Raw genomic sequence first — 51548 nt, 5'->3', positions numbered from 1 at the left:
ATAGACCGACTGCACGTACACCGTATCGCTGCCTTCGTCGGCAGCCTCGACGACCGTATCCCCGCCATTGTCAACCCAATAGGTGTCATTGCCGATACCGCCGGAAAGCGTGTCGGCACCCATGCCACCATCCAGCCAATCGTCGCCAGCCTCACCCGATAGCACGTCATTGCCGGCGCCGCCGATCAGCCTGTCGTTACCCGCACCGCCGACCAGTATATCGTTGCCGGCACCACCGGTAATGGTGTTGGCAAGGGCATCGCCCGTCCCGGCAAAATCGCCGGTGCCGATGTAGGTCAGGTCCTCGACATTGGCAATATTGGTCAGCGTGTAGGCAGAAAGCGTCGTCTTGATCAGATCCGTGCCTTCATTGGCAGCCTCGGTCACAACGTCGGCCAGATTATCGACAAAATAAGTGTCGTTGCCCGCCCCACCAATCAGGATGTCGGCTCCCGCCTTGCCATCCAGCCAATCGGACCAAGTTCCGCCAGTAATGATATTGACCGCAGCGTTGCCCGTACCCGTGAACGACGTCGTGCCCGTGTAAGTCAGGTTCTCGACGTTGACGCTGAGCGTGTAACTCGAAAGCGTCGTCCTGACCGTGTCCGTTCCCTCGCCTGCGTTCTCGGTCACGACATCGTTCGCAACATCGACAATATAGGTGTCGTCACCCACCCCACCCGACATCCGGTCCGATCCGGTACCGCCGTTTAACGTATCGTCGCCGGCATCGCCAGTCAGCGTATCATTTCCGGCATTGCCCCATAGGGCGTTGTCGACCTCGTTGCCAACAATCGTATCGCTACCGGAGCCTGCCTGAACATTCTCGATCAGCGATGCCAGGTTGTCGTGATAGAGAAGCGCATTGAAGATGTTGCCGCGAGCATCGCCACCATTCGAGCCACCGCCCAAGTAAGCCAACTGGACTTGAGAAAAGACCGAGTACCCCCCTGGTCGCAGGTCGATTTGAAGGCTGGTCGTGTAGGCGCTGAGATCATAGGTGTCGATACCGCCGCCATCCCAGATTGTCGCGAAGATCCTGTTCGCGTCCGGCGTGATGGCCGCGACCCCGTCCACATAGGTGACGCCTTCGTTCGGCTTCCACTTGTAAACCGTATTGCCACTGTTGGTCGTGTAATCCGCACCGTACATTTCCTGTAGAGCGGCGATATCGAGCATCATGAAGGTCTGAGGCGCACCGTTCTGCTCGTATTTGTAACCGGTCGGACTGTCTCCGACATATGTACGGTAGGTCATAATCGTATATTCGAGGGAATCGTAGGCACCGGGCACGACCAGCGGATTGTCTATGTCCGGCTCATGACCGTGTTTCAGACCGAGAGCGTGACCCAGTTCATGTGCCAGCGTATGGCCGGCATAGTTGCCGAACTCCGGGTAGCGATAATCAACCACCGTGCCGGCATATGCCGTCCCGAACCAGACATCGCCGGCCGCACTGTCCGCACTTGGAGTATACGCCCACGCAGTCGGGGGATACCAGGATTGTGCAAAGCGCACCGACGCAGTGTCCGCGTTCCCGGCGACGAAATCGGCATTGGTAAACCCCTCAACGGAGAAGCCGTCATTTGCCGTGTTTCCGTAGGATTGCTCCATAAAGAACAGGGCAAAAGAGCGCTGTTGCGAAGAGATCGCGGAGAAGCCGTAGTCCTTCTCGCCGTCATAGGAATACGAAATCGAGCTGGTGGGAAACGCGTAGGTTATCGTGCTGTCCCAGGCGTAGCCGCTGAGAAGCCCGTCGATTTTCTGATCTCCCGTCAAGCTGACGTTCTTCGTGGGAGTAACAATGCCCGTCATGAAATCACCGCTTGTTTATACCACCCTGCCATGCCCCGGATCGGTTCACCTCCCCGCAGGCACGACGCTCGGCTGAAAATTGAAGTTAAGCCCGTCGGCACAGCGATGCCGACAACCCTGACAATTGGCTCTTTGAGTTGTGCTGATGGGTAAAGCACTTCAGAACATAGTTTACAGTAAACACGCCTTTCATCCCTAAAACCCAAGATAAGCCTTGTTATTTACTTACAAAACGGGCGAACGTACCGCAGTCGCAAGACGTACGCAGCCCATAAATCGTGCCGGTCCTCATCGCTCATGAAGCGCCTCGTCAGCCACCTCAACCAACGGAGAAAACACATACTCTAATATTCTGCGCTGGCCGGTGCGCACCTCCGCGACAGCCGCCATGCCCGGCGACAATTTGACATCCGCGCCGTCAGCTTGAATGTGATCGCTCGCAAGGCGCAGCGTAACGGGAAAGACCAAATTCTGCATTCGCTCGGCACCGCCAAAGGTTGCGCCTGACTGCCTCGCGATAGGGTCTCCTTCACGACGGGTCGCGTCTGGCTCGGGAATGGCATCCGCGGCGACCTTCACGACGACGGCTGAAACCGTCCCGTAGCGGGTGAAGGGAAAGGCCTCAAGCTTTACGACGGCTTCCTGGCCCACTCTGATGAAGCCAATGTCCTTGTTCGGCATATAGACTTCAAGCTCAAGCGAACTGTCTTCCGGTACGATCCGCATCAGGTCCTGGCCAACGGTGACCACCTGCCCGATACCGGTGACAGATGAGGATTGCACCGTTCCGTCAATCGGACTGCGCAACGTCATCTGCTCGAGAGAATTCTTTGCTTTCGCCAGACGCTGCTCCAATTCGTCCGCGCGCCGCTCGGCATCGCCAAGCCGGTCAAGCTGATCGCTCAGAAAGGCGCCTTCTGCTTTCCGTTTCTCCTTGGCGAAGACATCGATTGCAGCCTCGGCGTCAGCAAGTTGCGCCTGCTGTATCGCCAGCTGCGTCACCTGTTCCTTCATTGTCTCTGTTGCATCGATGACGCTTGCCATGGTGCCGGCATCTTTCAAGGCAAGCATGCTGCGCATCGCCACACGCTCCTTGAGCGTTTCAACGAGGGATTCCTGCGCGGCCACTGTTGCCTTGAGCCGTTCGCTTTCCACTTCCTTCTGATGCTGCTGCGCGTCGAGCGAGGCGATGATTGCGTGATATTTCTCGATATCGCCGCGAAGAATGCCGTTCTCACGCTGCTGCAGCTCGAGGCCGGTATCGTGGTCCCAGCTGACTTCCGGAACGGATCCCGCCGCCGGTTGCGAACGCACGAACTGGATGGCGGCCCTGCGGCGCTCAACCTCCGCCTTGACTGAGGCAAGGCTCTTTGCGGCGTCCCTTTCGTCTGCGAGAGCATCCGCCGGATCAAGTTCGAGCAGAATGTCGGCCCGGCGCACATGGTCGCCGTTTTGTGGCGGCAGCGTCTTCACCTTGCCTGTCAGCAACGGCTGGACGACCTTGACGCGGCCGGTCGGCTGGATCTTGCCTTGCGCCGCAGCGATAATGTCGATGCGGCCGAAATAGGACCAGACCAGCGCAACCGTGGTGAACAGACAGATGATCAGGATCAGCGCCATGCGTATGGGCGATGGCGGCGTCTCCAGAACCTCCAGGGCCGGCGCCAGAAATTCGTGATCGGCACGCTTTGCCGGCCGCCGCGGAAGACCCAAATAGCGAGAGGCGTTCGCGGTTGCGCTCATGCCGCTCCCCTGTCGTTCTGCAAGGCCCAAAGACGCGAATAGAGGCCATCTGGCCGCCCCAGCAATTCGTCATGGCTGCCGACCTCGACGATCCGGCCGTCTTTCATACCGACGATCCTGTTGCATGGCCGGATCGCGGCAAGCCGGTGGGCGATGATGATCACCGTTCGGCCGCTGGCAATCTGCCCCATGTTCGCCTGAATGACCCTCTCGCTTTCGTAGTCGAGCGCACTGGTTGCCTCATCAAAAATCAAGATCCGCGGATTGGTCGCAAGAGCCCGGGCGATAGCGATCCTCTGGCGCTGGCCGCCGGAGAGGTTTGCCCCGCGCTCTTCAATCATCGTGTCATAGCCCTGCGGCAGCCTTGTGATGAAATCATCGGCGCCGGCGAGCCTGGCAACAGCAATGACTTGAGCCCGTTGCATCGCCGGGTTTGAAAAAGCGATGTTGTCATGAATCGTGCGGTTGAACAGAAGGTTCTCCTGGAGAACCACGCCTATATGGCTTCGAAGCCAGGCCGGATCGAGTTGCGAAAGATCCGCCCCGTCGAGAAGAACCTGCCCCTCTTCGGGGAGATACAGGCGTTGCACGAGCTTGGTCAGCGTCGATTTTCCAGAACCGGAAGCACCGACGATGCCGATCACCTCTCCGGGCCGAACCTCGAGCGATACGTTCTTCAGAACGTCCGGGGAGCCGGGCCGATAGCGGAAGGTGACATTTCGAAATTCGATATGCCCCCTCGGAGCCGGCAGCGACAAACGAACGGCGGGCTGACGCTCCGTCGGCGTGTTGAGAATGTCGCCAAGCCGATCAACGGAGATTTGCACCTGCTGGAAATCCTGCCAGAGCTGGGAAAGCCTCAAGACCGGCTGGGTGACCTGGCCGGCAATCATGTTGAAAGCGACGAGCGAGCCAACCGACAGCTCGCCATCGATAACGGCCTTGGCGCCGAAGAGAAGAAGAGCTGCCGTCGAAAGCTTGCTGACATATTGGATGGCGTTTTGTCCGCCAGCGCCAAGCAGCGTCGTGTCGAAAGCTGTCCGCACATAGGCTGCAAGCTTCTCCTCCCATTGTGCCTGCATCACCGGTTCCACCGCAGCGGATTTGACCGTGTGGATACCGACGATCGCTTCGACGAGGAACTGCTGGCTCGCAGCACCACGGTTGAATTTCTCCTTGACGAATTCGCGAAGCGGCGGCCTGACGATCATACCGATCAGGATGTAGATCGGGATCGCGGCAATGACGATCAGCGTCAGGCTCCACGAATAAGCAAAGAGAACCGCGATGAAGACAAAAGTAAAAATGACATCAAGCGCAGAGAAAAGCCCCTGGCCGGTCAGAAATGCACGGATCGTTTCGAGCTCGCGTACCCTTGCAACGGTCTGGCCTGCCGAGCGGGTTTCGAAATAGCCGAGTGGAAGCCGCAAGAGGTGATGAAACAACCGTTGCCCAAGTTCGACATCGATCCGGTTCGTCGTGTGCGCCAGCGCGTAGGTTCTCAGATATTGAAGTACGACATCGAAGAGACCGATGATCGCAATGCCTGCGACCAGCACAAAAAGCGTCGAATAGCCTTTGTGTGTCAGAACCTTGTCGACCACGACCTGAAAGAACAGGGGTGTCACGAGCGCAAATATCTGCACAAACAGCGAGGCAAGCAGAACATGGGCGAGTGGCTTGCGATACCGCCAGATGGACGGCAGGAACCACTTGAAGCCGAACTCCCTGGGATCGGATCCGTCTCCGCCGATCCGCCGGCCGACAAGGATCACGCGCGAACCGATTTCCGCCAATATGTCCGAGGGGGCAATTTCGCGATCAACACGCGTTATCGGATCGACGAGCCTGTACTTTCCGGACGGATTCAAGCCGCCGAGCACTTGAAAGGAGCCACCGCGCACTTTCACGATTGCCGGTACCGGCATTGATCGAAGGCGGTGCTCCGTGACCTTCTCTACCACACGCGCCTTGAGGCCGATGATCCCGGCTGCTCGCTGGATGTCGATGGCTTCGGATGCACGCCCCTTCAGCGCCAGATCGTGCTGAAGCCGGATCGGGTCAGCAGCGATCCGATAGAATGCAGCGATACCGCAAAGCGCACGAAGACCGGAGTCGTGATGCTGCGGACCGATGCCATCCATAAGCGAAGTCATTTTCCCTTAAGTTGCGGACAGGCGCAGCTGTGGCGGCGAACCGTTCACCTTGAGCCTTTACACAGGATGTAGCTTAGTCGGAGCTACAACGCTATGGGGATATTGGGGCGCACAAGTTTTCGGGATGGTTGTGGCTGAGAAATCACGAAAGACGACTAACAGAAGCTTGACTTGCTTCCGTCTTGTGCATCCGGACTTACTCAAATCCTTGCCCAGGACTTTGTAAAATCCGCACACACGCCGTCGGCGTCGGCGTCAGACCCGAAGTTCCATAAACTGTTCTTTCTCGCAATCGTCGGGGCTTGATCGCGGCTCGACGATATCGGAGCCGGACCGACCCCAATCCCCGGCGCGCCTCAAGGAGCCCATTTCGGGGCAGGTGCGGGGCCGTGGCTCCCTGACGAGGGCCGCTCTGCCGCGGCCCCTTTCGTGACGCTGGATGCCAGTGCGATCCGGTTGGCACGATACGCGGATCAGTGCGCGACAAGCACCATCTTCTGGTTCACCAGTTCCTTGATACCCGCACCTGCGAGCTCGCGACCGTAGCCGGATCTCTTCACCCCGCCGAACGGAAGTTCCGGCCCGGTGAAAGAGGATGTGTTGATCCACACCGACCCGGTCTCGACCTGCGATGCCAGCGACTTCGCGCGCTCGACGTCCGCGGTGAAGATCGCGCCGGAGAGCCCGAAGTTCGAATCGTTCGCAATCCTGATGACGTCGTCATCGTTCGTGATGACATGCACCTGCGCCACGGGACCGAAGAACTCCTCGAAATAGGCGGGGTTGTCTCGCATTACATTCGTGAGAATGGTCGGCTTGTAGTAGGCGCCAGGTCCCTCGATCACCTCTCCGCCGACCAGGACCTTGGCCCCGGCCTTGACGGCGCGCTCGACTTGCCCCGCAATATCGTCACGTGCTCCTACCGAAGACATCGGTCCCAGCCCGATGGTTTCATCCATGGGATCGCCAATCTTGGTGCTCGTGAATTTTTCGGCGAGCTTCTTGACGAACTCGTCGGCAACCTTCTCGTGGATGAGGAAGCGTTTCGCGCCGTTACAGACCTGCCCGCACCCGCGAAGCCGTGCCTCAAACCCGGCGGCGACGGCCTTGTCGACATCCGCATCGTCGAGGACGACGAAAACGTCGCTTCCTCCGAGTTCCATCACGGACTTCTTGAGATTCCTGCCCGCGTTGGCCGCCACGACGCTCCCCGCGCCCTCCGAACCGGTAAGGGCCACGCCTTGAACCCGATCGTCGCCGATAAGCTTTGAGATTTGCTCACCCGTCGCAAAGATATTCGTCCAGGCGCCCTCCCGCGCACCTGCTTCGATCAGCAGCTCTTCGAAGGCAACTGCGGCCTGCGGGACCATGCTGGCATGTTTTGCGAGCACGGGATTGCCGATTGCGAGGTTCGGTCCGGCCACGCGAACCAGCTGATAGAAGGGGAAGTTCCAGGGCTCGACGGCGACGACGACGCCGATCGGGTGATATTCCAACCATGCATCGCCCTTCGATGTCACGACCTTCTCGCGGGCGAGAAAGGCTTCGGCGTTGTCGGCATAATACCGGGCGATTTCGGCGGTGATCCGCACCTCGGTGCGCGCCTCGTTGATGCGCTTGCCCATTTCCAGCGTAAGGATGCGTGCCAGGTCGTCCACGCGCTCGCTTGCCAATTCCGCAAACCGGCGCAAGACCTTGAGCCGGGGCGTCCTGTCGCCTTTGCACCAAGGCGATTTATAGAGGGAGTGCGCCCGGGTGAGCGCCCTTTCAATTTCCTCGTCGCTGTGATTGTTGAATGTCTTGAGGACCTTACCGGTCGCCGGATTTACGCTCTGATAAGCCATGTCATATTCTCCTCTTAATGTGGGATCGGAAACGGCCGATCTTGAGAACATTGGACGCGCCTTCGCGCAGCGCCGCGACCCGGGTCGCGATCGATGAGAGTCGTGGCGGTAACGGATTCGAGCCGCCGATCAGAATTCCTGCGCCGTCGGACGCAGCACGATCTCGTTGATGTCCACGTCAGCAGGTTGCTCGATGGCAAACGTGATCGCCCTTGCAACGGAACTGGCGGGGATCGCCGATTTGTAAAATTCCATCACCGCATCCTGCGACGTGCCGCTCGTCGTATGCTTGAGGTCGCTCTCGACGGCGCCGGGCTCGATCGAGGTCACCCTGATCTTGCTTCCGACTTCCTGGCGCAGCCCCTCGGAGATGGCGCGGACAGCGAACTTGGTGCCGGAATAGACCGTGCCCCCCGGCGCGAAGACCTTGACGCCAGCGACGGAACTGACGTTGATGATATGGCCCATTTCCTGTTTGATGAACATCGGCAGGACCGCAGCAATGCCGTAAAGGGTGCCCCTGAGGTTGACGTCGATCATCGCGTCCCATTCTTCGGTATTCGCCTCCGCCATCGGGCGGATCGGCATCAACCCGGCATTGTTGATCAGGACATCAAGCTTTCCGAAATCGGAAACGACCGCGTCCACGACCGACTTGAACTGGTTCTTGTTTGCCACGTCCAACTCGTAGGCTTGGGCCTTGCCGCCGGAGGCGGAAATCCTGAAGGCAACCTCGTCAAGTTTGCCCCGCCTGCGCGCGGCTATCGCGACCTTCGCGCCCTTTGAAGCCAGCATCTGGGCGGTCTCGGCGCCCAGGCCGGTTCCGCCACCGGTGATCAGTACGACTTTTCCTTCGATATTGGTCGTCATCTTCTCTGCTCCTTTCCTGAATTGACCGATCGCGTGCCCGCCAACCCAAGATCAATGGCGGATACGGCGGCTTGGGCAACAGCGATGTCCTGCTCCACCGAGCCGGCACTTGCTCCTACCGCTCCGATCAGCCGCCCTTCTCGGACGACGGGGAGCCCGCCACCAAAGATGACGACGTTGCCGTCATTACTCTGATGGATGCCGAAAAGCGGCCTGCCGGGTTGGGCCAGGCTTGCCAGGTAATCCGTTTTCTTGTCGAAGAGCCGTGCCGTAACGGCCTTCTTGATGGCCAGATCGATGCTGCCGATCAGCGCGTCGTCCTGCCGGACGAAGGCGATAAGATGTCCTCCGGCATCGACCACAGCGACATTGTAGGCGATGGCAAACTCCACCGCCTTTGCTTCCGCCGCCGACAGCATCAGTTTAGCGTCATCGAGGGTAAGGGTAGCGATAAGCCTGGTCATCTCGCATCCTCGGAAGATCCGATCGGCGCACATCATTCGAGCGAACAGTTCACACCCGCGGCGACATGCCGGAGCGTCCGCACGATGCGTCTCGGTCATCTGAATGGGATACAGACTAACATCCGGTCTTGGCGATGCACGCTAAACGCCGTCAATGCGTGCGAAATCTGCCATGTCATCGCTCTTGCTCGAATTAACAAAGCCAAGCACAGGCAATCGAAGGTCTTGCAGTTCTTCGCAATTGACCGCGTGCACTCGATCCGCGACGAACCGGCGTATAGCTCGCTATGAGCGCGGAACACGCCCGAAATTCCGCAGTTCCGTCAGCAGGTTTCCGGCTCTTTGCAAGTCAGGAGTATCGAAGCCGTCCACGAATTGGCGATAGATGGGCTCGAGAACACTTTTAGCGTCATCAAACCGCAAACGATCTTTCAAAACAGCGGCAAGATCCGTTGCGGAGCGAATCCTCCAGCCCCACGCACCGTTGTCTTCGGCCGCTTGCAGCGACTGACGCAAGGTGGCGATCGCATCGTCATCGCGCCCAGCCGACCGTTCTTTGACGGCTCGCAAGCGCAGCAATTCGGGCACCATCGAGCGTTGCGGTCCTACCTCGAACAAATAGTCGAGAATCCGCATGCCTTCATCCGTATGCCCGTTCGCGTAGAGCGCCCTTATCAAAAGCGCGTAGTATACATGACGTCCGATCTGCCTAAGACCGGTGCGGAGCTCATCAAACGCCGACATTACTCCGTCTGGGTCCTTTCGAACGCCGGAGAGTGCATCAAGCGCTTCGATATGGCAGTTTGCGACCGGAATCCATGCCGGCATGCCGTGACGATAGATCGTGTCCTTCAGTAGCACGGAGTAGTATTTGGCTTGCGCCCATTCCTGACATTCGCTCAGAACAAAAAGTATTCCGTGTGCATAAGAATAGATGAGCGTCCATCCATGATGAGCTTCCAATGCCTCACGCGCGATAATTCGGGCGCCGCTGAGGCCCGTTCCGGGCCTGCGGGAGCCAAGCCACATAAGCGCACTTATTGCCGTTTCTGATCTGATCCTGGGATCGAGATCAAAGCGCGAAACGGATCCCTCCGAGGCGTTCCGCAGTTGCTGACGCAACTTTTCCATCCTGGCTATCGCGGGTGGATATTGGCAGTGGATGATGTCCAGTTCCGTGCGAAGAAATTCATGTTCCCATTGCGCCAGGCGATTGTGCGAGCGCGCTGCGACGCGTTTCAACTCTTTGAGAATCTTTTGGACTTCGGTCTGGTTGCCGGGCAGGAGCCGATATCTCGCCAGAGCGCCCAAGGCCTGGCACTCAGCATTGGTATCCCCGATTTCACGTGATAGCTGAATTGCGGTCTCAAAGGTCCTGATGGCCTTCTCCGCATCGGCTGATATGTAGCTGCTTACGGCCGCCAGCCCCACAATCAGCTTAAGCTTCAGGCTTCTATCATCGCAGCCGATACGGTCGAACTCGGCAAGCGCGTGCTCGCAGTTGCTGCGGGCCTCTTCGCTTGACGACAACTCATGCCATAGAGGTATGCCGGATGCGACCAGTTGCATGCCAAGCAGCGGATCGCCGCGAAGAAAGAGCGCCCACCCGATAGCCCTGCGCAAATCGTCCGCGTGGCTGGCATAGGCAGCGTGCCACTGCCGCGCCGGAAGCCGTGTCCGATCGACACTCGCACGAGTGAAGATGCCCAGCACAAGGCGAGCATGAGCCTCCGACACGACTGGCAGCTCCCCCGAGGCTTCCAGCAGATTGCCTGCGAATGCTCGAGTGCTGTCAAGAAGGCGGTATCGCATCCCGCCCGACATCTGTTCGACGCTCAGCATCGACTTGGCGCGCAGCCCGGCGACAGCATCAAAAACGGTCGTTGGATCCAGGCCGTAGTGGATTGCGACGCTGACAACCGCATCCATATCGAACGTACCCATGAAGATCGACACGGCACGCAACACGGCTGCCTCGCTCTTCGTCAGGAGTGCATAGCTCCACTCCAATGTCGCAAGCAGGGTCTGTTGGCGAAGTGGTCCATCCTCACCACGTCCGATCAGTGTCGTGAAACGATCGTCAAGCTCCCCCAGTACATCGGGAGCACTTCGGCCCGTCAGCCAGGACGAAACAAGTTCGATGGCAAGAGGCGATCCGTCGAGCCGTCTGCATATCTCGGCGACCGCAGAGGCATCTCTATCCTCAATCGTGTATTTCCCCTTCTCGGACGCTCGTTCGACAAGTAGCTGGGGCGCGGAGTAAAGAAGGACTTGTTCGGAGGTGTAGCTGCGGCCAGGCGGAGGTACTTCCAAAGGAGAAAGCCAGAGAACCTCTTCTCGTTTCGCGCGGAGAGCCTGGCGGCTCGTCGCGAGAATCCTGACGTCCCTGGTATTTGCAAGGACGACATCGCAAAGATGCGCAACGGCATTGAGTACGTGCTCGCACGTGTCGAGCAAAAGCAGTGTCTTCCTTCGAGCGAGGATCGATGAGATCGCCTCAAGGCGATCCTGACTGCTTGAACTGATACCGAACGCCGCGGCAACTGAAGGGATGACGAATTCCTCACCGGCCACCCGGGCGAGATCGATGAAGGTGACAAAACCGCCCTCTTCGTCTTCGAACAGCTGAGCGGTGGCGACCGCAACCGTTGTCTTTCCAATGCCGCCGGGGCCAACGATCGTGGTCAGTCGGTTGGTGGCAATACTGTCTCGCAATTCGGCGATTTCGACATCCCGCCCGATAACCGTGCCCAGTTCGGGAAACCGGGTATTTGCCACAACAGGCAGATCCGCAATGCTCGGGATGTTTTCGGCAACAATCTGATCGCTCAGCCAATAGCCACGGCCTACAAACGTCCTGATATAGTCCTCCGCGGGGGAATATTCCCTCAGTGCCCGCCTGAGCGAGGCGATTGTCACTTTCAGATTGGCCTCATGGACAAAGATGCCTGGCCACGCAGCGTTATATAGTTCCTCCTTCTGGACTATTTCGCCCTTTTTTCGGGCCAGGGTCACCAGCATCTCCATTGCCCGACCGCCGAGCTGCACCTCTTCGGCACCGCAAAACAAGCGGCGGTGCTCCCTGTGAAGGCGAAAGGGACCAAATGCGACCACATCATCCGGTTCCGTCGATACCATGCGCTCCTCTTTGCGGGCTGAATGATCGGGTCCGCGCAAGAATGGTATCGAGGCCATTATCGCGCGCGGGCGGACGCGACAATTTCCGGATCTCGGCCAACCAGCCCTGGAGCACGGCAGAGCCTGTCTGCCATCGGCGGCATTATCGGACCAAATTACCTCACTTGGCTTGCTTTGATATACCACGCCCATAGCCGGCCGATAAATTTTTGGCCGATTGTCGGCGTCAGTTTCATGCCGCGCGGCGCCCGATAATTTACCGCACTTTACCCCCTTGGTGGCGAACTCCTGTAACATCAGAACTGGATACATACGGATTGCGTTGCCCTAACGAGGACAAAACCATCGAGGGAAACCGAAATGGGATATCACGGCAGCAGCGGCTATTTTAGCTTTGGACCATTTCGCTTGAACCCGACTGCAAGGGTTCTCCTGCGAGGCAACGATCTGCTGGCAATAGGCAGCCGCGCCTTCGACATCCTTGTCGCCCTCGTCCGACACCGGGGACAGGTTCTCTCACACGGGGAGCTCATGGCATTTGCATGGCCTGGCCTCAACGTCGAAGCTTCCAACATACGCGTGCAAATGACACATCTGCGGCGCGAAATCGGCTGTGGCGAAAATGGCAATCGCTACATCGTCAGCGTTGCGGGCCGCGGCTACAGCTTCGTCGCTCCGGTCACGTGGGAAGGGGCGTCCGAACCGGATCCGCCCTGCCATGCCGCCCTGAGCGACGATCGGACTTGTTTCGATGGATCCTATGCCGCAACGATGGTTTCGTTTCCGCCTCGATTGGGCCGCCCTATCGGCCGCGACGAGAATATTTCCAAGCTTTCACAGATGGTGGCGGAGCGCCGCTTCATGACCATTGTGGGCGCGGGAGGAATCGGCAAGACGACTCTAGCTGTCCTGGTGGCACGTGCGCTCCCCATGTTCGAACTGGCGTATTTCGTCGATCTCGGCTCAGTCGAAGATGAGACAGCGGTGCTGGGAGCGGTGGCCTCAGCTCTGAAGATCCCCGTTTCAGCAAGTGATGCCATTGGGGCCATTGTCGGTCAGCTGTCACCAAGACGCATCCTCTTAGTCCTCGACAACTGTGAACATGTTATTGACGCAGTGGCCGATATCGTGAGTTCGCTGCTTCGACGGACCTCCAATACGCATGTTCTCGCCACGAGCCGGGAAGCGCTCCGTATGCCCGGCGAGTCGGTATTCCTTCTGCGACCGCTTGCTGTTCCTCCAAACACAGGGCGTTTGACCGCCGCCCAGGCGTTACATTGGCCCGCGATCCAGCTATTCGTGGAACGCGCGGTCGATAGCGGTTACCTGGAGCCGCTGGGCGACGAGGAAGCAGCTAGGATAGCGGCCATTTGCAGGAGATTGGACGGCAACCCGCTGGCGATCGAGCTTGTTGCAAGCCGCATGGGACCCTATGGCCTCGATCGGGTCGCGCAACTGTTGGACAACCAACTTGCTTTACGATGGCGGGGCAGTCGATACGCCAACCCTCGACATCAAAATGCGGAAGCAATGATGGATTGGAGCTATGCCCTTCTGTCCGCGATGGATCAACGAGTCTTCAGGCAACTATCGGCCTTCTCGGGCGAGTTCTCCCTCGATGCCGCCCTCACGATGATGGAAGACGATGGCCTCGGGCAAGCAGATACCGTCAAATCCATCGGTAATCTTATCGACAAGTCCCTCCTTTCAGTTCACCCGGGCACGGGACCTGCGCACCTCAAGCTATCAGGCATCGCTAAAACCTATGCAGCGTTCAAGCTGCGCGCATCTGGGGAGCGCATGCTCACAGAACATCCCCAGTCTTTGCGCCATGTTCAAACATCTCAACAACACGATGCGAGCATGATTGTCTCGTCGAATGGCGGACAGGCGATGCAACTCCAGGCATCTTGAGCTTCCAGGGTTTCCTGCCGGGAGCCGCAGACCATGCAGTTTCTCGATGCAAATGGATTGGCGCGCGCTACCGACACGGCAGCCGGCAGGCGGTCATGATGCCTCGTCGGCCAACGCAGCAAAACGGGAGGAGGCGAAGGGTCTGAAGAACCACGGGAGGATGCGGTTGCCTGGCGCACATCTGAACACGCCATAATCGCAGGATTTAACCACAATTAATATGCCTCCGAGGCTCGGTTGGTTGATTATTCCCAATATCGCCATCGGATCACTGACCGGAGAACGTCGCATGTCCCGAAACCTTGGACTTGTCGCCAGCGCCCTAATGGCCTTCGCAAGCATATCTCCTGCCGCGCTCGCAGCGGATCTCAAAGCCAAGACCGTCGTCCTCGTGCACGGCGCTTTTGCCGACGGATCGTCCTGGCAGAAGGTGATCCCGCTTCTGGAAAAGGTCGGATTGAAAGTTATCGCCGTCCAGAATCCTTTGGAATCCCTCGAGAGCGATGTGGCCTTCACCCGGCGCGCAATCCGCGATGCCGAAGGACCTGTCGTGCTCGTGGGTCATTCGTGGGGTGGCGTGGTCATCACCGAGGCGGGCAACGGCCAGAAGGTCCAATCCCTGGTCTATGTAGCTGCCTACGCACCTGATGCCGGCCAATCGCTGGTCGATATCGCCTCCCGATACCCCGCTCAGGAAAGCCGAAAGACCTATGTCAAGGATGAGGACGGGTATCTCAAGATAAGCGATGAAGGAATCTCCAGGTACTTCGCGGCAGGCCTGTCGCCAGACGAGCAGAGGCTCGTAGCGGTCGTGCAGGGACGTTTCCATGTGCGCGCCACCACCACGCCCGTCAGCCATGCCGCCTGGCGTGACAAACCCTCGTTCATGGTTGTAGCGACGAAGGATCAGATCATCGCGCCCGATATGCAAAGAGACCAGGTGAAGTCCGCAAAAGCCGAGATGGTTGAAGTGCCGTCGGGCCACGTTGCCATGCTCTCCCATCCCGAAGAGGTCGCAGATCTCATCGTGGAGGCGGCCCGGTAGGCCGGCAAAGGCAAGGCAGGACCATGCGATGCCCACAATTGCAACCTTCACTTTCCGAGACCAGGCGGATGCTGAGGGAACGTGAGCCAGAGGCCGCCGGCATGGGCATTGGAATGAGTTTCACCATCGTAACCGCTCGCTCGCACCGTTTTTAACCGCATCAAGTCAGGAGGTTCCCATGAACAAGGGTAAAGTGCTTGTCATTGGTTCGAATGCTACCCGGATCGAAATTCAAGGCGGTGGAACTGGTCCCACCGGTCAATACCTCAACGAAACCGTCGTACCTGCCATGGCGCTTTTCGAAGCCGGTTACGACGTTGTGCTGGCGACGCCCGACGGCACCAGGCCGCATATCGATCCCGTATCGGATGTTGCCCAGCATTTTGATGGTGATGAGGCCGCCCTGCAGCGCGGGCGCGCCTTTTTCAGCGACAATCCGGGAATGAAGCACGTCCGGACCTTGAGATCGGTGATCGACGAGGGGCTCGAGGGCTATGCGGGTGTCTTCGTGCCTGGGGGACAGGCGCCGGTCGTCGATCTCATGCAGAACGCCGACCTCGGCGAAATCCTGCGCCATTTCCACAAGAGCGGGAAGCCCACTGCCTTCCTGTGTCACGGGCCGATTGCCGCGCTTGCCGCGCTGCCGCAGGCAAAAGAATACCGGGCGGCCTTGATTTCCGGCGACTTGGGCAAGGCGTCCGAACTGGCGAAAGCCTGGCAATATACCGGCTACAAGATGACGGTATTTTCCGCCAGCGAGGAGAAACCGATCGAAGAACAGATCCTTCACGGCAAACTCTATTTCAACATGCCCGACGCTTTGCGCATCGCTGGCGGCGACGTCACCACAACCCCGGTCGACTTCTCCCCGCATGTCGTGGAGGACCGCGAACTGATTACAGGCCAAAACCCGCGATCGGATCATCCCCTCGCGGAGAAACTCATCGAGGCGCTCGACCGGGCAACCGTTTCGGCATGAGTTGACGCGATGGCGGCATGGAAGGTGCCAGTGTGCCCTTTCATGCCGTTGTCCCCTGCCCGCAATGTCTTGTGCGTCCAGGCGGACCGGCCTGGCGCATCCCATCGGGGAGCCTTTGGTATGATGCAATCGCCGACCAAGATCACAGCCATCCTGACTGCCCACCTCGGCAAAGCCGCCGAGCTGCGAACATTGCTTGTTGGCATGGCACCGCTTTGCAGGGCCGAACCCGGCAATCTGCGCTGGGATGTCTGGCGCGACCGGGCACATGGCGATCGCTATGTTCTCGATGAACTCTACCTGGACGCCGCCGCCGTCGAGGCGCATCGCATGACGTCCCATTATCAGGCCTATCTGAGCAAGATTCCCGAACTGGCCGAGCGAACGGCGTGGGAGCTCGAGCCTGTGGAAGTTAGGTGACGGCCAGCCACCTCACCCTATTTCCCCATCGATACCGCCCGCTTTTCCATCTGCATGGCGTGTCGCCAGTCCGGCGGCCGCCCAGGAGGCAGGCAGGTCATCGGTATCGTGAGGGGGCTACTTCAGATTCCGGGATAGGAACAGGGGATGATGACATCAAGCAGCCGGTTGCGGGGGCCTGATTGCACGGACAACCTGTAAAGTCACAAGCCGCAACTGCTATACAGTCGCTATTACTTACTTGCATCACGAGCGGTCATGCTGCAAACGCGGCGATGCCACGCCAGCCAGGTTGCCAGTTCATCGGAGGCGACACGACCAGATCGTCGCCACGGTCGGCCTCCATCCAGCAAATTCAGAACCGCCAGATCAACGGCACGATGAACACCGACACGACGAAGAACCAGAGCAACAACGGCAATCCGAGCTTCCAGTAGTCGTTGAAGGCATAGCCGCCGGGACCCATGACCATCAGGTTCGTCGGTGTCGCTATCGGGGTCAGGAAGGCGGCTGCCGCGGCAACCGCAGTGCTCATCAGGACCGGGCGTGGCGAAATCCCCATGGCGGTCGCCGCCGCCACCCCGATCGGGATGACGATCAAGGCCGTCGCCGTATTGCTGATCAACTGCCCCATGATCGATGTGAGCACGAAAAGCCCGGCAAGCAGCGCGACGGGACCCGCCTCTCCGACGGCGGCGACGAGATGATCTGCCATCAGCTTGGCCGCGCCTGTTTCCACCATTGCCGTCGAGAGCGGCATCATCGCGCCGACGAGGATAACGGTCGTCCAGCCGACGGCGCGGTAGGCTTGCTCGACGGTCATGATCCCCGAGAGAATGATGGCGCCGGCGGCAAGCAGACCCGCCACCGCCGGCGGCACGAGGCCGGTGGCGAGCAGAAGGACCATCACGACCAGGATGACAACCGCCTGACGGGCGCCGGGACCCATGGGAACCGCTTGGCGGCGGACCAGTTCGGGCGAGTTCACCACCAGCACATCAGGGTCGTTCAGATGGACGTCGAGCGCTCTCCAGGTTCCCTGCAGCAGCATCGTGTCGCCAGCCTGCAGGACGACGCCACCGGCATCCTTGGCAACGCTGCCCGGCGGAATGCCGGCGCCCCCGCGCTGCGCCGCAAGAATGATCAGATCGCCGCTTTCGTGGAGCGGCGAGGAATTTAATGCAGCGCTCGAAAAGCTCGCGGCCAGCGGCAAGTTCGAATATGCGATCGACCTCGGCATGGCCGATAAAACCGAATGGTACAGCTACGCCTTCAGCCCGTTTCTGGAAAGCTTCGGCGGCAGCTTGATCGACAAGGAAAATTATCAAACCGCCGAGAACGCCCTTAACGGAGACAATGCCATCAAGTTCGGGGAATGGTGGCAGTCCCTGTTCCAGAAAAAACTGGCACCCGGAACATCGCAATCGCCTGCCGACCATGAAACCGGCTTTCTAGAAGGCCGCCACGCGCTGCAATGGATGGGCAACTGGGTTGCGGTGAAGGCTCTGGAGAAATATGGAGACGACCTGCTGTTCCTGCCTGCCCCTGATTTCGGGAACGGTCCAAAGATCGGCGCAGGATCCTGGCAATTTGGCGTATCAGCGACCAGCAAGCATCCCGAAGGCGCATCCGCCTTCATTAAATTCGCCATACAGGACAAATATCTCGCGCAGTTCTCCGATGCGATCGGCCTGATCCCGGCCACGTCTTCGGCAGAGGCTGTTCATCTCCAGTATCGCGGCGAGCGGGATAAAGGGATAGCAACTGCATGAAGGGCAGGTCGCGCGACGTGATATGCGAGCGGATAAATCGCCTGAAACAAAGCGACAAAATGCTTAAACGCTTTACTCATACTCGCGGACGGGGCCGAAATACGCGCGACGGCCGGGCCTTTATGGGAGCGAAGGAAGATTTCGGAAAATCATCCGCGCCTGAATCATTACGGGTTCGACCTGCCTGTTGACTCAGTTTGATGCCCTTCTCACACTAACGGGTTGTGCCGTTCTGGAGGATAAGGCTAATGAAAATGAGATTTCTCAGCGGGGCTGTTCTCGCCTTGATGTTTTCCGTCGCAATCGCCTCCGCCCAGCAGGCGTCCGACACGGTGGCTCCCGAGAAAGCGACGGGGCTTGCCACCGCCAAACGCGTCCAGTCAAAGAACTTCATGGTCGCCGCAGCCAATCCGCTCGCGACCAAAGCGGGGCGCGACGTGATCGCCGCGGGCGGCAACGCCATAGATGCGATGGTGGCGGTGCAGACTGTGCTGGGCCTCGTTGAACCGCAGAGTTCCGGTCTCGGCGGCGGCGCCTTCCTCGTCTATTACCACGCAAAAAGCGACAAGCTGACGACGTTGGACGGCCGGGAGACGGCACCGATGGAAGCCACACCAAAGCTCTTCCTGGATGACAAAGGTCAGCCGCTTAAATTCATGAACGCAGTGATCGGCGGTCGTTCCGTTGGCACGCCGGGAACGGTGCGACTTCTGGAGGAAGCTCACAAACGCTATGGAAAGGCGGAATGGGCAAGCCTGCTGAAGCCGGCGGAAACGCTGGCGACCGATGGCTTTCAGGTGTCGCCGCGCCTTGCCTCTCTGATCGCCTCCGAGGGCGACTGGCTGAAGAAATTTTCAGAGGCGCGGTCCTATTTCTTTGACACCTCCGGGGCCGCGCGGCAGGCCGGTGCTCCGTTGAAGAACCCGGCCTATGCCGAGACGCTTGCAGCGATCGCCAAGGGCGGCGCCGATGCCTTTTACAAGGGGAAAATTGCCGAGGCGATCGTCAAGACAGTGCGCGAGGCAGCCGACAATCCCGGCGTGCTGTCGCTTTCCGATCTTTCCAACTATCGCGTCATCGAGCGCGAGCCAGTCTGCTTTATCTATCGTGCACTTGACGTTTGCGGCATGGGACCGCCATCGTCAGGCGGCATCGCCATCGGCCAGATGCTCGGCATGGCGGAGAATTTCGATCTCAGATCGCTGGGGCCGAAAAATGTCGAAAGCTGGCGCATTATCGGCGACGCGCAGCGTCTCGCCTTCGCCGACCGCGAGCGTTACGTCGCTGACACCGATTTCGTGCCGCTACCGGTCAAGGGCATGCTGGACAAGACCTATCTAGGCGAAAGGGCAAAGCTGCTCGACGGCGACAAGGCGCTGGCCAACGACGCCGTCAAGGCCGGTGAGCCGGAATGGGACCACGCGCTGCTTTTCGGCCGGGATTCCGCGCTTGAGTTGCCGTCGACGAGCCATTTCGTCATCGTCGACAAGGAAGGCAACGTGGTCTCGATGACGACGACGATCGAAAGCGGCTTCGGCTCGCGTCTGATGACGAATGGCTTCCTGCTCAATAACGAATTGACGGACTTTTCCTTCAAGACACATGACGGCGGTCTGCCAATCGCCAACCGCGTCGAGCCCGGTAAACGACCGCGCTCCTCCATGGCCCCGACTATCGTGATGAAGGATGGAAAACCGCTGCTCGCCATTGGTTCGCCCGGCGGAAGCCAGATCATCGGTTATGTGGCGCAGGCGCTGATCGCCTATATCGACTGGGGCATGCCGGTGGAAGTGATCGTCGCCCAGCCGCATCTCATCAACCGGTTCGGCACCTACGACATCGAAGCCGGCACCAGTGCGGAAGATCTGGTCGCGCCGCTGAAGGCGCTGGGTTACGAGGTGAAACCGAGTGAGATGAATTCCGGCCTGCATGCTATCAAGATGACCGCCCAAGGCTTGGCCGGCAGCGCCGATCCACGACGCGAGGGAGTGGTGGTGGGGGAGTGAACGCTCAGCCTGCGGAAAGGGCATGAGCGCAGGCGACACCCATGCTGATGCAGCACAGGCTCTGGTCGTCGAACGGAAACTGTCGTCTCCGAAGGTCACGATCATTGTGCGGTTGGCGCCATAATCCTGCAAAGAGGATTTCTTCCGGTATACGGCCACACCCTTTTGTTCTCGCCGGTGCTTAGGCTTTCAGAGGGTCTCGTGTGAGCTCATCAGCTCTGAGCGTGGAGGGCATAACATGTGTGCCGCCGCTTCCCGATGCGTGTTGGGGCACCGATCTTGACGAGTTGCTGAAAGTCGCGTGCCGCTGCGCCCGCGATGTGGCGGTGATCGAAATGTAGTTTTTCGCGCTGAGCCCACCAGGACCCGGGCACGCGGAAAACCGATCTCACATCTTCGGGAACATCGTTTGACCACTGGAGTTAGGGGCGCTTCAACCAAAAGGAGAAGCATGATGCCCCGTGGCGACAAGTCTTCCTATACGGACAAACAGAAGCGCAAGGCCGAGCATATCGAAGAAGGATATGAGGATCGCGGCGTCGGCAAGAAGGAGGCCGAGCGGCGTGCTTGGGCCACCGTGAACAAGGAAAGCGGCGGCGGCAAGAAATCCGGCTCCGGTCGTGGCCATGCCGAGAACCACGCCTCTTCCGAAAAGGGTGGCCGCAAAGGTGGTGAGGTCGCTGCTGCAAGACCGAAGGCAGAGCGATCCGCTTCCGCCAAAAAGGCCGCTGCCACCCGCAAACGCAATGAGCAGCACGCCCAGCACTAAGCGGGTCTGCAGTAAGGATCTACCGTCAGAAGGAGTTACCGCGATGAAAGTCCAGGAAGTCATGACGCATGATGTGCGCGTCGTGAATGCGGAAGAAACCATTCAGGAAGCAGCCCGCATCATGGCGGAAATCGATGCCGGTATCCTGCCGGTCGGCAAGGAAGGAAAGTTGTTGGGAATGCTCACCGACCGCGATATCGCAATTCGCGCAGTTGCCGAAGGCAAAGGTCCGGACACCAAAGCGAGCGACATCATGTCCAGGGAAGTGAAATACTGCTTCGATGACGAGGATGTGGAAGATGTCTGCGGCAATCTCGGCGACCAGCAGATCCGCCGTATTCCCGTCCTCGACCGCAACAAGCAGTTGGTGGGAATCCTGTCCCTCGGCGATGTCGCCGTGGAAACCGACGGCACCGGCGTGGGGCGAGGCATTGGCAGCGATCTCCCGTCCCGGCGGGACCCATAGCCAGTCGGGCGTGCAGCCGCATTAAACCTATGGCCCGGAGCCTGTTTTGATGGCTCCACCGACTAGATCATCACCGGGGAGGGCTGCACTCCTCCCCTGGGCAAGCCGCTGTGCGGCAACGGGAGGACCAGATGTACGACAATCACGGCGCCAATCATGAAGGGAAAACCCACGCCGCCGGCCATCCCTATGCGGCTTTCGCCCTTAACATGGTCCTCAGCCTGGTGGTTATGTACCTCGTGATGTTCTCCATGATCGACGGCTGGGGCGACTTCCGGAACAATTTCAACATGGTCTACATGGCTCTAACCATGGTTGCGCCGATGGGCGTCCTTATGCTCGCGACGATGGGTGGGATGTATCCGAACAAGCGGCTGAACCTTTTTCTCCATGCCGGTCTCGCCCTCCTCTTCGTGGCGGCTTTCACCGGTACGCGTAACCAGACCCTGATCGGCGACCGACAATTCATTGCTTCGATGGTCCCCCATCATTCCGGCGCCATTCTCATGTGCAGAAATGCGAAGATCACCGATCCGGAACTTATGGCACTCTGTGCGGAGATTTCCCGCGGCCAGCGCGCAGAAATCGAGCAAATGAACGCAATCGACGAGCGCCTCCACGGAGAGATCGGCGGGCCTTCGAGATGATTGCCGGCGTCTCTGGCCGCGCCTCTTGACGCGCCGCGTCGTCATCCGGCATTTTCCGGGGCATGGCGCGTCACAGGAGTTCCGGCATTTAATATTGCGTGAGGAGCCGATATTCACTGCAAGGCCCCGAGCCCTGCTTCGGGGCTTCGCGCGACAGGGGCCAATGGTAAGCTCACTTGCGTCTATCGCGATTTCCCGAATTCCTTGCGAAGCTCATCCTTCGCATCTTCCAGCACTTCCTTGCGTTTTCCGGGCAACGTCCCGCCTGCACGGTTGACGTAAAACACCAGCATCGACATTGCAGACCGGAAAGGGCTGGTCTTGCGCCTGGAGGATTGTTCCGCCGAGGCTTTCAGCGAACGTGCGATCTGTGAGGGATCGTCTTTGGTGAACACCTCCTTCTCAAGATCGAGCGCATCGCTTTCCCTGGTCACCTTCTGTGACCACTTCTTTTTCTTTTTTGCCTTTTTCATCGTTCTCTCCCAGGGGATCATTATTTTCGTTCGGGGTCATGGGTGTGGTGACTGTCACGCTCACCCCCTCCCCCGGAAACCCTGCTCTTTGAACGTTTGTCATTGTCTGCCGCAGGTTTCTTGATCTCCAGGGGGGCCTTTGCGTTTTCATGGGAAGAGCCCGGCCCGCCCTGCCGGATACTTGCCGGTGTTTTCGTCGAGGTCGACATTTATTCCTCCTGTCGTCGTCGGGTGGCAGCGGACAAGCCGCTGGCCTATTGGTCGTCGCGGGTTTTCATTGCATCGGAAACACGCTTCTTCCGTGGGTCCTTGAGATTTTCACCGACAGCATCCCGATCGTGCTCGGGGTCGTCCGTGGGTTTCATGTAGCCTCTGGGTCGGCTTTCCTTCGGCCCTTCCCATCGCGGCGATTGTTCGGTGGTGCCGGGAGCACCGTCTCGTGGAGAATTATTGGTCATCATTGCCTCCGGTTGGGTTTCAACGCTCCCCAACCACTTTGCTGCGGCAATGTTCCGCGAAGACCGGGAGGCAACAGGAGGATTTTTTTCGAAACAATTGCACGCTCCACTGGTTAGGCGATCAAGAATTCAAACCGAGGGAACAGACGATGACGGATAAATCCGGAAAAACCGATCGCATCTCCAGAATGGCGCATGAGCAGCAGCAGGACTTTCTCCGACGCTCGTCCCTGCAATTCCTGGAATGCGCCATTCATCTTTGCGCGACGAATATGAGCATTTCCGAACTTGCCGCACGGCTTGAGAAACAGGCGCAATATTTGCGGCAGTTTGGCTAGGGACAGCCACTCCATGCGTCAGCGGCGACCATCGTTTCTTGGGAAGACCCGCCATGCCAAGATTTTTCTTCAATGTAATCAGCGGTAAAAACGTCCTTGATGACCCGGAGGGAAGCGAGCTTCCTTCCCTCGACCAAGCGATCGAAGAGGCGCGCAAGGACGCCCGCGCCTTGATGAGCGAGGCGATCCTGCAAGGGCGTGACATCTCCGAAGGATGCATCATTATCCGTAACAAGCAGCATGACTTACTGAAAGTCGTCCGTTTCACCGATGCGCTGGACCGAAAGGACTGAAAGGGTATCTATAGCGCGACGATCAGGATGAGACGGCGGCGACAATCTGGATAAGACTCTTATGTCGCGGTCGGCACGAAGGTATCATGCTGATTGTCGCTGGCAAGAGTCTCATCGTGTTGTGATTGCCGCTCCGCGACAAACTGGGAAGAGCTTTTGATTGTCGCGAAGGCGGCAGGTCTGCCGCGTTGGCGTTTGGCTTCCATGGCGGAACGTCGCCGATAGCTTTCGACGTTCATTTCAAAGATGGTTGCGTGATGAACAAGTCGGTCCACCGCGGCAAGCGTCATGGCCGGGTCCGGAAAGACGCGGTTCCATTCTCCAAAGGGCTGATTGGCGGTGATCATGATGAAACGCCGCTCATATCTTGCGGAGATGAGTTCGAAGAGCACGCTGGTTTCGGCCTGGTCCTTAGTGACGTAGGCCAGATCGTCGAGGATGAGCAGATCGAACTTGTCGAGCTTTGCGATGGCGGATTCGAGCTGGAGCTCACGCCGTGCGACCTGCAGCTTCTGGACGAGGTCTGTCGTGCGCGTGAACAGCACCCGCCAACCGTTCTCGATCAGTGCGAGGCCAATGGCTGCGGCGAGATGGCTCTTTCCGCCGCCGGGCGGGCCGAACAACAGGATGTTGGCACCTTTGGCGAGCCAGCTATCGCCGGCGGCAATCGCCATGACCTGGGCTTTGGAGATCATGGGCACGGCGTCGAAGGCGAAGCTCTCGAGCGTCTTTCCGGGCGGCAGATGCGCCTCGGCGAGGTGACGTTCGATCCTGCGATGCGCCCGTTCAGCCAGCTCGTGTTCGGCGATGGCCGACAGGAAGCGAGCCGCGGGCCACCCTTCACGATCGGCCTGTTCGGCAAATTGCGGCCACAGCGTTTTGATTGTCGGCAGCCTCAGTTCATTGAGCATGATGCCGAGGCGGGCTTCGTCGATGGTGTTGTGGACGTTCTTCATGCGGCTTCTCCCGCATAGGCAGACCCCATCAGGTCTTCATAGCTATTGAGCGGTGCGAGTTGCACATGAACGGTCGGCAGCTGATCCGGGTCTGGGCCGAAGATCGCTCTCAAGGCCACCAGGTCGGGCAGTTTGCGGGCGTCGAGCGTTCTGGCAAGCTCCTCGGCCAGTTCACGCTCGCAACCGCGATCATGAGCGAGCGCCAGCAATTCGACGGTGATCTTGCAAGCCTGTCGGTCAGGCAGTTGCTCGATGAGAGCGTCGAAAGCCCTTCGATATTCCGGCCGGGGGAAGAGCTTGTCGCGATAGACCAGGTTGAGAAGCGCCATGGGCTTTTTGCGCAGAGAGTGGATGACGTGGTGATAGTTGACGACCTGGTCATGCTTGCCGCTCGCGTGGGCGCGACCTCGCGGCAACGTCAGCAGATGCGTGCCGCCGATGAAGACGTCGAGACGATCGTCAAACAAACGCACACGCAGCCGGTGGCCGATCAAACGGGAGGGGACGGTGTAGAAGACCTTGCGCAAGGCGAAGCCGCCGGTGCGCGACACGGTGACGACCACCTTTTCGAAGTCGGTGGTGCGGCGATCGGGAAGTGCCTGCAGGTGCGGGCGCTCGGCATCGATGCGCTTGCCATGTGCGGCATTGCGGCGGCTGACGATCTCGTCGATGAAGGCGCGGTAGGAGCGGAGATCGTCGAAGTCTCGGGTGCCGCGCATCAGGAGTGCATCGCGGACTGCGTTCTTGAGATGGCCGTGGGAACTTTCGATCGAGCCGTTCTCGTGGGCGATGCCCTTGTTGTTGCGGGTTGGCGTCATCCGGTAATGAGCGCACAAGTCCTCATAGCGGTTTGTCAGATCGACCTTGGCATCGGCATCGAGGTTGCGGAAGGCAGCCGACAGGCTGTCGCTGCGGTGATAGAGCGGCGAGCCGCCAATGGACCACAGGGCGTTCTGCAGTCCCTCCGCCAAAGCGACGAAGCTTTCGCCGCCAAGAATGACATGGGCGTGCTCAAAGCCCGACCAGACCAACCGGAAGTGATAAAGCAGATGGTCGAGCGGTTGACCGGCAATCGTCACGCCGAGGCTGCCCATGTCGGTAAAATCCGACAGCCCCAACCGGCCGGGCTCGTGCGTCTGGCGGAAGATCACCTCCTGTGCCTCACCGTGAATGGCCCGCCATGACCGGATGCGCCGCTCAAGTGTGCGGCGAATGCCTTCGGGCAATTCCGGATGACGCCGCAGCATCTCGTCGTAAACGGCGACCGCACGAATGCCGGGAGCAGCCTTGAGGAGCGGAACGACCTCCGCATCAAAGATATGCTCAAGCGGATCGGGGCGACGCCGACCGCGGGGCGGCTTGTTCTGCGACGGAAGGCGCTGCTCTTTCTCGATGCGGAATGCCGTCGCCCGGCTGATCGACGCCTTCGCGGCGGCGACCTCAACAGAATGCGTTTGTCGATACTTCATGAATAATCTCATCTGATGATCGGTTACATGGCGACCCGGCACAAAGGTGGTTCTCCATTCCAGAAAACCGCCACCGTAGCGGGCCGACCGCAATCATGAGACGCCTAAAAATTGCGCCGCGGCGGGGGTGTAACTCCGGTCGGGCTACGCCCTCCCTTCGTCACACCCCCGCCGCCGAGTCTCATCCTGATTGACGCTGAGTCTCACCTTGATTGTCGCCGCGCAGGTATCATCCATCCGCATACGGGCCATCAGTGTTTCATATTCTCTTTCGGGGACGCCATAGGTCATGTCGGCGACGTCTTCCAGTATGCCGCGATTGACAATGCGGACATTTCCGCGGCTGGCGCGAATGGCATGAATGCCTTCGAGAACATGCAGCTCGTTGGTAATGCCCGGCCGCCGCACGCCAAGAACGGTGGAGAGAAACTCATGGGTAATCGGCAGATCATCCGTATCGAGGCGGTCATGACACATCAGCAGCCAGCGTGCGAGCCTTTCCCGCAGACCATATTGCCCATTTGCAAGCACAAGCTGGCCGGCCTGAAGCAGGCAGATGTTGATATAGCCCAGCAAAAGCTCCCGCAGGCGCGCGTCTTCCTCCATTTCCCGCCGTATTTCAACGGCCGGAATCAGGAAGCCACGACCGCCCACGCCCATGATGGTTTCGTCCGGCGTGGTTTCCGCGCCCAGCAGAACGGGCCAGCCGGTGATGCCCTCTCGCCCAACAAGCACGGCTTCAATGCTTTTGCCGCCGTCATCATGAACAACCGTCGATGCAAGACCGGTTTCGATAAAACAGAGATGAGAAATGGGCTTGCCAGCGGCAACGAGCCGATGTCCCGCCGGCAGATCCACGGGCTCCAGCCGGGACGCAAGCTGCGACAGGCGTTCTGTGCCGAGGGTCTTCAACAATCGGTTATAAACAAGAAAATCTGATCCAAGCATAGCGGTTCGCCCGGTTCGCCCCTCTGCTCGAAAACATCAACCTGCGGCAGTCATATTAGCAGCGGAAAATCTCATGAAAACAGTGAGTACGTTTTCGTACGAATTGGTAGAACGGATCGTTCCTGCACCGCAGAATGGCCGCAAGTTCAAATTTTGACCGATTTTTCAGGCAGCATTATACATCGAAACCCGGTCATTGGGTATGTGGACCCCAACCGTCACGGAAGGGGGAGATGGCCGTATCAGCGGGGAGCCACCACCTTGGCACGAAGCACGCGCAAAAACCGTCCGCCACCCGCCTTCCAGCCCGAAAGCGCCGGTGCGCGCTCACTTAGCGCTTTGCGCAAGGAAGCGGAAAGCTGTGAAAGATGCGATCTCTACAGGAACGCTACCCAGCTTGTTTTTGGCGACGGCGACACCCGGGCGCGCGTTGTCCTCGTCGGCGAACAGCCCGGCAATGAAGAAGACCTGAAAGGACGGCCTTTCGTTGGTCCGGCCGGCCGCCTGCTCGACGAATGCCTCAAAGAAGCGGGTGTGGATCGTTCGCAATGTTATGTGACCAACGCCGTAAAACATTTCAAATTCGAGCAGCGTGGGAAACGACGTCTGCATGCCCGCCCGAACGGCGGGGAGGTGCAGCGCTGCGCCTGGTGGCTGGGTGCAGAACTGCGGCTTGTCGAGCCAGACCTTATCGTGGCGATGGGCGCCACGGCCTTTTACGCGCTGACGGGACGCGCAAGCGGCGTGACGAAGAAACGCGGGCATGTTCTTTTGACGCCGGGCGGCACACGCCTTCTCGTCACTATCCATCCGTCTTATCTGCTGCGCCTTCGCGACCGGCAGGAGGCGGATCGACAGCACCGCGCCTTCGTCTCCGACCTGCACAAAATAGGCGAAATCCTTGACGCGACGACTTAGTGAAACCGGCCTGCCGCAATCGCCCCAACGTGAGGAACAAGCTTTTCCCATCGTGGTTAGGTGCGACCGAACAGGGAGGCTTGAACACCATGGAAAAGAGCATCGAATACCAGATCATCGCGCATGAGAACGGGTGGGCCGTTGTCGTCTCTGAGGTCATGAGGGCAGTTTACCCCAGCCGCCATCTGGCTTTGGCGGCTGCGAAGCTGCTGGAGAGCAATGTGGTCCCAACGCACGAGGCGGAACGCCTTGCTGCGACCGCCCATCTGACCCTGACCGACACCACGGCACCGAACCGGTTGCGCACCTCCCTGCAACTGATGGTGGCTGTGCCCTATCAGGTGGATATTCCCTTGCGGCGAAGAAGCGAAGAAGTCTGCTTTCCATCGATCGGCAGCTTCGATCTGGTAGCTGGCAAAGTATAGACCGGAACCGGTCCCGGCCTCGCCTCACACCGCGCGGCCGGGATGTGTTCCTGTCAGAAAATAGAGTGCAATCGCAACAGCGAGGGCAAATATGACCAGCGTATAGACCATCATGGTTTTCCACGTCCGTTTGCGCCCTCGAAAATCGCCATCATCTATGCCGATGGGCGAGAATTTCGAGTCGAGCCTTTCACTTAACGGTCGGTTCATATCCTGTTCGGGCCTGATGCTTTCCCGCGGCTCATCAGCCATGTCATTATTTTTCCCCGCCATCGGATACCTCCCCTATGGATGAATACAAGTTCGCATGGACTGACCTAAAGACGGATTTGATCGGTGGAAACGGCTTTATGGCTCACGCCCGCCTCCAGGCACGCGGCAATCAGGTGTTCCCGCGCAACGGTTGAGGAGCCATTTCGCAACAGAGCGAGTCGGCAACTCCTGAGGGCAAGACGATAGTGGACACCGGTTTTTACCGGCCAGTGTTCTTCCAGCAGAGAGATTGCCTCTTTCATGTCGGCGATCAGAAACTGCCGGCTGACCAGCGAAATCTCAAGCGCACCGGCACCGATCAGCGGAATGGTGGTCATTGTCTTATCTTCCCTCGCTAACACCGGCTCGCATCTCGAAGAAGGAGATCCTTCCAATCCGGAAGACGCCCCAACCCCGCTCATGCGCAATTGTTCCGCCGCAAGACGCTAGAACATCAGATCATTACCTCTCGAATTCGAGTATTGGCCGCTGTTTTTCGGGATCAATTTCTGACATTGCAGCACTCCCCTCGCGCTTATTTGATAAATTCAGTGACCGGGCGGCTGAAATCGTCTTGCTCAGGCGTTATGGTGGGGAACAGGCACACGCATGCCGATGGGTGTGCGAGGAGTAAAGCATGCAGACCGTTAAACGCCTCACCATCGCAATCATCGGCATGACAGATACTGTTACATCGGAAATCCGAATGGCGTGGTTTCATGCCCAAATCGGCCTGGAGGGGCCCTACTCGGCCAGCTTCATTGAAAGTGAAGACGCTCTCAAATTTGCCGCGGCGATTATTGACGTTCGTTACGAGGCGGACGTCATGCTGCGTCTCACCGAACAACTGGACGAAGAGGCAATTCCTTATCTTTTTTTCGTGCCAGAGACGGTTATTGACAGCGAGCCGGGACCTTTTGTCCTCTCCGCACGTTCGGAAGACATCGAAAACATTGTTTCCGCTTTGATGGCGCAAGGAGGGGGCATCAGACATTAAAAGCGAGGCACGTGTTATGCTGAAACAAGCCGGGGGCGATGGCGAAGCGAATTTTCTGCTTTCTCTTCTGCCAGATGACATCAGGCGTGAAGTAACGGGCGTCTGCATACCCATCAAGCTCGCATTGGGCGATGTGCTGATACCCGCCGGCGCGCCCGTCGAGCGTGTTTTCTTCCTGTCATCCGGGATTGCCTCCGTCGTGGTCGTCACCAAATCGGAGCGCAAAACCGAAGCGGGGCTTGTCGGGAGAGAGGGATTTGTACCGACAGGGGCTGTCGCCGGCGCGGAAACAAACCTGACTGAAATCGTGGTACAGGCTCCCGGCGAAGCCCTTTTCATGGATATGCGGTCGTTTGAAGCGCTTCTTGAAAAATATCGGGTCTTTTTCGACATTCTTGTCTGTGCCCTGCACATCTCAAGAACGCAGGTGGAATACACGGCGTCTTCCAATGCCACCCAGTCCGTAACGGAGCGGCTCGCCCGCTGGCTGCTGATGTGCCACGACCGCGTAGAAGGCAATCAGCTGCCACTGACCCACGACTTTTTGTCCACCATGCTGGCCGTCAGGCGCGCAAGCGTAACGGACGCCCTCCACCTTCTCGAAAGCCATGGGTTCATTCGTTCCGAAAGGGGAAGAATTACGATCAGGAACCGCGAGATGCTCGAGACCTATGCGCGCGATCTCTACGGCATGCCTGAAGAGGAAAGCAATCGTATATTCGCCCGCTTTCTGCCCGAATACCAGTCTGAAATCCCGCTTGGCGACCTCGTCATTGTCGAAAGCAGCGGGGTTCGGTAGTCCGGACGGCCTTCTCAATCGTCGTTCGGTACGCTTCCGAACATTTACGTTTGGCCATTTCCCTATAGTATGGATTCATCTTCCCTCACGCTGTGAAATGCAGGACGCGTTTCAAGGAGGTGAAATGCACGCCAATCACGAGTACCAGAGTTCCGGAATTTTTCTGAACGAAGACATCAACATCGTTAAGGCAGCCTACGAGAATGTTCTGTCCGCAGAACGCGACCCGGCTTTGTGCCGGGCAGACGTCGCCCGCTATGTCCTGAAAATGTATGATCGCGGCGTTGTCGATCCCCTGAAACTTCAGCGGCTCGCAACTCTCTATTTTCGAACCAAATTGCTTGTCGGCTGATTTTCCGGCCTTACCCCGCTGTCGTTCGCCTTGGTCTCAGGTTCGGTGACGTCTGAAAGGACGTTCCTCTACGGTTTCGGATAATCGCGTACCTCGTCATGCCAAGGGACAGGGGAACAAACCTGCGCAAGCATGGTTCGGGTGGCTCCACTGAACTCATGCCGGACGAGGTATAACATGACCAGGAAAACCCTCCCCATTCCCGAAGAGAACAGAAGCCAGCAAGGGCCCGGCGACAACGACCGTCTGAACACGGAAGAAACCTCCGCCGTCAAGGAACAGAAGGTTTCAACCCAGACCGGGAGGCAGGCAAACATAAAGATAAACACGACACATCAAGGTCACCACCAAGACAGGTAGCGCCCACCAGTCTGCGGCGCCCGGCTGGCTGTCACCAGCACTCAGTCCAGATTTCGACGTAGCGACTCCCTCGCCCTGTTGACGCGGCTTTTGATGGTGCCCACACGGCAGCCGCAGATGGCGGCGGCATCGGAATAACTCGTCCCTGCCGCCACGAGCAGCAGAGCTTTTTTCTGGTCCTTGTCGAGATGGCGGATAGCCCGCATGACCTCCTGATGCTGCACACGCCATTCCTGGCTGGCAGGGGTAGACATGGATTGCTCGATACCGACCGGCAAGCCAACGCATTCACGCCTCGACACCTTGTAGCGGGTGCAGAACGTGTTGCGCAAAATGGTGAAGAGCCATGATTTCAACGCCGTGCCGGGGGTAAAACCATGCAGAGCCCGAAGCCCCCGCAACATCGTCTCCTGAACGAGATCGTCAACATCCTCCTCATTTCTGACGAAGCGGCGCGCAAAAGCCGTCAGGGCCGGCGCCAGTTCCGCAATACCGATGCGCAACACCTCCAGCTGCGCTTCACTCAATGTGTTTTCGGAAACTCCACTCACAGCGTGCTTGGCCATTTTCCCATCCTTTCACCATGGGAAATGTCTCGGCGGACGCTTAGTTGCTGTACGCCAACGTACAATGGCGAAATCAATGGAGATTTCGACGGCGTCGATTGGAAAACCGCAGGCGCGCGCGATACTTTAGATAGGACAGTTGGTTTCAGACCTCATCCGCGCGCCCGGGCGGTTGCCTCCGCCACCTCTGTTCGATCATGCGTTCCGCGTTCTTTCTCGCCTGTTCCCGGTCCCGGCGGCTTTCTTCACTATCACCGGAACGGGCATCGTCCGTACCGGGCTCCGGCTGGGTGTCCTTGTCGGGTCGGTTCATCGCTTCATCTCCGCTTATGGTTACAGGAATGACGGATCCGCTATCCGGCAGGTCTTCTAACCGCAGCGTCATGGAGAGGTTCCGATCTTGCTGAGGCATTGAGGGAACAGCGGTGCTGTAAAACTGTTAGGAAGGGATCAAGGAGGACGTCATGAACAAGAACGACAAGCTGAAGCAGATTCACAAGGACAGCGAACCGCAATTTGCGCGCGGGAAGAAAACCTCGAAAAACAACGGCGTGGCGAGCGCGAAGCCAAGGGTTATCACCGGTTCGGACGACGCAACGGTCAACAGACTGCCGCCCGGCGTCAAGAAACCCGAGAAGGACTGGGATTTGAACTACGACGAACGAGATACCAGCGAGGGCAATTTCCAGGGTTAATCCGGTCGCACACCACAATCTTCACCGAGCCAGGTCCTCGATCGCAAGTTCGATGGATTGTGGCTCGGCGCCTTCTTTTGTCTGCACTCTCAAGACGCTGCCGGTGTTCAGCACGCCCTCGAGCACCGTCCGCTCCCCCACTATGATCTTAATCACCTTGGGACTGGCCGCCTCGATATTCAGGCTGTTGCTGGTTTCGTGATCAACGGTTTGGGCCACGGTGGAGCCTCCGGTTCATGTGAAGATAGGCGGCCTAACTTCGCTCGGGCAAGCTTGTTCCTTTTCTTCGGTCAAGACGTACGGTCAGCCCATCATCAAAACGGCGGAACCTTGGCGACAGACCGCTGGCTGCTTTAGGCTCCAGACTCAATTGATCCACCATGTGACGATAGCTGCGATGTAGCAGGTTGCGGCGAAGTTGATCATGAGCTTGTCGTATCGGGTTGCGACACGCCTCCAGTCCTTGAGACGGCAGAATGTCCGCTCGATGATATTCCGTCTTCGGTAGCGACCGGGTCGAACGGTCTGATCCTCTTTCGGGTTGGATTATTGGGAATGACTGGTTCCGTGCCGCGTATTATCAGGAAGCTGCGCAAGGCGTCGCTGTCGTAAGCCGTATCTGCGGCGCAGAGCCGTGTTGGCGGCAAGGGCTCAAGGAGCGGGATGGCAACGGGTGCATCACCGCGTTGCCCAGGCGTTATTCGCAACGCAACTGGACGGCCGCAACCATCGACAACAGCATGGATTTTTGTCGATCTGCCGCCTCTCGATCGACCGATTGCTTCGCCATCCGCCCCCCTTTTCCGCCAGCGGCAGAACGGTGTGCTTTTGCGGTAGTGCTATCGATCATATGGATGTCCCGATCGCTCGTTTGCACCAGAGCTTCAAACAGTCGCCGCCATATCCCTCTAGCTGACCAGCGATGGAAGCGATTATAGACCGTTGTCGAAGGCCCGTAGCAGGATGGACAATCCTGCCACCGGCAACCGGACCGCAAGACGTGGATGATCCCGCTGATGACCCGGCGGTCGTCAGTACGATGAGCGCCGGGTTGGTTGGTCGGAAGCAGCGGCGAAATCACCGCCCACTGATCGTCATCAAGCCAGAATTCGCCTGCCATGGTCAAACACTCCTGCTTCTGCAGGCAATGAATCATGGATAGCTAATCCCATCAACAATTTGATTGGGTTTCGAGCCTAGCCGATCGCCCGAAGCAATTCTGATATTAGGGGCCCATGAACCGCGAAGCGGACTGCCTGGGAAGCGCCGCAAGGAGTGTCGCCGTATCGCACACCTGCAACTGCGTCGAAAAACGGCCGGACAGCAGTTTCAACGCCGCATCGTGCGTCGCATCCCTTCCGCTACAAAGCGCGTCTTCGACCAGAATGACGTAAAAACCCTGGTCTATCGCTCCCAGAACGGTGGCGAGAACGCAGACATCTGTTTCGCCGCCGGTAATCACCAGTGTTGAAACCCGTTCCTCCCGCAGGATGTCGCCAAGGCCTCCATGCAGCCAGGGGGAGTACACGCTTTTACGAAAGATACGGGCGGGCGGTATGTAGCGCGACAGCGCTGGTATAACACCGATCAGTTCCGGGGCCAGCGACTGCTGCGTCATCATCGGCCATTTTTCATAATAGGCCCGCCATGCACCGGGGGCCTGCTCGACAGATTTCGGCGGCACAAAACAGGTGAAGATGCATCGGGCGGGGTCGCCTTGAACCACAGCCTCCACCTCCTCGCTGATGCGGTCCATCCATTCGACATGCCATGGCGTATCCTCGGCGAAAACGCGTTGCATGTCGACGCACAGGTGCCGCCAGTCTCCCTCGGCAGAAAACTCGATCAATTCCTCCTCCCTATCCGCCGGTCTCACTGTGAGGAGCGGCAACGGGTTTCGATTCCGGCGACCCGCGGAAGCGCAGGAAGATGGAGAGAACGACGAGAACCGCGGTCGAAAGAAACTCGGATTGCCAGTTCTGAAAGGATTCAAACCAGAATTCCACACTTCCCAGATGCGCAAATAGCGTTGTCTCGGGCTCACCGTGCATGGCGGCTTCCACTGCCCCCGCGTCAGCGCTGTATTTCAGATGGAGAACAAAACTGACGATGAAAAGGAAGAACAGCGCCAATCCCAGAGAATAGGAATAGAGGGCGCGGATAAATCCCCCTGCTTTCACCGGCCAGGGCGCCTCGGGATCACCTGCTTTTTGTGCGGGATCTTCATCCTGCGATGCAGCTTTATCGGGGTCCCTGGATTCCGACGAGCCTCTCTGAAAAAGAAATGCGGTCAGCATGACATATGCCGACATCTGGAGAAATTCGCTCTCCCAGTTTTCGAACAGGGCGGAAAGAAAATGGCCGCTCTTTGCGTAGGAAAGAAGCGTCAGGGGCATCGCCTGATGCTGCGCAAGCTCCTCGTTGTAAACGACCCAGCCGGTCGCAAGCATGCCACCGATTGTCAACAGGGAAGTCAGGACAAGGACAATCGTCAATCCATTGTCGCGAAAGAGCCTCATGGTTCAGCCTCGCATGAAAGAGACAACTGTAAAATTGGAAGTGCCGCCGGTATCGGCGGCACGTCCGCGTGACGGCTCATGCCGCCTTGGATTTAGCCTTCACGTTGGCGCGTGCCTGGGCAAGCGAAGAGAGGGCCGTATCCGTTGCGCTTTCCTCGCCCAGCGTCTGTTCGAACAGTTTAGCGGCTTCCTTCATGCCGAGTTCGACCGCCCATGTCTTCAATGTGCCATAACGGGTGATCTCGTAGTGCTCCACGGCCTGCGCCGAAGAAATCAGCCCGGCATCGAGCGCGGGAGAGCCCTTGAACTCCTCCATGATTTCCTCGCCTTCCGAAATAATGCCCTGGATCGCTTCGCAGGTCTTGCCGCGTGCCGGCTTGCCGAGCAACTCGAAGACATTCTGCAATCGCTCCACATGAACCTCCGTCTCGTCCCTGTGCTTTTCGAATGCCGCCTTCAAATCCGCTGACTGCGCAGCCCGCGCCATTTTCGGGAGCGCCTTGAGAATCTGGCGTTCCGCGAAATAAATATCCTTCACCGTATCGAGGAAAAGGTCTTCCAATGTCTTCTCAGCCATTTTTAGTCTCCTGTTGCTTGGTGGTGAGTGAGAGTGGGTGTTTCACTGCTTATCGACGGGCACGGAGGCCTTGCCGAGTTTGAGCGACGGTTCGCGCGCCCAGACTCGAAGTTTGCCGAGCTCTGATACGAAGGCAGCCAGTCCTCCTTCACCCGGCAATGGCAGCATGCCTTCATCCATGACATCGGCAATTCCCGCTTTTTCCAGTAACGGTAGCGCCGACTGGTCGTAGCCAATGAATTTGCAGTGCTGGAACGCATCGGCGACGAAATCCCGCGCAGTTGCCTCCTTGATCAGCTCATCGATGGCCGCCGCCGATGTCAGCAGCGCCACCGCATCGAAAAGCACCGAAGGCCCGCCATCAATCATGTGATGTGCCTCGACGTAGGTGCCGTCCGACGCCGTTACCCCGCCGACCTTGGGCGCGATAAGCTCGAACACAGCTTTTTCTGCGTCGACCGCTTTGGTCAGCCCCTTCAGCAGCTTGGCGTCTACGCCGTCGGTAATGAGAATGCCGAGCTTGCGACCCTCGAACCGTTTGGGACCCCGTTGAACGATGCTGAGCGCCGGCGACGGCTCCAGATCCTGACGGGTTGGCATGGCGGCATCCGCCGGTTTCGGCATGGCTTGCAGGCCAAGCTTCTGCGCCACCGTCGCGGCAAGCGTTGCGTCGATATTGAGAAGATGCGCGACCATCCTCTCACGAATGACGGGAGTTTCCACCTTGCTGAGTTCGAAGGTGAGCGCCGATGCGATATGACGTTGTTCAGGTGGCGTCTGGCTGATGTAGAACTGGCGCGCCTGACTATAGTGATCGGCGAAACTTTCCGGCCGCAACCTTGCCTTGGCGCCCTGCTCCTCGGCAGGGAAATGCCGGAATCCACGCGAGGGCGATTCCCTTGGCCCTTCCCCGAACGAATTTGGCTGATAATTCGCCCGTCCGGTCGGATTGCGCATCGCCATATGGCCATCCTGCTGGAAATGCGCGAAAGGACACTTGGGCGCATTGATGGGCAAATGCGTGAAGTTCGGCCCGCCGAGACGCTTCAGCTGCGTATCGAGATAGGAAAAATTCCTGCCCTGCAGCAGCGGATCATTGCTGAAATCGATGCCCGGCGGCACGTTCTGCGTCATGAACGCCACCTGTTCGGTCTCGGCAAAGAAGTTGTCCGGCATACGGTCGAGGACAAGCCGGCCGACCGGTTTCGGCGCCAATATCTCCTCGGGAATGATCTTGGTGGGGTCGAGAACGTCGAAATCGAAGCTGTCGGCGAAATCCTGATCAAAAAGCTGAACCTGCAGCTCCCATTCCGGAAAATTGCCGGACTGGATCGCCGCCCAAAGATCGCGCCGGTGAAAATCGGGATCGGCGCCGTTGATCTTGACCGCCTCGTTCCACGCTACAGACTGCAATCCGAGTTTCGGCTTCCAGTGAAACTTCACGAAGGTCGATTGCTCCTTCGCGTTGATGAAGCGGAAGGTGTGCACCCCAAAACCTTCCATGAACCGGAAGGAGCGCGGAATGGTCCGATCCGACATGATCCACATGACCATGTTCATGCTTTCGGGCGTGAGGCTGATGAAATCCCAGAAGGTGTCATGTGCGGTTTGCGCCTGCGGAAAGGCGCGATCAGGCTCCTGCTTGGCGGCATGGATGAGATCCGGAAACTTGATCGCATCCTGAATGAAGAAGACGGGAATGTTGTTGCCGACAAGGTCCCAGTTTCCCTCCCTGGTGTAGAGCTTCACGGCAAAACCGCGCACATCCCGCGCAAGATCGGCCGACCCTTTGTTGCCGGCGACGGTCGAGAACCGCACGAAGGCCGGGGTCTTTTCACCCGCCCGCTGGAAGAGATCAGCCTTGGTATGGGCGGCAAGGGAGTCGTAAGTCTCGAAATAGCCGTGTGCGCCGTAACCACGGGCATGAACCACACGCTCGGGGATTCTCTCGTGATCGAAATGGAAAATCTTCTCGCGGAAATGGAAATCATCCACGACAAGCGGCCCGCGAGGACCAACTCGAAGAGAATTCTGGTCGTCTGCAACCGGCCCGCCCTGCGCGGTCGTTAGCACGGGCTCGTCGCCGGCCGCAGTCTGGTGCAGTTCGCCGCCATCCCCCCGAACAAGCTTCTGGTCGTGAATGGTGGCGGTGGCGGATGATGAGGTGGAATCTGGTTTTCTGGCCATGTCAGCTCCTACAAGGCGTTGACCGGGGGCGACGGCAAAACCACGCCCCCGGATTGACGGGTGAGTTCGTCAAATTGCGGAGCGACGGTACCGGTTACGCTCCTGCTCAACGTCTTCCGGCGCAAAGGGTCTCGACGCCTCGTCGAAGCCCGTCCAGCCCTGTTCGCGATAGGCCGCGCGGCGTTCCGCAGGGTCGACCCAGCCCTGCCGCTTGAGCACGGCCTCGGCCTCCGGCACCAGATTATCTTCGACGCGGGCGGTGACCAGCGTACCGCCCCTGCGCACCCCTTCGGCGTAAAGATTGGCATCCTCTTCGGAAACGCCCGAACGGGTCATGGCTCCGATAAGCCCGCCGGCAGCGCCACCGGCAACGGCGCCGCCCGCTGCGCCGACCGCTGTTGCGGCAAGCCAGCCCGCTGCAACCACCGGCCCCACACCGGGGATCGCCATCAATCCCAGCCCCGTCAGCAGACCGCCCGCGCCACCGACAAGTGCGCCGATGCCAGCACCTGTGCCTGCGCCCTCCGCTGCGTTGGAATCGGAATCCTCTCCATGCCGCCTGTCGGCGTTGCTGCCAACGATGCTGATATCGCTTGACGGCACGCCCGCTCTTTCCAGTTCGGAAACGGCGGCACTTGCATCATCATAGTCGTCGAAAAGTCCGGTTACGGTTCTCATGTCACTTCTCCCAAAATCCTGCGCGCCTCACTTGGCGACGACGTTGCCCTGATAATCGAGCGCTATGGCCACGGTCTTGCCGCCCTTCATGCCCGATGCCATCCACACACCCTTGTCGTCTTTCGTCAGGTCCTTGACCTGCGTGTAACCGGCCTCTTCCATCCTCTGTTTGGCCTGCGCTTCAGTGAAGCTATTGGCGCCCTCCACCGGAGCCGTGGGATTATTGGCACCCGGTGTCGCGACAGCCGGCGTATCGCCACCCGGATTGGCGGTTGGCGTCTGCTGGGCGAAAGCCGACAGCGCACCGCCGCCTAAGAGCAACGCAACGAAAACAGTTTTCTTCATTTGGATTTTTCCTCCGCTAGGATCATGGATTGCGAGCCTCCCTTTCGGGAGTTTCCTCCGAGAGACGGGAAACCCATCTCGGGCCGGCATGAACGCCTCTCGAACAAACCGACATGCAGAGAGTTCCGAAAATAATTATCGGCAGGGGAGAATGCCGCCTCACATGATGATCGCCTTACCCGCGACGCCGGACGGGGCATGGTGAGGAGTAGCAGCCGTTTTATACGACGTCCTTGGCGGAAAAGCCGGCAGTGCCGGCCTGATAACGTCAGTCCTTGTCGCCCGGATATTGACTGTTCTTAAGGAGCAGAGCCAGGTGCACCGTGTTGCGCACAAGCATGCTGACCATGGCTTTAACGGCGTCCGGCGTTTCATCGAGATCGACGAAATTCTTCGAACCCATTGCTTCTCCCACCCAGTAAGCAACCGCATTTGCGGGAATAGTGAAGCCGACATCATTCAGGGCCTGGAAAAGTTCCGCCGAAACATGATGAGCACCGTCTTCATTTCCGACGACCGCCACCGCGGCGACTTTCCCATAGGAAACCATACGCCCCTGCTCGTCGGTCTCGTCCAGAAATGCATCCATGCGCTCCAGCACTCTTTTGCACACGTTCGAGGGCTGTCCGAGCCATATCGGCGTTCCAAACAGAAGAATATCGGCTGCAACGATCTTTTCACGGATGGCCGGCCAGGCGTCCCCCTCGCCTTCATCGGACGTAACGCCGGCCTTGATGTCATGATCGGCAAGCCTGATCGTCTCGGTTTGCACATCATGATCGCCGAGTTCCCGAAGGATCAATGTCAGCAGTTTTTCGGTCGACGACGGCTCTGCCGACGTGGAAGACTTGAGTGTCGCATTTAATGCGAGGACCTTGGGAGACATGATAGCTCCTTCTGTCAGCGGGCTTTGCCGCATGTTGGTGTGGGTGACTGTGTCCCGGCGACAGGAGACGGTCACCGCCGCCGCCAGCTGGCAAACCGTCTGACCTAACGCCGGGAAAGCAGTCGCGCCATGGCGTGATGCGGAGGCGGCTTCTCGCCTTCAGGCCCGTTTTCCTTTTCCAGCCGGGCGCGAATCTCCTCTATTTCGTCTTCCGTGAGATGCTCGATCCCGATAAAATCAGCGCGTGCCTGCTCCACGGCCCTCAGGAGTTCGTCCAGCTTTGCTTCCATCGCTGCAGAATCCCGGTTCTGCGAATTCTGCACGAGGAAAATCATGAGGAAGGTGACAATGGTGGTGCCCGTGTTGATGACCAGTTGCCAGACCTCCGAAAAGCCAAACAGCGGCCCGCTTGTTCCCCAGACGATGATCGTGCCGAGCGCCACGACAAACGCAGTTGGCGACCCGGAAAAGGACGCGGTACGGCTGGCAAAAAGGGTGAAGAACTTGTTCATAGCGTGCTGCACTTTACCGCTGACGCCGATTCCGACGCAAAAACGCACCTGTCGTATTGTCTAAGAACGTCGGCTCGACAACGTGCGCTGCATTTAAGTTGGCACTAACAAAGGAAAAAGCAGATGGTTCCGAGGTTAGAGGCCAGACGGAAGTGAGCAGCCTCCAACTTTGCTTATGCATTAGGACAAAGCGGGACTAAGTTCGCTTAACGCTTGTCGTTATTTCATAAGTCCAGAAACACAAAAAACCCGCTGATTTGTCGTAAGCCCACGGTGAGAGCCGACTTGCGAGGTTGATGCGAACATCGGAAGCCCCTAACGACCATGCAATCATCGCAGCCGCCCGCTGCCGATCGCCATGCAGACTTTCCTGTTTAGCTCCGCGCTCGACCAGCTCGAAAGCATCGCCGCACTCTTCGTCTCGATCACGCAACTCGCAATCGGACTTGGTGCGTTGTTCGGCGGCCTTGCCGTCAATGGTTTCGGCGTTCCGAACGCACTGTGGCACGGAGCTGCAAGCGCACTGCTGACCACGGGGCTTATCTCTTCGATCAGAAAAATCCATTGAAGCGCGAGCCTGCGGCGGTGGCCGTTGCAGGTTTCCAGATGGAAGGGACTTCAATATGATCAGGACCTGCTGAGACTGAAAGAGGAAGGCATGTTATCTGCAATAGTTACGGTGACGGACTAGCACGTATCTCAATGAACATCACCGATCCAGCCACGTCGGTGTCTATCAATCCTTTAGTCGATGCTCTACGACAACTTACGCATTCATCCCGCACTTCGATTTTTCCCTTCGTTTCAGCGCCGCAGCTCACCGTCCGTTAGGATTTTCAGCACGGCCTTTTCATCCATTGCCTGGGCATCGAACAAGGCCTTTGCGAGCGCATGGAAGGTGGGCCTGCGTCGTCTGAGGATCGTCTCTGCCCGGTCGAGCGCCGCTACTAGCCTGGCATGAACGCGAGCCGCCAGCTCGGGTTCACGGTCGAACACCGCGCCCGGATCGCGATGCGGCCGATAGAGCAGCGGATGCTCAGGTCCGAAGCCAAGGGTGCGCTCCATGTCGAAGGCGAGCCGCGTGGCCCGCGCCAGATCACTGTCGTCGGAACCACCGGAGCCGCTAGAGACACGTTTCAGCACCAGTTGCTCGGCAGCCCGCCCGGCCATCAGCATGGTCAGCATATGTTCGTACCAGTCGCGCGTGTCGGTGGCCCAGACGTGGAAGCCGACGAGATTGTAGCCGCCCTCGCCGGAATCGATATTGAGGCCGCGAACAGGTCCGAGATCAAGCGCATGATGCACGACCGCGTGACCCGCCTCGTGGAAGGCGAAGCGCCAGCGCAGATTATAAGGCACGGGCGGCCGATGACCGCGGATGCCCTCTTCGATGTCTTCATAGCGGATCGCCCGCTTGCCACGCCGCGCCTTCAACCGCGCTTCGCGGACGATGCGTTCGATATCCGCCCCCGTCAGCCCCATCGCCCGCGTGGCGAGACGCCGCAGGATCGCATCGGCGGAATTGGCGTGTTGCGCGGCTGCCGATAGTTCCGATGCGTTGGTGTTCTGCGGCTCCGTCATCGGCTGGCTCCCTTCCGTTCACTTTCTGCGTCTTCCTCCAGATAGTCGGCAACGATCTTCTTCAACGAGAATCCGTCATCGGTTTCCGACCGGACGCCCGCTACCGACCCCCGGATCAGCGCTGTCACATCGTCACCGAGATGATGGGCCAGGATTTCGGCCAGCGTCGGGATATCGGGCCTGGGGATTTCGATATGGGTCTCCAATCGTCCGGATCGCCTGATGGCCTCGTCGATATGATCGGGCCGGTTGGTGGCGCCGACGACGATCAGACCCTCGTTCTTGACAGCGCCATCGAGCAGTTCCAGCGCCTTGTTGACGACGGTATTCCAGTAATCGGCATATTCCCGCTCGGCTGGCTGCCTTTTGCCGATGCCGTCGATCTCGTCGACGAACAGGATCGCCGGCGCCATGGCCCGCGCTTCGACAAACGTCTTGCTCATCCTGTCGATCACGTCGTTGAGATGACCGCCCTGCAGCCAGGTCGAGACGGATGTGACGATCAACGGGATTTGCAGGCTGTTGCACAGCGCCCGGGCAAAGGTCGTCTTGCCGGTTCCGGGCGGACCGGACAGCAGCAGCTTGGTGCTCATCTCCGACCAAGCGAGGATGCTCGCGCGGTAGTCATCCAGATCTGCCTTGAGATCGAGCGCCCAATCCTTTGCCTTTCCGTATCCGGACAACGCTTCGATCACGACAGGGGATCTGCTGCGGATCTCGTCGACCTCGGCCGCAGGCTCCGGCTGGATCACTTCGGCGCCTGACGGCTTGTCCTTCTTCCAGCGACCGTTGCTATCAGTGTCGGACGGCTTCGACTGCTCGTGCGAGCCTTGGGGTTTCTCGGTGGATGTGCTCGACGATGCCGATCCGGATGCCTTGTCGTGGCTCCCGCCACCACTGTCCTCCTCTTCCTCGAAGTCACCGCGATTGCGCTCAATGAGCGTGGCAAGGACATGCAATACGTCCCTGATATGCCGCCCAGGACGAAACGCAAGGACCAGATCCTCGAGCGACAGCCAGCGCGCATCGGAATCCGACGGCAGGCCGAGCTTATCGATTGCTTCGTCCGGGTAAAGCACATCCACCAGATCGGCGACGAACCTCCGGTCGAGCTTTCCCGTTTCCAGCGACAGGTCGGCGGCAATCTGCAGCAACGAGGGAATGTCCGACCGTTTTTCCGCGATGGCGAGCACTGACAAGTCGCGGGACAGCGCGCTGAGCATCCGCCGGCGCAGGGCATTGCCCGTGACACGATGCACGCCCGCGCCCGAGAAGGTCATAAGAGGCCTGCGTGTCTCAGCTTCGAGGACATCGAAGTGATCGTCGTTGAACATGTGATCGGACTCGATGATTGCGAACGGGCCGCCCGGTACCAGCCGGGATTTTTCCAGGAGCCGCAAAACTTCCCGCTCGAAGCCTTCGAGTGGCGCATGGAGGGTGACGACCGGTGTCACACGGGTCAGCGTATAAACGATCTCTCGAAGCGACCGTCCGCTACTGCGCACCGCGCGGGCAAGAACCAGGGTTGCAACGATTTGACTGACCAGTGGCGAGGCCGCCGCCCGATCCACCAGGCCGACGGCGTAGGTACGCCGATCGATACTGTTGCCCAGCACTGCGTCTTGTGCGATTGCGCTACGACGCGCCCGAGGGAGGGCCACGAGTTGCGAGGCGAACGGCGGATGAATGATCCCGGCGGTCACGACACCATCGCCAGCAGAGCCAGCCGTCTGATTGCCGGTTTCCTTCGGTGGGATAAGCCAGTCACCAAAATTCCGCCGGAACCAGGTATCGTCACGGATCGGATCGCCGGTCAGTCGTGTCGTGTCAAAAGCCGGGCTGTAGCGGCAGGTGAGATGACCATCGACATCGACGATCTTACTTTCCAGAAGACCGTTGCGCAGCGCCATCTGGCGTGCCTCGCGACGGCTAAGATGACGAAGGCGGCGGATAAACAGTCGGGCGAGCTTATCCATCAATCCGACCTCCCGTCTCCGCGGCAATAATTGCCGTTTGGGCGTTCTGCACCGGATCGCGCGGACGCGTCCTACCACGTCGCCGCCCGCCAATGACACCGGGCTTCGTGATCCGCGCCAACACACGCTCGCGCGGCGAACGACGCGACGGATGCGCGTCAGCCGACGAACCGGTCGAGACAGACAGGCTCAGGTGTTCGTTCCGGGACCGATCGAGATGCCGGTTGCGGCTCCGCAGCCAGTCGAGCATCAGGCGGCATGCCGCATTGCCGCCGTCGGCGACTGCACTCAACCGCAGCATCAGAGGTTCCGGCACAAGGCCACCCAGAAGAGGACCCTGTCGAACGAAGGCGAGCGCCAACCCGATCAGAACGGCGGGATCGTCGCGATCGCTCGAACCGCGATCCAGATCATCGGATTGGATAGGAGGGATATTCGCGAGCCTGCTGCGAAGGCAGGGCGACGCAACGGTATCGGTCGTGACCGCTTCGCAACGGAAGCCGGCCACAGACGGGCTGTGGGTATCGATGGACATGAGAGTCTCCTTGCCGGAGCGCATCGCATCCGACGTTCGCGGAATGGAAAGGAATGGGGGAAGCGGGCCACGCGCTTCACGCGCGGCCGCGATCAGTGCCGTTAGGCTAGCGGCTCGTCAGTGCCGGCGCGGACGGCGGGCGAAGCCGACCCGGATGCGGACCGGTTCGGGCTCGTCGTCCTGATCGTCGAAGCAACCGAGATGGTCGTGACCGTCGTCCTCTTCATCCGCAGCCATGGCCCGCTCTTCCTCGTAAGTGCGGGCCGGACCGTTCAGAGCGATCAGCGGGTTTGCGATAATGGCAGCGGCGGGCGCCGTATCCAAGCTGGGCATTGCCACCACACCCAGCGCCTTGCGCGCCTCACCTTCCAGAAGCTGCTGCACGCGGCGGCCGAAGCGCAGACGCAGTTCCGCCATGCAGGCGGCGACACCGTCGATCTCCAGCAAATCGTCGATCTCGGACAAGGCCCAGATGCCGGTGGCATGATCGCTCGGGCGGCTGGCGCCGTCGACGATGGCAACCTCGACCGTGTCGACCATCAGACGCTTGTGGTTTTTATAGAGCCAGTCCGGCAGCACCATCGCCGAGGCCATCATCTTCAGCTTCAACTCTTCGAGACGGCTGGTATCGCCATACGACGCCAGCGACCGCTTCAGGTCGAGAATGTAGGCGGTGTGCCGGGAGCGGTTCGCGAGGATCAGGTCGGGCGTATAGCTGCCTTTGGCTGGCGCCTCGCAGTCGAGCTTCACGCCGTCAAGGGACGACCAGTCGTTCCCGGCGACGGCTTCGAGCGCCGCCTTGACCAACGGAAGCTTGAGCGACTGCGTCAAGACAACGATGTTGGGGTTGGCTTTCGCCAGACGCTCGACCGCCTGCTCGAGCAGCTTGCCTTCGCGGAACGAGACGGCGCGCACGAGCGAGGCGATATGAACGTAGTGGCCGAGGATTTCGTCGTCGACCGGTTCGCCGTCGGCGATCGCCGCAATGGCACGATCGATCAGCAGATCGAGATCAGCCTCGACCTCGGCGAAGCGAACGATATGCGGATGGCGGCGCAAGGCGGCCGGCTCGCCGATGCTGTAAGCACCGATACCGAACGAACGGTGGGAGAACATCGATGTCGCAGCGACAGTCGAACGAAGAACTTCCCCGGCAGGGGTAGAGAGAGTATGCGTGGTCATAGCCCGATTCCTTTTACGAGAAGGCTGAGGGTCAGGCCCTTGGTAGCGTTGGCGCGCTGCCTTGGGCCGTTTTGTGTCCGGTCTTCCGAACGACCCCAACCTGGCAGGACCGGGAGCTGGGCTCAAGGACCCGGAAGCACAAAAAAGAACAAAGCCGGTACAAGGTTAACGCCGGGCTCACGAAGTCCGGGCCGATGAAAGCGCCCAGTGATCGCAACGGTCGGCCTCAGCGTTTCACTCGCCATCATCAGGCACAAGGAAAAGGGCCGACATGCGGCCCTTTCGGGTTTGGCGGGAAGGCCGGTTCACCGGCCTTCATGCAACTGCATCTTAAGGCGTGACGGCGGGTGCGAGTTCAGCCTCGGCAACGCTGTCATCGGCAAGCGCCGGCACTTTGGCAAACTGCTTGCGGTTTCGCGGTGCCTCCCGGCTGACCGTCATGAAGCCGCCGGTCGCCTCCTCCAGAGCCGCGCCGAACCGGTCGATCACCTCATTCGGGACTTCGGCATCATCAGAGACCTCGTCCAACATTACCGGCTCGGCATCGTGATGATCGCCGACGCTGTCCGCCTCTGCCGGAACCGCCGGTTCGGAAGCCGGGGCAGTTGGCGCCGCGAGCGGCCATTCCGGCTTCCGCTCTTTGGACACCGCCCAGCCGAGCACCGGGAGCACATGCAGCGCAAGCCAGTCACGCATGTCTTTCGACTTCGGCCAGCCATCGACGCCACCCAATGTGTAGAGCGTGTCGTTGACCTCTGCCCAGCCGGTCTTTTTGGGGAACTTCGTTGGCTTGGTGTTGCGGCCATAATCGAGCTCCGGCTCGAGGAACAAGGCCAGGCTTTCCAGTTCCTGACGCGCGACGCGGGCGATATCCTGGATTTCCTTCGCCAGCGCCTCCTTGATCACGCGGCTTCTGCTGAGCGCAGCCTCGACCGCCTTGCAGATCATCACGACGTGCTCGATGAACGCCTTCACTCCATCGCGGATCTTGGCCGCAATCAACACTTTCAGCCCGCCAACACCGCCCATCCAGAACTGATCGTCCTTCTCGGCCTTGTCGCCACCCTCCTCACCACCGGAAAGAATGGTCTTTACGTCGACGACCTGCAGACGCCCGTTCTCCTCGGCAAAGGCAATGGCCGCCGTGATCTGGTCGGTCGTTGCCGAACTCAGATGGAACAGCGCTGTTGCCCCGACCGAGAGATCGACCAGTTCGTCGCGAACATGGCCGAGGTTGCGGAACACCGCCATATAATTGCGACCGCTGCGCGCGGAGAGGCCGCAGCGCATCTTTACCCATTTGTCGAACCGGCCGTCGGCCAGCAGGTCGGCAGCACGGCTCAAGTGGTCGCCGAGCTCGAAAGTCTGCTCGGTGGTGCGGCGCCCGAGGTCGAAGATATGGGCCGCGCTGCTTTCGAGCAGATCGCGCGTTGTGTGCCCGATCCCCTCTTCTTCATAGTTATAGGAGAAGGCGGCGGTCGCAGTGGCCTTGGCATTTCTGGTGCGCATGGAAGTCTCCGTGTGACGCGTTTACAATGTATCCGATGAACAACGCATCGGATGACTATATGATTGCGCCAATACGGATGTAATGCAAACTCAAGTAAAATAGATATTAATTATATCTTGGCTTATAACCTTTGTTTGCTCGAGGAATTCGTCGAATATATTTCAACATAAACGAAGAATTAACTAATCAACGTCGATATATACGATATTTCTAAAAATTTTTAACCTCATAATCGATCGATATTATTTCACCGCAAAACCCAGAATCCGGAGCCGGATAGCCGACCTCCCACATTCAAGGCCTTCACGAAGTAGTTTTGCCGTCACGGGAGCACGCGACGAAGTAATCACGAAGCCAGCGTCTCGCCGCCTGAGAGCGATGCTCGATTTCCACCCGAAGATGGCACGTCCCGCGCGAACAGCTCGGACATATGGACATGCGACTTCGCGGATGAACCAAACCGGAAGATTTCGGTTCGCCGCCTCATATTCCGGAATGGAGATGGTCCTGCAGGCGCAAGCGCGACGCGAAGCAGTCGGTAATTTCTGTCAGCTTGCCCAAAGGTCGTTTCAACGTGTCCGCACGTCGAGACAAATTGCGCTCATTTGATTCAAGGTCCGATATTTTTGATTCCAAACGCTGGTCATTTGATTCACGGCCGCCGTTTGTCCCTCGCCAACTTATCTCGACCTGTCTCAACGTGCCCGCAATTGATCTCAAATTGCGATCATTTGATTCAGAACCCCAAAAAAACGATTCATAAACCGGGATTTCCGATTCCATGCAAACGGCGTTGCCGCAGCGACAACGGTCTGGCATCGATAGCCTAAGACCTGACGGGGAAGAGTGCATGCCAGCAAAGTCCGAGGAGATCCGCAACAGCAAACAGCGCGAGCGGCAGCAGAAGCAGCGCGATGCCGATCGAAAGGCCAAACGCCCAGGACGCGACGATGTGGCCCGCACGGCGCTGTTCATGACAATCTCTGGCATGACGACGCGCGAGAAGACCGAAGAGCTGGAACACTTTCAGCATGTCGTCGTCTCCATGCTGGTTCGGCAGGGCTTCGACGAACACGCATCCCACGCCGTCTTCGATGAGCTTGTCGAGAAGTACCGGGATGGCGACTGGCCCTTCCGCCGCAAGCCCCATCTGCTATATCCTGACGGTGCCAACGAGGGTGACTGACCGGTTTCGTTCGACCTGCCAACTACGGTTCCAGCCCTTTGTCATCCCAACCCCGTCATGGGAACGCCCAACGGCGTTTGCAATCTCTACGACACCTCCCCCCATTACTCGGTTAATCGCCGTTTGATTCTGAATCGGATTTCCAGAGTGCTGGGAGGACAGATCATCTAAGATCAACTCATCAGCATCCGTCCGATTCGCTAAAATTCTATCGATCTGATTAAGCCCTGGTCAGCCAGGTTTTCAAATATTCCTGAATCCTGCAAGGTCACTGCATTGATTTCGCAAGGGGTATGGATAATGTCGCCGGAGGCTGAGGTGAACGCCTCGGCCGGAATGCGCACCAGCGGAAGCCCTTGCATGGCGGAAACTGGTTTTCTGATTGGCTTTTTGCTAACCGGGACAATCTTGCAAGGGAGGACTCCTGGCGCGCTCGTGACACCGATGATCGAGTGACGTACCGATTTTTACAGAGGCTCTGGCCGGTGCGGACCGTCCTGCAGAGCATTGCCCAGCCTGTGTCACCTTATCCGTGTGGTGGCTTTACAGGCACAAAGAGATGGGATCGAGGGCGAACGGACGCCTGAGGGATCCAGAGTGGTGAGCGCATTCCTTCAACTCCACCCTGGATACGAAGGATCCGAACGTGCCCAACATCATCTACCTCCCGTCCGCACTCGGTGCGATCAAGACCCACCACCTCCACGACGTCGATAACGACACCAAATCCCGGCTGTATTCCGGCACAGTAGCCATGGCCTCCATCACGGGCACATCGATGTCCCGCGTCCGGGATGCCGTGCGGCTCGTCCGTCATGGCGCAGTCTGGGTAGACCGCCGCCGTGCTCCCGCGGTCACAAAGACAAGCGAAGACGAGATCGAGAGCACCTTGCGATTGCTGGGCTATGTAGGAGAATGGCACGACATCAAAGGTCGCCCGACCCTTGCGGCATACCTCAAAGCCCGCACGGGCATCCAGCAAAGCCACCCTTGCGTCGTGTTTATGAGAAACCACCGCGTCGCGATCAGTGGCGAGCTGTTTTGCGATGTGACCAATAACGGCCTGATGGTCGATATCGACCGCGCACCCTGGCGGCGCAAGCGAGTGCACCGTGTGTTCGTCCTCACCCACCGCATCCCCGCGACGCCCATCCCGTCGAAGACCCCGTCCCCCGCCCAGCCGGCGCACCTGACGGCCGAACAGAAACGCCGGATCAAGGAACTGGACCGACTGTTTCGCGAAGCCGTCAAGGCAGAGACGGGCGCGACGCGGGTCAAGGTGACCTCCACCGAAGTCTTCATTATCCGCCCCGCCGATACCGGCTGGACGTGGTGCGGCGCGCGCGATGGCGTCGTCGACAGCCTTCTCAAGCTTCAGCAGCATGGCTGGATTGGCGGCAACACCGATGAGGCTGCGACCTACCGCGCCACGATGGGTTACTGACCAGCGCTCAAGAATAGCACTTCATCGGCGGCAATAATTGCCGCCGGCACCCCACACATGCCGGGCCATGATGACCCGGCATCGCAGCGGGGCTCTCAAGTCCCCCGCCGCCGGTTACCATGTCCATAATTTTATCTCGATACGAGAGATCCGATGACCAAGACTGTGTTGTTCTATGCCCGCTACTCCACCGACCGCCAGAACGAAGTATCGATCGAAACGCAGATCGAACTCGGCAAAACGTTTGTCGCCGACAGGGGCTGGAAGCTGGTCGAGACCTATGCCGACTCCGCGATCAGCGGAACCTCCTTCACATCGCGTCCCGGCATCCAGCAGCTTCTAGCGCATGTAAAGCGCGAGCGGATCGATGTCGTGCTCTGTGTCACCGTCGACCGACTGTCGCGCGACGTCGAGCACAGCTCAAAAATCCTCAAGGAACTCAACTACCACGACACGGCGATCTGGACGGTTCAGGCCGGCCAGGAGATCAGTCATATCGAGCTGCATATGCGCTCCACACTCAGCCATGAACTGGTCGAGCAGATCCGCTACCGCACGAGAGAAGGCATGAAGACAGCGGCGCGCAAGGGCGTCGCAACCACACGCCTCTCTTATGGCTACCGGCTCGGTCAGCAGCGCGACGCCAACGGCGACCGCATCAAGGGCCTGCGCGAGATCGAACCTGCCCAGGCAGAGATCGTACGCTGGATCTTTGAACAATATGCAAATGGGGTCAGCCCGGCAGCAATCGCCCAGAGCCTCAATGCGCGGCGCGTTCCGGCGCCGCAAGAAGAGTACTGGCGCGATGACACCATCCGCGGTGATGGCAAACGCCAGACCGGCATTCTTCACAACGAACTCTATGTCGGCCGGATCGTCTGGAACAAGCAGAACTACCGCAAGAACCCCGAGACCGAACGCCGCATCGCGCGCCTAAACGACAAAAGCGAATGGGTCGTGACGGAAGTGCCGTCCATGCGCATCATCAGCGATGAACTCTGGGCGCGGGTGAAGGAACGGCAACTGACGACGCTGGAGAACTTTTCCCGGACAACCACCAATCGGCTGAACAGGACGCACCGGCCGAGCTACCTGCTGAGCGGCATGCTGGAATGCGCCGAGTGCGGCGGATCCTACGCCATCATGGCCAAGGAACGCTACGGCTGCTCCAACCACAAGAACAAGCTGCCGATCGACGGGCTCGACGGCGCCTGCTGTACGAACCAGAAGACCATTCTCCGCAAGAACCTGGAGGACCGGGTTCTGTCCTGCCTGCCTGCCGCATTCTTCGGCATGGGTGTATTCGACGATGTCGCCGGACAGGCGCGCCAGAACCTTGCAGCCTCGATGAAGAAGGAACCGGACGAGCGCCAGCGCATTTCCGGGGAATTGAAAGCCGCCGAACAGGAACAGCGCCAGATCATCCAGCAGATCAGCGATCGTGCGGCCGAAGGTCGCCCGCGTCTGGCTGCCCTCGACGACATGCTCGACACGCTTGAGGAACGCCGTGCCGGCCTCGAGGCGCGCCTGAAGCAGGCGCCGGCGCAAGAAGATTTCGGGGAGAAGATCAGGAAGCTAAAAGCCGAAGTCAGCCCTGAGGCCGTAGAGCTGGTCATCAACTCTGCCTTCTATTACATGCGCGAGCACGCCGACACGGAAACGAAGCAGCCGTTCATCAATATCGTGCGCCAGTTCATCCAGAAGGTCGTGATCGGCAAGACCCCGGGCCACCAGCCGGCATCACTCGAAGTCCACGGCCGCATCGCCTCTATCCTGGCTGCGATGGAAGCCGCGACAATTCTGGAGAAGCAGTTCGAGGCGCTGAAGCAGCACGACTATCTGGAGCGACTCCGCGCCGGTGAACTCGACACGAAGCAGAAACGCAAAAAGCTCCTCGACGCTTACGCGGAGGAGCTTTCTGTGAAGCGACTTGAATGGGCAAATATTCAAGTCTCAGTGGTTGCGGGGGCAGGATTTGAACCTGCGGCCTTCAGGTTATGAGCCTGACGAGCTACCGGGCTGCTCCACCCCGCGTTACCAGGTTTTTGCCGACTGGCAAAATACCGATTGCGCAAATCCCAAG

53 protein-coding genes, 1 tRNA gene and 3 pseudogenes are annotated in these 51548 nt (G+C 59.0%); 21 read left to right on the top strand and 36 right to left on the bottom strand.

What is annotated here, in order from left to right:
* The 7 genes from ACFPWW_RS07685 to ACFPWW_RS07655 form a co-directional block, all read right to left on the bottom strand.
* The coding region (locus tag ACFPWW_RS07685; RefSeq protein ID WP_377311284.1) for a M10 family metallopeptidase at positions 1-1815 on the bottom strand (1815 nt) is incomplete at its 3' end.
* A 288-nt stretch (positions 1816-2103) separates the two neighbouring features.
* Entirely contained in the window at positions 2104-3558 is a 1455-nt protein-coding gene (locus ACFPWW_RS07680; RefSeq protein WP_112705775.1) for an HlyD family type I secretion periplasmic adaptor subunit, read from the bottom strand.
* A complete protein-coding gene (locus ACFPWW_RS07675) occupies positions 3555-5702 on the bottom strand; it encodes a type I secretion system permease/ATPase (RefSeq protein ID WP_113498390.1) in 2148 nt (715 codons plus the stop codon). The genes ACFPWW_RS07680 and ACFPWW_RS07675 overlap by 4 nt, the downstream gene beginning before the upstream one ends.
* Positions 5703-6187: 485 nt before the next feature.
* A complete protein-coding gene (locus ACFPWW_RS07670; RefSeq protein WP_377311283.1) occupies positions 6188-7558 on the bottom strand; it encodes an NAD-dependent succinate-semialdehyde dehydrogenase in 1371 nt (456 codons plus the stop codon).
* 129 nt (positions 7559-7687) lie between these two features.
* Positions 7688-8428: an SDR family oxidoreductase gene (locus ACFPWW_RS07665; RefSeq protein WP_112758432.1), complete on the bottom strand. Its 741-nt coding sequence runs from the start codon at positions 8426-8428 to the stop codon at positions 7688-7690.
* Entirely contained in the window at positions 8425-8892 is a 468-nt protein-coding gene (locus ACFPWW_RS07660) for a GlcG/HbpS family heme-binding protein (protein WP_112705771.1), read from the bottom strand. Before ACFPWW_RS07660 ends, ACFPWW_RS07665 begins: the two co-directional genes overlap by 4 nt.
* A 285-nt stretch (positions 8893-9177) precedes the next feature.
* Positions 9178-12030 (bottom strand): ATP-binding protein, encoded by a 2853-nt coding sequence (locus ACFPWW_RS07655; RefSeq protein WP_377311282.1) that lies wholly within the window; start codon positions 12028-12030, stop codon positions 9178-9180.
* A 360-nt stretch (positions 12031-12390) separates the two neighbouring features.
* Between ACFPWW_RS07655 and ACFPWW_RS07650 the strand changes: the two genes are divergently transcribed.
* The 4 genes from ACFPWW_RS07650 to ACFPWW_RS07635 all read left to right on the top strand — a co-directional run bounded on the left by ACFPWW_RS07650 (position 12391) and on the right by ACFPWW_RS07635 (position 16388).
* The gene (locus ACFPWW_RS07650) at positions 12391-13944 is read left to right on the top strand and encodes an ATP-binding protein (RefSeq protein ID WP_377311281.1); all 1554 of its coding nucleotides are present in this window, start codon (positions 12391-12393) and stop codon (positions 13942-13944) included.
* 241 nt (positions 13945-14185) lie between these two features.
* Complete coding sequence (locus ACFPWW_RS07645; protein ID WP_377311280.1) at positions 14186-14989, top strand: alpha/beta fold hydrolase; 804 nt, start codon at positions 14186-14188, stop codon at positions 14987-14989.
* A 178-nt stretch (positions 14990-15167) separates the two neighbouring features.
* Complete coding sequence (locus ACFPWW_RS07640) at positions 15168-15968, top strand: type 1 glutamine amidotransferase domain-containing protein (RefSeq protein ID WP_377311279.1); 801 nt, start codon at positions 15168-15170, stop codon at positions 15966-15968.
* 120 nt (positions 15969-16088) lie between these two features.
* Complete coding sequence (locus ACFPWW_RS07635; protein ID WP_377311278.1) at positions 16089-16388, top strand: putative quinol monooxygenase; 300 nt, start codon at positions 16089-16091, stop codon at positions 16386-16388.
* A gap of 355 nt (positions 16389-16743) precedes the next feature.
* Here the strand turns inward: ACFPWW_RS07635 and ACFPWW_RS07630 are convergent.
* Positions 16744-17547: pseudogene (locus ACFPWW_RS07630) on the bottom strand (SLC13 family permease); the annotation flags it as partial.
* Here ACFPWW_RS07630 and ACFPWW_RS07625 point away from each other — a divergent pair.
* The 5 genes from ACFPWW_RS07625 to ACFPWW_RS07605 all read left to right on the top strand — a co-directional run bounded on the left by ACFPWW_RS07625 (position 17498) and on the right by ACFPWW_RS07605 (position 22048).
* The gene (locus tag ACFPWW_RS07625) at positions 17498-18160 is read left to right on the top strand and encodes an extracellular solute-binding protein (RefSeq protein WP_377311277.1); all 663 of its coding nucleotides are present in this window, start codon (positions 17498-17500) and stop codon (positions 18158-18160) included. The pseudogene ACFPWW_RS07630 and the gene ACFPWW_RS07625 overlap by 50 nt on opposite strands.
* Before the next feature lie 248 nt (positions 18161-18408).
* The gene (ggt, locus tag ACFPWW_RS07620; RefSeq protein ID WP_377311276.1) at positions 18409-20166 is read left to right on the top strand and encodes a gamma-glutamyltransferase; all 1758 of its coding nucleotides are present in this window, start codon (positions 18409-18411) and stop codon (positions 20164-20166) included.
* 454 nt (positions 20167-20620) lie between these two features.
* Entirely contained in the window at positions 20621-20935 is a 315-nt protein-coding gene (locus ACFPWW_RS07615; RefSeq protein WP_377311288.1) for a plasmid stabilization protein, read from the top strand.
* Positions 20936-20978: 43 nt separating this feature from the next.
* Positions 20979-21401: a CBS domain-containing protein gene (locus ACFPWW_RS07610; RefSeq protein WP_377311275.1), complete on the top strand. Its 423-nt coding sequence runs from the start codon at positions 20979-20981 to the stop codon at positions 21399-21401.
* Between the two features lie 131 nt (positions 21402-21532).
* Positions 21533-22048 (top strand): DUF305 domain-containing protein, encoded by a 516-nt coding sequence (locus ACFPWW_RS07605; RefSeq protein ID WP_377311274.1) that lies wholly within the window; start codon positions 21533-21535, stop codon positions 22046-22048.
* 182 nt (positions 22049-22230) lie between these two features.
* Here the strand turns inward: ACFPWW_RS07605 and ACFPWW_RS07600 are convergent, their stop codons facing one another.
* The 3 genes from ACFPWW_RS07600 to ACFPWW_RS07590 are packed head-to-tail and all read right to left on the bottom strand — an operon-like array spanning position 22231 to position 22979.
* The gene (locus ACFPWW_RS07600; RefSeq protein ID WP_377311273.1) at positions 22231-22521 is read right to left on the bottom strand and encodes a DUF3175 domain-containing protein; all 291 of its coding nucleotides are present in this window, start codon (positions 22519-22521) and stop codon (positions 22231-22233) included.
* 20 nt (positions 22522-22541) lie between these two features.
* Positions 22542-22730 carry a hypothetical protein gene (locus ACFPWW_RS07595; RefSeq protein ID WP_078051594.1) on the bottom strand — a complete coding sequence of 63 codons (189 nt, stop codon included), beginning with the start codon at positions 22728-22730 and terminating at the stop codon, positions 22542-22544.
* A gap of 45 nt (positions 22731-22775) precedes the next feature.
* Positions 22776-22979 carry a hypothetical protein gene (locus ACFPWW_RS07590; protein WP_377311287.1) on the bottom strand — a complete coding sequence of 68 codons (204 nt, stop codon included), beginning with the start codon at positions 22977-22979 and terminating at the stop codon, positions 22776-22778.
* Positions 22980-23128: 149 nt separating this feature from the next.
* On the opposite strand from ACFPWW_RS07590, the gene ACFPWW_RS07585 reads away from it, so the two are divergent.
* The gene (locus ACFPWW_RS07585) at positions 23129-23317 is read left to right on the top strand and encodes a hypothetical protein (RefSeq protein WP_377311272.1); all 189 of its coding nucleotides are present in this window, start codon (positions 23129-23131) and stop codon (positions 23315-23317) included.
* 53 nt (positions 23318-23370) lie between these two features.
* Complete coding sequence (locus ACFPWW_RS07580) at positions 23371-23610, top strand: DUF6894 family protein (protein WP_080629468.1); 240 nt, start codon at positions 23371-23373, stop codon at positions 23608-23610.
* 59 nt (positions 23611-23669) lie between these two features.
* On the opposite strand, the gene istB is transcribed toward ACFPWW_RS07580, so the two are convergent.
* The 3 genes from istB to ACFPWW_RS07565 form a co-directional block, all read right to left on the bottom strand.
* A complete protein-coding gene (istB, locus tag ACFPWW_RS07575; RefSeq protein WP_377311271.1) occupies positions 23670-24566 on the bottom strand; it encodes an IS21-like element helper ATPase IstB in 897 nt (298 codons plus the stop codon).
* The gene (gene istA, locus ACFPWW_RS07570) at positions 24563-26077 is read right to left on the bottom strand and encodes an IS21 family transposase (protein WP_417715074.1); all 1515 of its coding nucleotides are present in this window, start codon (positions 26075-26077) and stop codon (positions 24563-24565) included. Before istA ends, istB begins: the two co-directional genes overlap by 4 nt.
* Positions 26078-26179: 102 nt before the next feature.
* Positions 26180-26983: a Crp/Fnr family transcriptional regulator gene (locus ACFPWW_RS07565; protein ID WP_377311270.1), complete on the bottom strand. Its 804-nt coding sequence runs from the start codon at positions 26981-26983 to the stop codon at positions 26180-26182.
* 261 nt (positions 26984-27244) lie between these two features.
* Between ACFPWW_RS07565 and ACFPWW_RS07560 the strand changes: the two genes are divergently transcribed.
* Positions 27245-27901, top strand: a complete 657-nt coding sequence (locus tag ACFPWW_RS07560; protein ID WP_377311285.1) for a UdgX family uracil-DNA binding protein — start codon at positions 27245-27247, stop codon at positions 27899-27901.
* Between the two features lie 89 nt (positions 27902-27990).
* Positions 27991-28326, top strand: a complete 336-nt coding sequence (locus ACFPWW_RS07555; protein ID WP_377311269.1) for a hypothetical protein — start codon at positions 27991-27993, stop codon at positions 28324-28326.
* 24 nt (positions 28327-28350) lie between these two features.
* Here ACFPWW_RS07555 and ACFPWW_RS07550 read toward each other — a convergent pair whose 3' ends face one another.
* Both ACFPWW_RS07550 and ACFPWW_RS07545 read right to left on the bottom strand, forming a co-directional pair.
* Positions 28351-28599, bottom strand: coding sequence for a hypothetical protein (locus ACFPWW_RS07550; protein WP_377311268.1), 249 nt, complete (start codon positions 28597-28599; stop codon positions 28351-28353).
* A gap of 44 nt (positions 28600-28643) precedes the next feature.
* On the bottom strand, positions 28644-28916 hold the full coding sequence (locus ACFPWW_RS07545) for a DUF982 domain-containing protein (RefSeq protein WP_065656249.1): 273 nt from the start codon (positions 28914-28916) through the stop codon (positions 28644-28646).
* A gap of 299 nt (positions 28917-29215) precedes the next feature.
* Here ACFPWW_RS07545 and ACFPWW_RS07540 point away from each other — a divergent pair, with 299 nt between their 5' ends.
* The 3 genes from ACFPWW_RS07540 to ACFPWW_RS07530 all read left to right on the top strand — a co-directional run bounded on the left by ACFPWW_RS07540 (position 29216) and on the right by ACFPWW_RS07530 (position 30726).
* Positions 29216-29575, top strand: coding sequence for a hypothetical protein (locus ACFPWW_RS07540; RefSeq protein WP_377311267.1), 360 nt, complete (start codon positions 29216-29218; stop codon positions 29573-29575).
* 16 nt (positions 29576-29591) lie between these two features.
* Positions 29592-30374 carry a Crp/Fnr family transcriptional regulator gene (locus tag ACFPWW_RS07535; RefSeq protein ID WP_377311266.1) on the top strand — a complete coding sequence of 261 codons (783 nt, stop codon included), beginning with the start codon at positions 29592-29594 and terminating at the stop codon, positions 30372-30374.
* A gap of 124 nt (positions 30375-30498) precedes the next feature.
* Positions 30499-30726: a hypothetical protein gene (locus ACFPWW_RS07530; protein ID WP_065656246.1), complete on the top strand. Its 228-nt coding sequence runs from the start codon at positions 30499-30501 to the stop codon at positions 30724-30726.
* 401 nt (positions 30727-31127) lie between these two features.
* Here the strand turns inward: ACFPWW_RS07530 and ACFPWW_RS07525 are convergent, their stop codons facing one another.
* Both ACFPWW_RS07525 and ACFPWW_RS07520 read right to left on the bottom strand, forming a co-directional pair.
* Positions 31128-31652 (bottom strand): sigma-70 family RNA polymerase sigma factor, encoded by a 525-nt coding sequence (locus ACFPWW_RS07525; RefSeq protein ID WP_377311265.1) that lies wholly within the window; start codon positions 31650-31652, stop codon positions 31128-31130.
* Between the two features lie 145 nt (positions 31653-31797).
* Entirely contained in the window at positions 31798-32037 is a 240-nt protein-coding gene (locus tag ACFPWW_RS07520) for a hypothetical protein (protein ID WP_377311264.1), read from the bottom strand.
* A gap of 79 nt (positions 32038-32116) precedes the next feature.
* On the opposite strand from ACFPWW_RS07520, the gene ACFPWW_RS07515 reads away from it, so the two are divergent.
* Positions 32117-32347 (top strand): hypothetical protein, encoded by a 231-nt coding sequence (locus tag ACFPWW_RS07515; protein WP_377311263.1) that lies wholly within the window; start codon positions 32117-32119, stop codon positions 32345-32347.
* Between the two features lie 21 nt (positions 32348-32368).
* Here ACFPWW_RS07515 and ACFPWW_RS07510 read toward each other — a convergent pair whose 3' ends face one another.
* The 10 genes and pseudogenes from ACFPWW_RS07510 to ACFPWW_RS07465 form a co-directional block, all read right to left on the bottom strand.
* A complete protein-coding gene (locus tag ACFPWW_RS07510; RefSeq protein WP_377311262.1) occupies positions 32369-32566 on the bottom strand; it encodes a hypothetical protein in 198 nt (65 codons plus the stop codon).
* A 147-nt stretch (positions 32567-32713) separates the two neighbouring features.
* A pseudogene (locus ACFPWW_RS07505) lies at positions 32714-33467 on the bottom strand (IS5 family transposase).
* 105 nt (positions 33468-33572) lie between these two features.
* Entirely contained in the window at positions 33573-34196 is a 624-nt protein-coding gene (locus ACFPWW_RS07500) for a cysteine hydrolase family protein (protein ID WP_377311261.1), read from the bottom strand.
* Positions 34197-34206: 10 nt separating this feature from the next.
* Positions 34207-34866 carry a DUF6766 family protein gene (locus tag ACFPWW_RS07495; RefSeq protein WP_377311260.1) on the bottom strand — a complete coding sequence of 220 codons (660 nt, stop codon included), beginning with the start codon at positions 34864-34866 and terminating at the stop codon, positions 34207-34209.
* 76 nt (positions 34867-34942) lie between these two features.
* Positions 34943-35443 (bottom strand): ferritin-like domain-containing protein, encoded by a 501-nt coding sequence (locus ACFPWW_RS07490; RefSeq protein ID WP_003520646.1) that lies wholly within the window; start codon positions 35441-35443, stop codon positions 34943-34945.
* Positions 35444-35485: 42 nt separating this feature from the next.
* The gene (gene catE / locus ACFPWW_RS07485; protein ID WP_377311259.1) at positions 35486-37630 is read right to left on the bottom strand and encodes a catalase C; all 2145 of its coding nucleotides are present in this window, start codon (positions 37628-37630) and stop codon (positions 35486-35488) included.
* Positions 37631-37699: 69 nt separating this feature from the next.
* Positions 37700-38308 (bottom strand): general stress protein, encoded by a 609-nt coding sequence (locus ACFPWW_RS07480; RefSeq protein WP_065656238.1) that lies wholly within the window; start codon positions 38306-38308, stop codon positions 37700-37702.
* 27 nt (positions 38309-38335) lie between these two features.
* Complete coding sequence (locus ACFPWW_RS07475) at positions 38336-38653, bottom strand: PepSY domain-containing protein (RefSeq protein ID WP_377311258.1); 318 nt, start codon at positions 38651-38653, stop codon at positions 38336-38338.
* A 268-nt stretch (positions 38654-38921) separates the two neighbouring features.
* Positions 38922-39539 carry a flavodoxin family protein gene (locus ACFPWW_RS07470; protein WP_377311257.1) on the bottom strand — a complete coding sequence of 206 codons (618 nt, stop codon included), beginning with the start codon at positions 39537-39539 and terminating at the stop codon, positions 38922-38924.
* Positions 39540-39643: 104 nt separating this feature from the next.
* Positions 39644-40051 carry a low affinity iron permease family protein gene (locus ACFPWW_RS07465; RefSeq protein ID WP_377311256.1) on the bottom strand — a complete coding sequence of 136 codons (408 nt, stop codon included), beginning with the start codon at positions 40049-40051 and terminating at the stop codon, positions 39644-39646.
* A 358-nt stretch (positions 40052-40409) separates the two neighbouring features.
* On the opposite strand from ACFPWW_RS07465, the gene ACFPWW_RS07460 reads away from it, so the two are divergent.
* Positions 40410-40619: a hypothetical protein gene (locus tag ACFPWW_RS07460; RefSeq protein WP_377311255.1), complete on the top strand. Its 210-nt coding sequence runs from the start codon at positions 40410-40412 to the stop codon at positions 40617-40619.
* 236 nt (positions 40620-40855) lie between these two features.
* On the opposite strand, the gene ACFPWW_RS07455 is transcribed toward ACFPWW_RS07460, so the two are convergent.
* From ACFPWW_RS07455 to ACFPWW_RS07435, 5 genes are all read right to left on the bottom strand, one after another.
* Entirely contained in the window at positions 40856-41632 is a 777-nt protein-coding gene (locus ACFPWW_RS07455; protein WP_377311254.1) for an ATP-dependent Zn protease, read from the bottom strand.
* Positions 41629-43608 carry an AAA family ATPase gene (locus ACFPWW_RS07450; RefSeq protein WP_377311253.1) on the bottom strand — a complete coding sequence of 660 codons (1980 nt, stop codon included), beginning with the start codon at positions 43606-43608 and terminating at the stop codon, positions 41629-41631. Before ACFPWW_RS07450 ends, ACFPWW_RS07455 begins: the two co-directional genes overlap by 4 nt.
* Positions 43601-44143 carry a hypothetical protein gene (locus tag ACFPWW_RS07445; RefSeq protein ID WP_377311252.1) on the bottom strand — a complete coding sequence of 181 codons (543 nt, stop codon included), beginning with the start codon at positions 44141-44143 and terminating at the stop codon, positions 43601-43603. The genes ACFPWW_RS07450 and ACFPWW_RS07445 overlap by 8 nt, the downstream gene beginning before the upstream one ends.
* A 117-nt stretch (positions 44144-44260) precedes the next feature.
* Positions 44261-45325 carry a hypothetical protein gene (locus tag ACFPWW_RS07440; protein ID WP_377311251.1) on the bottom strand — a complete coding sequence of 355 codons (1065 nt, stop codon included), beginning with the start codon at positions 45323-45325 and terminating at the stop codon, positions 44261-44263.
* Between the two features lie 330 nt (positions 45326-45655).
* Positions 45656-46834, bottom strand: a complete 1179-nt coding sequence (locus tag ACFPWW_RS07435; RefSeq protein WP_377311250.1) for a hypothetical protein — start codon at positions 46832-46834, stop codon at positions 45656-45658.
* Between the two features lie 851 nt (positions 46835-47685).
* On the opposite strand from ACFPWW_RS07435, the gene ACFPWW_RS07430 reads away from it, so the two are divergent.
* From ACFPWW_RS07430 to ACFPWW_RS07420, 3 genes and pseudogenes are all read left to right on the top strand, one after another.
* The gene (locus ACFPWW_RS07430; protein ID WP_377311249.1) at positions 47686-48021 is read left to right on the top strand and encodes a hypothetical protein; all 336 of its coding nucleotides are present in this window, start codon (positions 47686-47688) and stop codon (positions 48019-48021) included.
* Positions 48022-48667: 646 nt separating this feature from the next.
* Positions 48668-49465, top strand: coding sequence for a hypothetical protein (locus ACFPWW_RS07425; RefSeq protein WP_377311248.1), 798 nt, complete (start codon positions 48668-48670; stop codon positions 49463-49465).
* Positions 49466-49618: 153 nt separating this feature from the next.
* Positions 49619-50425: pseudogene (locus ACFPWW_RS07420) on the top strand (recombinase family protein); the annotation flags it as partial.
* On the opposite strand, the gene ACFPWW_RS07415 reads toward ACFPWW_RS07420, so the two are convergent.
* The 3 genes from ACFPWW_RS07415 to ACFPWW_RS07405 form a co-directional block, all read right to left on the bottom strand.
* Positions 50399-51013 carry a hypothetical protein gene (locus ACFPWW_RS07415; protein WP_377311247.1) on the bottom strand — a complete coding sequence of 205 codons (615 nt, stop codon included), beginning with the start codon at positions 51011-51013 and terminating at the stop codon, positions 50399-50401. The pseudogene ACFPWW_RS07420 and the gene ACFPWW_RS07415 overlap by 27 nt on opposite strands.
* Before the next feature lie 27 nt (positions 51014-51040).
* The gene (locus ACFPWW_RS07410) at positions 51041-51196 is read right to left on the bottom strand and encodes a hypothetical protein (protein WP_377311246.1); all 156 of its coding nucleotides are present in this window, start codon (positions 51194-51196) and stop codon (positions 51041-51043) included.
* Positions 51197-51422: 226 nt separating this feature from the next.
* Positions 51423-51499 (bottom strand) — tRNA-Met (locus ACFPWW_RS07405).
* Positions 51500-51548 lie beyond the last annotated feature (49 nt).

The sequence above is a fragment of the Rhizobium sp. GCM10022189 genome (assembly GCF_042656325.1).
Lineage (GTDB): Bacteria > Pseudomonadota > Alphaproteobacteria > Rhizobiales > Rhizobiaceae > Rhizobium.
This window is presented reverse-complemented; position numbering and strand designations above follow the sequence as displayed.

Excerpts from the sequence above, each read along its gene's own strand:
- ACFPWW_RS07680 (WP_112705775.1), bottom strand. The coding sequence starts at position 3,558 with ATGAGCGCAACCGCGAACGCCTCTCGCTATTTGGGTCTTCCGCGGCGG.
- ACFPWW_RS07675 (WP_113498390.1), bottom strand. The coding sequence starts at position 5,702 with ATGGATGGCATCGGTCCGCAGCATCACGACTCCGGTCTTCGTGCGCTT.
- ACFPWW_RS07670 (WP_377311283.1), bottom strand. The coding sequence starts at position 7,558 with ATGGCTTATCAGAGCGTAAATCCGGCGACCGGTAAGGTCCTCAAGACA.
- ACFPWW_RS07665 (WP_112758432.1), bottom strand. The coding sequence starts at position 8,428 with ATGACGACCAATATCGAAGGAAAAGTCGTACTGATCACCGGTGGCGGA.
- ACFPWW_RS07660 (WP_112705771.1), bottom strand. The coding sequence starts at position 8,892 with ATGACCAGGCTTATCGCTACCCTTACCCTCGATGACGCTAAACTGATG.
- ACFPWW_RS07655 (WP_377311282.1), bottom strand. The coding sequence starts at position 12,030 with ATGGTATCGACGGAACCGGATGATGTGGTCGCATTTGGTCCCTTTCGC.
- ACFPWW_RS07650 (WP_377311281.1), top strand. The coding sequence starts at position 12,391 with ATGGGATATCACGGCAGCAGCGGCTATTTTAGCTTTGGACCATTTCGC.
- ACFPWW_RS07640 (WP_377311279.1), top strand. The coding sequence starts at position 15,168 with ATGAACAAGGGTAAAGTGCTTGTCATTGGTTCGAATGCTACCCGGATC.
- ACFPWW_RS07635 (WP_377311278.1), top strand. The coding sequence starts at position 16,089 with ATGATGCAATCGCCGACCAAGATCACAGCCATCCTGACTGCCCACCTC.
- ACFPWW_RS07625 (WP_377311277.1), top strand. The coding sequence starts at position 17,498 with ATGCCGGCGCCCCCGCGCTGCGCCGCAAGAATGATCAGATCGCCGCTT.
- ggt (WP_377311276.1), top strand. The coding sequence starts at position 18,409 with ATGAAAATGAGATTTCTCAGCGGGGCTGTTCTCGCCTTGATGTTTTCC.
- ACFPWW_RS07615 (WP_377311288.1), top strand. The coding sequence starts at position 20,621 with ATGCCCCGTGGCGACAAGTCTTCCTATACGGACAAACAGAAGCGCAAG.
- ACFPWW_RS07610 (WP_377311275.1), top strand. The coding sequence starts at position 20,979 with ATGAAAGTCCAGGAAGTCATGACGCATGATGTGCGCGTCGTGAATGCG.
- ACFPWW_RS07605 (WP_377311274.1), top strand. The coding sequence starts at position 21,533 with ATGTACGACAATCACGGCGCCAATCATGAAGGGAAAACCCACGCCGCC.
- ACFPWW_RS07600 (WP_377311273.1), bottom strand. The coding sequence starts at position 22,521 with ATGAAAAAGGCAAAAAAGAAAAAGAAGTGGTCACAGAAGGTGACCAGG.
- ACFPWW_RS07595 (WP_078051594.1), bottom strand. The coding sequence starts at position 22,730 with ATGTCGACCTCGACGAAAACACCGGCAAGTATCCGGCAGGGCGGGCCG.
- ACFPWW_RS07590 (WP_377311287.1), bottom strand. The coding sequence starts at position 22,979 with ATGACCAATAATTCTCCACGAGACGGTGCTCCCGGCACCACCGAACAA.
- ACFPWW_RS07585 (WP_377311272.1), top strand. The coding sequence starts at position 23,129 with ATGACGGATAAATCCGGAAAAACCGATCGCATCTCCAGAATGGCGCAT.
- ACFPWW_RS07580 (WP_080629468.1), top strand. The coding sequence starts at position 23,371 with ATGCCAAGATTTTTCTTCAATGTAATCAGCGGTAAAAACGTCCTTGAT.
- istB (WP_377311271.1), bottom strand. The coding sequence starts at position 24,566 with ATGAAGAACGTCCACAACACCATCGACGAAGCCCGCCTCGGCATCATG.
- ACFPWW_RS07565 (WP_377311270.1), bottom strand. The coding sequence starts at position 26,983 with ATGCTTGGATCAGATTTTCTTGTTTATAACCGATTGTTGAAGACCCTC.
- ACFPWW_RS07555 (WP_377311269.1), top strand. The coding sequence starts at position 27,991 with ATGGAAAAGAGCATCGAATACCAGATCATCGCGCATGAGAACGGGTGG.
- ACFPWW_RS07550 (WP_377311268.1), bottom strand. The coding sequence starts at position 28,599 with ATGGCGGGGAAAAATAATGACATGGCTGATGAGCCGCGGGAAAGCATC.
- ACFPWW_RS07545 (WP_065656249.1), bottom strand. The coding sequence starts at position 28,916 with ATGACCACCATTCCGCTGATCGGTGCCGGTGCGCTTGAGATTTCGCTG.
- ACFPWW_RS07540 (WP_377311267.1), top strand. The coding sequence starts at position 29,216 with ATGCAGACCGTTAAACGCCTCACCATCGCAATCATCGGCATGACAGAT.
- ACFPWW_RS07535 (WP_377311266.1), top strand. The coding sequence starts at position 29,592 with ATGCTGAAACAAGCCGGGGGCGATGGCGAAGCGAATTTTCTGCTTTCT.
- ACFPWW_RS07530 (WP_065656246.1), top strand. The coding sequence starts at position 30,499 with ATGCACGCCAATCACGAGTACCAGAGTTCCGGAATTTTTCTGAACGAA.
- ACFPWW_RS07525 (WP_377311265.1), bottom strand. The coding sequence starts at position 31,652 with ATGGCCAAGCACGCTGTGAGTGGAGTTTCCGAAAACACATTGAGTGAA.
- ACFPWW_RS07520 (WP_377311264.1), bottom strand. The coding sequence starts at position 32,037 with ATGACGCTGCGGTTAGAAGACCTGCCGGATAGCGGATCCGTCATTCCT.
- ACFPWW_RS07515 (WP_377311263.1), top strand. The coding sequence starts at position 32,117 with ATGAACAAGAACGACAAGCTGAAGCAGATTCACAAGGACAGCGAACCG.
- ACFPWW_RS07495 (WP_377311260.1), bottom strand. The coding sequence starts at position 34,866 with ATGAGGCTCTTTCGCGACAATGGATTGACGATTGTCCTTGTCCTGACT.
- ACFPWW_RS07490 (WP_003520646.1), bottom strand. The coding sequence starts at position 35,443 with ATGGCTGAGAAGACATTGGAAGACCTTTTCCTCGATACGGTGAAGGAT.
- catE (WP_377311259.1), bottom strand. The coding sequence starts at position 37,630 with ATGGCCAGAAAACCAGATTCCACCTCATCATCCGCCACCGCCACCATT.
- ACFPWW_RS07480 (WP_065656238.1), bottom strand. The coding sequence starts at position 38,308 with ATGAGAACCGTAACCGGACTTTTCGACGACTATGATGATGCAAGTGCC.
- ACFPWW_RS07475 (WP_377311258.1), bottom strand. The coding sequence starts at position 38,653 with ATGAAGAAAACTGTTTTCGTTGCGTTGCTCTTAGGCGGCGGTGCGCTG.
- ACFPWW_RS07470 (WP_377311257.1), bottom strand. The coding sequence starts at position 39,539 with ATGTCTCCCAAGGTCCTCGCATTAAATGCGACACTCAAGTCTTCCACG.
- ACFPWW_RS07465 (WP_377311256.1), bottom strand. The coding sequence starts at position 40,051 with ATGAACAAGTTCTTCACCCTTTTTGCCAGCCGTACCGCGTCCTTTTCC.
- ACFPWW_RS07460 (WP_377311255.1), top strand. The coding sequence starts at position 40,410 with ATGCAGACTTTCCTGTTTAGCTCCGCGCTCGACCAGCTCGAAAGCATC.
- ACFPWW_RS07455 (WP_377311254.1), bottom strand. The coding sequence starts at position 41,632 with ATGACGGAGCCGCAGAACACCAACGCATCGGAACTATCGGCAGCCGCG.
- ACFPWW_RS07450 (WP_377311253.1), bottom strand. The coding sequence starts at position 43,608 with ATGGATAAGCTCGCCCGACTGTTTATCCGCCGCCTTCGTCATCTTAGC.
- ACFPWW_RS07445 (WP_377311252.1), bottom strand. The coding sequence starts at position 44,143 with ATGTCCATCGATACCCACAGCCCGTCTGTGGCCGGCTTCCGTTGCGAA.
- ACFPWW_RS07440 (WP_377311251.1), bottom strand. The coding sequence starts at position 45,325 with ATGACCACGCATACTCTCTCTACCCCTGCCGGGGAAGTTCTTCGTTCG.
- ACFPWW_RS07435 (WP_377311250.1), bottom strand. The coding sequence starts at position 46,834 with ATGCGCACCAGAAATGCCAAGGCCACTGCGACCGCCGCCTTCTCCTAT.
- ACFPWW_RS07430 (WP_377311249.1), top strand. The coding sequence starts at position 47,686 with ATGCCAGCAAAGTCCGAGGAGATCCGCAACAGCAAACAGCGCGAGCGG.